General features: G+C 57.1%; 44 protein-coding genes, 1 pseudogene and 1 other annotated feature (1 of these 46 only partly in view). Of the genes and pseudogenes, 30 read left to right on the top strand and 15 right to left on the bottom strand.

The window, feature by feature from the left end:
• The 19 genes from ACFQPB_RS11530 to ACFQPB_RS11440 all read left to right on the top strand — a co-directional run.
• Positions 1-1,517, top strand: the 3' portion of a protein-coding gene (locus ACFQPB_RS11530) for a VIT domain-containing protein (RefSeq protein WP_382223266.1). Its footprint begins 997 nt before the window's first position; only the last 1,517 of its 2,514 coding nucleotides appear in the window; the start codon falls outside the window, past its left edge; it ends in the stop codon at positions 1,515-1,517.
• A 12-nt stretch (positions 1,518-1,529) separates the two neighbouring features.
• The gene (locus tag ACFQPB_RS11525; RefSeq protein ID WP_382223263.1) at positions 1,530-2,315 is read left to right on the top strand and encodes a SprT-like domain-containing protein; all 786 of its coding nucleotides are present in this window, start codon (positions 1,530-1,532) and stop codon (positions 2,313-2,315) included.
• 165 nt (positions 2,316-2,480) lie between these two features.
• Positions 2,481-2,693 (top strand): hypothetical protein, encoded by a 213-nt coding sequence (locus ACFQPB_RS11520; protein WP_382223260.1) that lies wholly within the window; start codon positions 2,481-2,483, stop codon positions 2,691-2,693.
• Entirely contained in the window at positions 2,686-3,486 is an 801-nt protein-coding gene (locus ACFQPB_RS11515) for a hypothetical protein (protein ID WP_382223257.1), read from the top strand. The genes ACFQPB_RS11520 and ACFQPB_RS11515 overlap by 8 nt, the downstream gene beginning before the upstream one ends.
• Positions 3,476-4,039 carry a DUF1788 domain-containing protein gene (locus ACFQPB_RS11510; RefSeq protein ID WP_382223254.1) on the top strand — a complete coding sequence of 188 codons (564 nt, stop codon included), beginning with the start codon at positions 3,476-3,478 and terminating at the stop codon, positions 4,037-4,039. The genes ACFQPB_RS11515 and ACFQPB_RS11510 overlap by 11 nt, the downstream gene beginning before the upstream one ends.
• 36 nt (positions 4,040-4,075) lie before the next feature.
• Positions 4,076-7,537 (top strand): BREX system P-loop protein BrxC, encoded by a 3,462-nt coding sequence (brxC, locus tag ACFQPB_RS11505; RefSeq protein ID WP_382223252.1) that lies wholly within the window; start codon positions 4,076-4,078, stop codon positions 7,535-7,537.
• Positions 7,538-7,589: 52 nt separating this feature from the next.
• Positions 7,590-8,615 carry a helicase associated domain-containing protein gene (locus ACFQPB_RS11500; RefSeq protein WP_382223249.1) on the top strand — a complete coding sequence of 342 codons (1,026 nt, stop codon included), beginning with the start codon at positions 7,590-7,592 and terminating at the stop codon, positions 8,613-8,615.
• Positions 8,616-11,966 carry a DNA methyltransferase gene (locus tag ACFQPB_RS11495; protein WP_382223246.1) on the top strand — a complete coding sequence of 1,117 codons (3,351 nt, stop codon included), beginning with the start codon at positions 8,616-8,618 and terminating at the stop codon, positions 11,964-11,966.
• On the top strand, positions 11,959-14,838 hold the full coding sequence (locus ACFQPB_RS11490; protein WP_382223243.1) for a TrlF family AAA-like ATPase: 2,880 nt from the start codon (positions 11,959-11,961) through the stop codon (positions 14,836-14,838). The genes ACFQPB_RS11495 and ACFQPB_RS11490 overlap by 8 nt, the downstream gene beginning before the upstream one ends.
• Positions 14,839-14,866: 28 nt before the next feature.
• Complete coding sequence (locus tag ACFQPB_RS11485; RefSeq protein WP_382223240.1) at positions 14,867-16,555, top strand: DUF262 domain-containing protein; 1,689 nt, start codon at positions 14,867-14,869, stop codon at positions 16,553-16,555.
• Positions 16,556-16,589: 34 nt separating this feature from the next.
• Entirely contained in the window at positions 16,590-21,527 is a 4,938-nt protein-coding gene (locus tag ACFQPB_RS11480) for an AAA domain-containing protein (RefSeq protein WP_382223237.1), read from the top strand.
• On the top strand, positions 21,524-23,014 hold the full coding sequence (locus ACFQPB_RS11475; RefSeq protein ID WP_382223234.1) for a hypothetical protein: 1,491 nt from the start codon (positions 21,524-21,526) through the stop codon (positions 23,012-23,014). The genes ACFQPB_RS11480 and ACFQPB_RS11475 overlap by 4 nt, the downstream gene beginning before the upstream one ends.
• A 10-nt stretch (positions 23,015-23,024) precedes the next feature.
• Positions 23,025-25,355 (top strand): BREX-1 system phosphatase PglZ type B, encoded by a 2,331-nt coding sequence (gene pglZ, locus ACFQPB_RS11470; protein WP_382223231.1) that lies wholly within the window; start codon positions 23,025-23,027, stop codon positions 25,353-25,355.
• A gap of 107 nt (positions 25,356-25,462) precedes the next feature.
• Positions 25,463-27,508: a protease Lon-related BREX system protein BrxL gene (brxL, locus tag ACFQPB_RS11465; RefSeq protein WP_382223228.1), complete on the top strand. Its 2,046-nt coding sequence runs from the start codon at positions 25,463-25,465 to the stop codon at positions 27,506-27,508.
• Between the two features lie 49 nt (positions 27,509-27,557).
• Positions 27,558-27,965, top strand: a complete 408-nt coding sequence (locus ACFQPB_RS11460; RefSeq protein WP_382223226.1) for a hypothetical protein — start codon at positions 27,558-27,560, stop codon at positions 27,963-27,965.
• Between the two features lie 455 nt (positions 27,966-28,420).
• On the top strand, positions 28,421-28,783 hold the full coding sequence (locus ACFQPB_RS11455; RefSeq protein WP_382223223.1) for a hypothetical protein: 363 nt from the start codon (positions 28,421-28,423) through the stop codon (positions 28,781-28,783).
• Positions 28,784-29,160: 377 nt separating this feature from the next.
• On the top strand, positions 29,161-31,161 hold the full coding sequence (locus ACFQPB_RS11450; protein ID WP_382223221.1) for a DNA recombination protein RmuC: 2,001 nt from the start codon (positions 29,161-29,163) through the stop codon (positions 31,159-31,161).
• A gap of 87 nt (positions 31,162-31,248) precedes the next feature.
• Positions 31,249-34,656, top strand: coding sequence for a TM0106 family RecB-like putative nuclease (locus ACFQPB_RS11445; protein WP_382223218.1), 3,408 nt, complete (start codon positions 31,249-31,251; stop codon positions 34,654-34,656).
• 438 nt (positions 34,657-35,094) lie between these two features.
• Positions 35,095-35,430: a hypothetical protein gene (locus ACFQPB_RS11440; protein WP_382223216.1), complete on the top strand. Its 336-nt coding sequence runs from the start codon at positions 35,095-35,097 to the stop codon at positions 35,428-35,430.
• 31 nt (positions 35,431-35,461) lie between these two features.
• Here ACFQPB_RS11440 and ACFQPB_RS11435 read toward each other — a convergent pair.
• A protein-coding gene (locus ACFQPB_RS11435; RefSeq protein WP_382223213.1) for an IS3 family transposase occupies positions 35,462-36,696 on the bottom strand; the annotation gives its coding sequence in 2 pieces (ribosomal slippage) (positions 35,462-36,408 and positions 36,408-36,696; 1,236 coding nt in all).
• Positions 36,302-36,418, bottom strand: a sequence feature (AL1L pseudoknot). (Overlaps the previous gene by 117 nt.)
• Before the next feature lie 80 nt (positions 36,697-36,776).
• Between ACFQPB_RS11435 and ACFQPB_RS11430 the strand changes: the two genes are divergently transcribed.
• Positions 36,777-37,157: an endonuclease/exonuclease/phosphatase family protein gene (locus ACFQPB_RS11430; protein WP_382223210.1), complete on the top strand. Its 381-nt coding sequence runs from the start codon at positions 36,777-36,779 to the stop codon at positions 37,155-37,157.
• A 302-nt stretch (positions 37,158-37,459) separates the two neighbouring features.
• Here ACFQPB_RS11430 and ACFQPB_RS11425 read toward each other — a convergent pair whose 3' ends face one another.
• The 4 genes from ACFQPB_RS11425 to ACFQPB_RS11410 form a co-directional block, all read right to left on the bottom strand.
• The gene (locus ACFQPB_RS11425; RefSeq protein WP_382223207.1) at positions 37,460-38,101 is read right to left on the bottom strand and encodes a hypothetical protein; all 642 of its coding nucleotides are present in this window, start codon (positions 38,099-38,101) and stop codon (positions 37,460-37,462) included.
• Between the two features lie 85 nt (positions 38,102-38,186).
• Positions 38,187-38,687 (bottom strand): GNAT family N-acetyltransferase, encoded by a 501-nt coding sequence (locus ACFQPB_RS11420; protein ID WP_382223204.1) that lies wholly within the window; start codon positions 38,685-38,687, stop codon positions 38,187-38,189.
• The gene (locus ACFQPB_RS11415; RefSeq protein ID WP_382223201.1) at positions 38,684-38,956 is read right to left on the bottom strand and encodes a type II toxin-antitoxin system TacA family antitoxin; all 273 of its coding nucleotides are present in this window, start codon (positions 38,954-38,956) and stop codon (positions 38,684-38,686) included. Before ACFQPB_RS11415 ends, ACFQPB_RS11420 begins: the two co-directional genes overlap by 4 nt.
• A 166-nt stretch (positions 38,957-39,122) precedes the next feature.
• A complete protein-coding gene (locus ACFQPB_RS11410) occupies positions 39,123-39,782 on the bottom strand; it encodes an NUDIX hydrolase (protein ID WP_382223198.1) in 660 nt (219 codons plus the stop codon).
• A 59-nt stretch (positions 39,783-39,841) separates the two neighbouring features.
• Between ACFQPB_RS11410 and ACFQPB_RS11405 the strand changes: the two genes are divergently transcribed.
• The 8 genes from ACFQPB_RS11405 to ACFQPB_RS11370 all read left to right on the top strand — a co-directional run bounded on the left by ACFQPB_RS11405 (position 39,842) and on the right by ACFQPB_RS11370 (position 45,043).
• Positions 39,842-40,783 (top strand): metallophosphoesterase, encoded by a 942-nt coding sequence (locus ACFQPB_RS11405; protein ID WP_382223195.1) that lies wholly within the window; start codon positions 39,842-39,844, stop codon positions 40,781-40,783.
• Between the two features lie 14 nt (positions 40,784-40,797).
• A complete protein-coding gene (locus tag ACFQPB_RS11400) occupies positions 40,798-41,337 on the top strand; it encodes a hypothetical protein (RefSeq protein ID WP_382223192.1) in 540 nt (179 codons plus the stop codon).
• Positions 41,338-41,339: 2 nt separating this feature from the next.
• Positions 41,340-41,660: a hypothetical protein gene (locus ACFQPB_RS11395; protein WP_382223189.1), complete on the top strand. Its 321-nt coding sequence runs from the start codon at positions 41,340-41,342 to the stop codon at positions 41,658-41,660.
• A gap of 315 nt (positions 41,661-41,975) precedes the next feature.
• Entirely contained in the window at positions 41,976-42,944 is a 969-nt protein-coding gene (locus ACFQPB_RS11390; RefSeq protein WP_382223186.1) for an ADP-ribosylglycohydrolase family protein, read from the top strand.
• Positions 42,945-43,122: 178 nt separating this feature from the next.
• Positions 43,123-43,554 carry a hypothetical protein gene (locus ACFQPB_RS11385; RefSeq protein ID WP_382223183.1) on the top strand — a complete coding sequence of 144 codons (432 nt, stop codon included), beginning with the start codon at positions 43,123-43,125 and terminating at the stop codon, positions 43,552-43,554.
• Complete coding sequence (locus ACFQPB_RS11380) at positions 43,538-43,978, top strand: DUF1810 domain-containing protein (protein ID WP_382223181.1); 441 nt, start codon at positions 43,538-43,540, stop codon at positions 43,976-43,978. The genes ACFQPB_RS11385 and ACFQPB_RS11380 overlap by 17 nt, the downstream gene beginning before the upstream one ends.
• A gap of 27 nt (positions 43,979-44,005) precedes the next feature.
• A complete protein-coding gene (locus ACFQPB_RS11375; protein ID WP_382223348.1) occupies positions 44,006-44,311 on the top strand; it encodes an acylphosphatase in 306 nt (101 codons plus the stop codon).
• 147 nt (positions 44,312-44,458) lie between these two features.
• The gene (locus ACFQPB_RS11370; protein WP_382223178.1) at positions 44,459-45,043 is read left to right on the top strand and encodes a CIA30 family protein; all 585 of its coding nucleotides are present in this window, start codon (positions 44,459-44,461) and stop codon (positions 45,041-45,043) included.
• On the opposite strand, the gene ACFQPB_RS11365 is transcribed toward ACFQPB_RS11370, so the two are convergent.
• The 8 genes from ACFQPB_RS11365 to ACFQPB_RS11330 all read right to left on the bottom strand — a co-directional run bounded on the left by ACFQPB_RS11365 (position 45,040) and on the right by ACFQPB_RS11330 (position 53,666).
• Entirely contained in the window at positions 45,040-45,483 is a 444-nt protein-coding gene (locus ACFQPB_RS11365) for a helix-turn-helix domain-containing protein (RefSeq protein WP_382223175.1), read from the bottom strand. The genes ACFQPB_RS11370 and ACFQPB_RS11365 overlap by 4 nt on opposite strands.
• A gap of 128 nt (positions 45,484-45,611) precedes the next feature.
• Positions 45,612-46,517 carry a helix-turn-helix transcriptional regulator gene (locus tag ACFQPB_RS11360; protein WP_382223173.1) on the bottom strand — a complete coding sequence of 302 codons (906 nt, stop codon included), beginning with the start codon at positions 46,515-46,517 and terminating at the stop codon, positions 45,612-45,614.
• 22 nt (positions 46,518-46,539) lie between these two features.
• Positions 46,540-47,274, bottom strand: a complete 735-nt coding sequence (locus ACFQPB_RS11355) for a hypothetical protein (RefSeq protein WP_382223170.1) — start codon at positions 47,272-47,274, stop codon at positions 46,540-46,542.
• Entirely contained in the window at positions 47,271-49,202 is a 1,932-nt protein-coding gene (locus ACFQPB_RS11350; RefSeq protein ID WP_382223167.1) for a hypothetical protein, read from the bottom strand. The genes ACFQPB_RS11355 and ACFQPB_RS11350 overlap by 4 nt, the downstream gene beginning before the upstream one ends.
• Positions 49,171-51,918 (bottom strand): hypothetical protein, encoded by a 2,748-nt coding sequence (locus ACFQPB_RS11345; protein ID WP_382223164.1) that lies wholly within the window; start codon positions 51,916-51,918, stop codon positions 49,171-49,173. The genes ACFQPB_RS11350 and ACFQPB_RS11345 overlap by 32 nt, the downstream gene beginning before the upstream one ends.
• A gap of 16 nt (positions 51,919-51,934) precedes the next feature.
• Positions 51,935-52,405 carry a hypothetical protein gene (locus tag ACFQPB_RS11340; protein WP_382223161.1) on the bottom strand — a complete coding sequence of 157 codons (471 nt, stop codon included), beginning with the start codon at positions 52,403-52,405 and terminating at the stop codon, positions 51,935-51,937.
• Positions 52,406-53,035: 630 nt separating this feature from the next.
• Entirely contained in the window at positions 53,036-53,413 is a 378-nt protein-coding gene (locus ACFQPB_RS11335; protein WP_382223158.1) for a hypothetical protein, read from the bottom strand.
• Positions 53,414-53,483: 70 nt separating this feature from the next.
• Entirely contained in the window at positions 53,484-53,666 is a 183-nt protein-coding gene (locus tag ACFQPB_RS11330) for a tyrosine-type recombinase/integrase (protein ID WP_382223345.1), read from the bottom strand.
• A 665-nt stretch (positions 53,667-54,331) separates the two neighbouring features.
• Here ACFQPB_RS11330 and ACFQPB_RS11325 point away from each other — a divergent pair.
• A complete protein-coding gene (locus ACFQPB_RS11325) occupies positions 54,332-54,802 on the top strand; it encodes a hypothetical protein (RefSeq protein ID WP_382223156.1) in 471 nt (156 codons plus the stop codon).
• Positions 54,803-55,082: 280 nt separating this feature from the next.
• A complete protein-coding gene (locus ACFQPB_RS11320; RefSeq protein WP_382223153.1) occupies positions 55,083-55,730 on the top strand; it encodes a hypothetical protein in 648 nt (215 codons plus the stop codon).
• A 421-nt stretch (positions 55,731-56,151) separates the two neighbouring features.
• Here ACFQPB_RS11320 and ACFQPB_RS11315 read toward each other — a convergent pair.
• Both ACFQPB_RS11315 and ACFQPB_RS11310 read right to left on the bottom strand, forming a co-directional pair.
• Positions 56,152-56,307 (bottom strand): annotated as a pseudogene (locus ACFQPB_RS11315) (transposase); the annotation flags it as partial.
• Positions 56,308-56,333: 26 nt separating this feature from the next.
• The gene (locus tag ACFQPB_RS11310) at positions 56,334-57,623 is read right to left on the bottom strand and encodes a GGDEF domain-containing protein (protein ID WP_382223150.1); all 1,290 of its coding nucleotides are present in this window, start codon (positions 57,621-57,623) and stop codon (positions 56,334-56,336) included.
• Positions 57,624-57,671: the final 48 nt, after the last annotated feature.

The following is a 57,671-nucleotide window of genomic DNA, read 5'->3' as shown; positions in this document are numbered from 1 at the left end:
CCCAACGTTGGGCAGTGCGGCTGGAGGCCGACATGGGTGGCACGGAAATGAACAACGCCATCCTGTCGACGCTGGTCTTGCCCGGCGCTGAGCGCAGCGACCTGCTGCTCATCACGGACGGTGAGATACACGCCATCGATGCCGTGGTGGAGTCTGCCCAGCGCAGTGGCCACCGCTTCTTCGTGGTCGGTATCGGGGCGAGTGTGGCCGAAGGCTTGCTGCGCCAACTGGCGAATCAGACCGGGGGCAGTTGCGAGTTCGTGACCGCAGGCGAACACGTGGAGGGAGCCATCAAGCGTCTGTATCAGCGCATGCGCTCGCCCAAAGTCACGCATGCTCGGGTGGCCTGGCCGGCGCAGTGCGAGGTGCATGCGGCATCTGACTTGCCGCTGAGCGTCTTTGACGGTGACGACATCAACGTCTTCGCCCGGCTGAAGGCTCAGCAGGCGGAGGCACTCACCGGTAACGTTCGCTTGCTGGGGCGTGTTGATGGCGTCGAGGGTGAGGTCTGCCTGGGTGAACTCAAGCCGAGCTTCATTGCAGATGAGGCCAACACGCTGGCGCGCCTGGCTGCCAACCAGCGCTACTGGCAGCTCAAAGGCGGGGCAGAAGGTGTGCCGGCAGTGCTGACCAAGCAACTGCCGGCCTTGGCTGAAAAATACCAGTTGGTGACGGATGACTCCAGCTTCATCCTCGTCAAGCAGCGCGCCGAAGGCGAAAAAGCTGTGGACATGCCTGAGCTGAGGACGGTTCAGGGCATGCTCGCGGCGGGACATGGTGGCCATGGGGGCGTGACCGCTGGCATGGTGTTGGGTCGTTACGGCTCTTCCACCACACCTTTCTCTGTGGTCAATTCAGTAGGGGCAAGCTCCGTCGCAGGTATGGCTGTGCCCACTGTTTGGCGCAGTGCCCCCCGCTACTCTCGTCAGGACCCCAGCGCAGTTGACCGTCTCCTTTTCAGTAAGAAGGCGCCGTCCGGAGGTAAATCCAAGTTGCGCAGCAAAGCGCTGCGCGATTTCATAGACAGCATCGGCAGCGACGATTCGCCGGATACAAAACGTGCAAAAGGCTGGAAAGCACCGCCCTCGAGGGATGCATTCTGGGCCGTTCACCTCGAGCGGAGTGAGGATGGGGCGTCCCGCTATGAAGGCCTCACACCGGCCGGGTTGGTCGAGGGCCTGCGCTTGAACAGGCCAGAGTTTTGGCCTACCAGCTACTCGGCGCTCGCCACGATTGGTGTTGGTGACAGGGTTATTGAATGGCTCGAGCTCTCGGTCGGCGCCACAACTGACGAAACAGCGGTTGTTCTCGCATTCCTTGAAGTTATGCACACGTTGGACTTCACCATCAAGCAGACCTTCCAGGCGGCGTTTGGGAAAATCACGAGCATGCCTACCAAGGCTGATGCGCTTTCAGGGGTTTACCAGGCTATTGAAGCTGCACTTGTTGGTATCACTGCGGAGCATTGGCCAGCCATGGTCTTGGACTATGCAGAAGCTGAGCATTTGCTCGCATAACGAAGGTTGGAGATGGAGCACACATCAAGTCCAACGGTGCAGTTTTATGACTGCCTGCAGCAAGCCTTTGACCACTTCAACGCCCACCTTTTTGATGGGAAGCTCCCCCCGTGCCTCATCACGCTGCGGTCTTCAAGTAGGCACTACGGGTATCACCACAAGGACCGCTTCATCAACCGAGAGGGCCAGACCCTTGACGAGCTGGGACTGCATCCCGGCTTCTTTACGCTTCGGTCGGTTGAAGAAAGTCTGTCAACGCTGGTCCACGAGATGGTCCATCACTGGCAGGACCGATTTGGGCACTCATCGCGCTCAAACCCTCACAACAAGGAGTGGGCCGCAAAGATGCGGGAGATTGGGCTTGAACCTTCATCCACCGGCTTGCCAAACGGAAAGGACACGGGCCAGACTGTTAGCCACTTCATCCACCCCGACGGGCGCTTCATCGCATGCTGTCGTGAGCTACTGGCCACGGGTTATCAGCTCGAATGGTTCGATAGGCACGTGCCCAAGGCGCCTGACACAGCACAGGCGACAAACCATGAACGGCAGGAGGCTTTGGCTGCGGCGGGGATGGCCGTGGAGTTGTCGATTCCGATTTCTGAGAAGCTGCTTGACGCGAATCCGGGGGACTCAAGCTCATCTGCGTTAGTGGCCCCGCCGCCACGGAAAGATGTTGACCGAGTGAAGTACGTCTGCGCTGCCTGTGGAATCAAGGCATGGGCTGCCTCGGATGTCAAAATTCTGTGCGGAGCCTGTGAGGTGGGGCTGCAGCCTGCAGATTTGGCCAGCGCGTAAGTCAGCATGCTGCGTCGGCCTACGAGACCATCGATTTCATGGCCAGTTGGTCGAGTGCCTGCGATATCTGAGCCAGTCCCATATTTGTGTGGTCGCCCAGGCATCAAAAACCGCCAAATCTGCTATATGCTGGCGCTTTGCTAGCGGATTGCAACCGAGGTTTCCATGGCCACTTCAAAATCTGAGGTCATCAGTGTGCGCGTCGAGCCACCTATCAAAGAGGCACTTCAGGTAGCTGCCAACCTGGAAATGCGGAGTCTCGCCAACATGGTCGAGGTGATGGTCGTCGCCTATTGCCGCTCCCAGGGGTACCCCTTGACCGGGATTCCCAGCGATGCACTGCCCGCCACGTTGACAAAAGGCTCTCAAGTTGACTGAGCAAACTGAATTGCAACTCAGTCAGTTGGGGTTTCGGTTCGGTATCAACGGACCGCACGCTGCCCGCACGATGATGCTGGATGAACTGCGGCTGCTTCTGCACCACACAGACAGCCAGGCCACGCATAAGGAGTATGCGACGGCGGTCGTCGAGGACAACGTGCTCGGAAAACCCACCCGAAAGGCCAGAGAACTGACTCTGCGTCACCTTGGGGTTCTTTATGGGCTCGACGTATCAAACCCAATATTTCGAGCTATGCGGCGGCTATGGCCTTTGAATGAGGCCGCCCAGCCGATATTGGCTCTGGCGGTTGCGTTGGCTCGCGACCCACTTTTGCGAGCAACTCAGGACCATGTTCTGGGTCAGCCCCTTGGTGCTGCAGTTTCACGTGAGGCTGTGGAACGTTGGCTATCAAAGGCCTACCCCGACCGTTTCAGCCCTGCATCACTAAAGTCGTTTGCCCAAAACGTCGCTGGAAGTTGGACTGCAGGCGGGCTCCTGAGTGGACATCGCAACAAGACCCGCTCACAGCCAGCGGCTCACCCCGAATCTCTCACGCTACTGCTGTTCCTGGGCTACTTGGGCGGCAGGACTGGGCAACGCCTGTTTTCATCCGAGTGGACAAGCCTGATGAGTAGCTCACCGGATGAGCTAGAGGCACTTGCAAACTCTGCTTCACATCGGGGACTGCTTGTGTTCATGAACGCAGGGGGGGTCAAAGAGGTTCGGTTTCCTGGTTACCTAACCACCGAAGAAGAGCGTATCCGTCAGGAGATTTCACATGTCGTCTAAGGTTGCCAAGCTTGCGGCTGCTTACAAGCAGCATTTGTCTGTGCCTTGGCAGGCAGGACTGGCGGCTATTCAACGCGTTATTTTTGCCGTATACGACAAGACCGATGAACTTCGCTTGCGTGCGAACGTAGGCGAGTTTGAGCTCGCAACTCAACAGGCCGGCAAAAAGTGGATATTGATTGACCTCACCAACGCATTCCCGCTGTGGATGGCAGCACAGGAGTATCGCGACGCCTACTTCGAGTCGCCCGAGGACCTGGCCGGCTACCAGGCTGGTGAGCTCAGCGAGTTCGTCGCCAGCCTAACGGCTGAGCTTAAACGTCGGCTTGACGCTGAAGCCGGCGCAGACACCGTAGTTGCGTTGCTGGGCGTTGGCGCTCTGTTCGGCCTTGCACGAGTGTCATCGGTTGTCGAGGGCATTAAGGAAAGCGTACCGGGCCGGTTGTTGGTTTTCTTCCCTGGCGAACACCACCCAGAAAACCACGCCTACCGCCTGTTGGACGCTCGAGATGGCTGGAACTATCTTGCTGTCCCATTGCTTGCCAAAGACTGAATCCCAAAACCAAAAGACCACCACTCAGGACGCCTCATGCTGAATCGGGACATTTACAACAAACCCCCTCAAGAGAATCGCCTAGTCAACAACGGTGTGGCGGAGGTCTCTGAAGACCACTCCGAACCTGCGCAAGCCATCCTGCGCTATGAATTGGAGACGTTCGTTTGCGATGGTCAGTATGAGAAGGGTCTCGAGACCATACTTGACAAGTTCCTGTTGAATCTGGATGCAGGGACAGAGCAGCCAGGCGTCTGGATTTCCGGCTTCTTCGGAAGCGGCAAATCTCACTTGGCAAAAATGCTGCGTACGCTCTGGACTGACTACCAATTCAACGACGGCGCCACAGCCCGAAGTTTGGCCAAGCTTCCCGCTGGCGTGTTCGAGCATCTCAAAGAACTCAGCACGCAGGGCAAGCGCCACGGTACCCTGCACGCCGCCGCAGGCAAGCTTGGTGCCGGAGCCGGGGACAAGGTTCGCCTCGCCTTGCTCGGAATCGTGTTTAAGTCCAAAGGTCTGCCGGAGCAGTACAACCAGGCGCAACTTGTGCTGTGGCTGAAGCGTGAGGGCATCCTGCCCACAATTGACGCGGAGTTGAAATCGACTGGGCGCTCAGTGACGCAAGAACTGCCTCACATGTACGTGTCCAGCCACTTGGCCAAGGCGCTGCTCAAGGTCCGGCCTGATTTGGCCCACAGCGAAGCAGACGCCCGCAAACTGTTGAAGGAACAGTTTCCCCAAGTGACAGATGTCACCAGCGAGCAGATGACGACGGCCATCGAAGCTGCTCTGGCAGAGGATGGCAAGTTCCCATTGACGCTTGTGGTGCTGGACGAGGTGCAGCAGTACATCGGTACCGATGCAGAAAAAGCCTTTCAAGTCCAAGAGGTTACCGAGACCCTGTCCAAGCACTTCAATGGCAAGCTGCTTTTCGTCGGTACCGGTCAGTCCGCTCTCTCTGGGATGCCAAATCTGCAGCGCCTGATGGGGCGCTTCCCGGTGCAGGTGATGCTTGGCGATTGGGACGTCGAAAACGTTACACGTCAAATCATCCTGGCGAAGAAGCCCACCGCGCAGCCGCAAGTTGAAGGCGTATGGCGTGCCAATTTGGGTGAGATTTCCCGTCACTTGCGCGGTACCAAGCTCGAGCATGTGACCGACGACGAAGACGTCATGACATCCGACTACCCGCTGCTACCGGTGCGCCGTCGTTTTTGGGAACGAGTTCTCCGCACAATCGACACGACCGGAACAGTCTCACAGTTGCGCAGCCAGTTGCGAGTGGTGCACGAGGCTGTCCTGGCGACGGTTGATGCGCCCTTGGGCCATGTGGTTTCGGGCGACTTTCTGTACGACCAGATTGCGGCCAACCTGGTGTCCACAGCCCAACTGCCCAAAGAGGTCTTCGAAAACGTCCAGCGCTTTGCATCAGGCGACGAACACGCTCAGCTCAAAGCCAAGCTGCTCAAACTGGTGTACCTCATCAACAAGTTGCCTGCAGATGCAGCGTTGGATATCGGGCTCAAAGCCACCGAAGACGCTCTGGCTGACTTGCTTGTCACTGACCTGTCTGCTGGTTCAGCTGAACTGCGCAAGCAGCTGCCTGCTTTGCTGGATGAGCTTCAAAATAAAGACCGACTGGTCATGGCTCTGGCAGGCTCCAGCGGAACTGAATACCGTCTGCAAACGCGGGAGTCCAGTGCCTGGTACGACGAGTTTCGAGCCCAAGAGGCCGAGCTCAAAGCTGCGCCGCAACGGGTGGAGCAGAAACGTTCTGACCTGCTGAAAGCCCGCTTCGCCGAAGTGCTCAAGAAGGTGCGCGTGATTCAAGGCAAAGACAATGTTGAGCGAAAGCTCACGCCGACCTATGACGACGCGCTGCCCAAAGACCATGCGCAGGCGTTGTACCTGTGGATTCAAGACGGCTGGCAGACAGAAGAGAAATCTGTCATCGCTGAGGCCAAGGGTAAGTCCGCTGACAACCCCAGCCTTTTTGCCTTCCTTCCAGCCCAACACAAGACTGAACTCGCCAACGCCATCGTGGCGCTGGAAGCAGCCCGTACAACACTTCAAAAGAAGGGCAGTCCAGCAACGGAAGAAGGTCGAGACGCCCAGCGCTCGATGGAAAGCCGCCAGCGCACGGCAGAAAAGGACCTAGCCGAGCTGCTGGAACAGCTCTTTGGCGCCGTTCGCATTTTTCAGGCAGGAGGACAAGAGGCTCAGGACGGCAACGACCTTGCGGACCGTATCAACCGCGCCGCCAAGTCGTCCGCCATTCGCCTGTTTAGCCAGTTTGATGTTGCTGACCACGACCAGTGGAGCAAGGTGCTCGACGAGGCACGCAAGGGCAACCTGGAAGCCCTCAAGGCGGTAGGCCACAGTCAGGAGGCCGACAAGCACCCCGTCTGTCACAAGTTGTTGACCTATATCGGCCCGGGTAAGAAAGGCGCAGAGATTCGAGACAACTTCGAAGCACCCCCCTTCGGTTGGCCACGCGACACCATTGACGGCGCGCTGTACGCTCTCCTAGCCGCCGGCCACCTTAAAGCCACCGACGCTGCATCCAAAGTTGTAGACGCCAAAAGCCTGGACCGTGCCAAGGTCACCCAAGCTCACTTCCAACGCGAGAGCGTCAATATCTCGCCGCCACAGCTTATCAAGATTCGGTCACTGTTCAGCAACGTGGGCGTACCCTGCCAACCGAAGGAGGAACTGTCCAAGGTTCCGATGCTATTGGCCAAGCTACGTGACCAAGCTGTCAAAGCAGGCGGCCCAGCCCCGGCGCCTGAGGTACCAAAAGTCACGCTCATCGAAGCCATCGAAGGACAGTCGGGCAATGCCCAGCTGCTGGAGCTGTACAACCGTTTCGACGAAGTCGTTGCATTGTCCAAGTCATGGACACAGACAGCTGATGCCATTGCCAAGCGCCTGCCCGTGTGGCGCCAATTGGACCAGTTGCTTCGACATGCCAAAGCGCTCGGTCCCTACGCCGGCCTGAGGGCCGAACGCGATGCCATTGAGGCACAACGCAGCTTACTGGTGGAGCCTGACCCTGTGCGCCCGCTGCTCGAAAAGACGTTGGACCTGCTGCGCCAAGCGCTCAAAGCCAAGCTTGACGGCTTTGTAGAGGCCTATGCCAAGCAGCAAGCCCTTTTGCACGCAGATGCCGACTGGGCCAAGTTGAACGACACGCAAAGCGCTGAGCTGAGTCGGGCCCACCACTTTGGTCCTCTACCTGTTGTGGCAATCGGTACAGCCGAACAGCTGCAAGACGCACTTGACGAGTGCGACTTGGACCACTGGGTATCGAAAACACAGGCACTGCCCAGTCGCTTCGAGTCCGCCCGCCACGCAGCGGTGCAATTGCTCAAACCAAACGTCGTCCACGTTGCGTTGCCCAAGCGCACGCTGAACGACGTGGTCGAACTGAAAGCGTGGATAGCTGAGGTCGAAAGCCTCATTGCTGCCAAGCTCAAAACCGGTCCAGTCAGCCTTTGAGCGGCCTTGTACTTCAGTCTTTCAATCAAACAATGACGTCGAGCAGGACTCCATGACCCCTCATCTGAGTGAAAACGCAACCCAAGCGGCCGACAGACTCATCGCATCTGTCGAGGGGTTGTTTGCAACAGGAACAAAAACCACACTCCCTGAAGACGACTTGGGATTCTTGTGTGCGAGGGTGAAATCTGCTCGCACAGGCTATCCGTTTGTGCTTGAAGAGCACCCCGCTCAGAGTGTGAATCGACTGGGCAGCGTACTGTTGGGCCCGGTCTTCACCAGCAAGGCTCACGCATGGCCGGTGGATGCAGACGGCAGCCCCATGGCGCCTCTTTGTCAGCTCAATACGGCCTACGCTCCGAAGACCTTTGAAGGTCTTGATGGACTTGTACAGGTTTGGCTCACTCCCTCAGGTGGTGCAATTGGCCCTGCGTTTATTCGTGTGGTCCCTGCCGCAGAAGCCGATGCGGCCTTGATGACGCCTGTGATTGAGCACAGCGAGTCAATCGACGTTCTGCTGCCGGAAGCTGCCGAATGGCTGCGCGAGTTTCACTCAGGCCTTAAACCCAGCAAAAACCAGTACATCACGGCGGCGGCAGTGAAATTGGGCCACGCCAGTGCTGACGAATTGTCGGATGCTGATTGGGAAGAATGGCTACGACTCGCTGCGGAGTACCACGACAGATACGGTGATGACGTCGTCCCTTGTTTTCAAATCACAGGGTTCGAAGAGGGCCGCGTTTACTGCGACATCACGGAGGACCAAAAGAGCGCTATGGGCAGCTTGGAAAAATTGCGCAAGAAGCTAGAGAAAAAGGGGTCTGCTGGTGACGAAGCCCTTGTTCAACACCTCGCAAACACATGCAGCGCTTACGAGGACTGGGTCAACCTTCTTGGCAACCAAGCCTACCCCTGTTTGCTGGGCACCTTCCAAGAGATTCAATACCGCGCAGCAGACATGAGTGCGCCATTCGTTTGCTTCGAGGCAATTGGCCTTCGTGAGTGGGGCGATGGTGGCAACGCTCAGGTTTTCTACAGCAAGGAATCTGGTTTTTCCTTTGATTGGAGTTGCTTCTAAATGGCGCAGACACTTTCCAAGCCTCTGCGCACTCAGCTAGAGAGCACTGTCAAAGCCGCCCGCGAGGTTGCAGAAAAAGGCGCTCGCGCCGCCCTTGGTCAGTTGGCAGTTGGTGAGGCCAAGGCTCCCGACTACCTGACCGACGAGCTCAAAGCCCTTCGCCGCCGCATGCGTGCTCATGGCCGCGCCCTCGGCGACGCCAAAGCTAGTGATGACACCCAAGGCCTGCAGCACCTGGTCTGGGAAGTCGCCTACGAGCACTGGCACCGCATGCTGTTCGCCCGCTTCCTGGCGGAGAACGGCCTGCTGCTGTGGGAGCCCGGCGCTGCGGTCTCGCTGGACGACTGCGAAGCCCTGGTGCAGGAAGCCGACCCAGCGATGAACTTGGGCGCCAAGACCAAGTGGGAGCTGGCCGGCAAGCTGGCCGCCCGCATGCTGCCGCAGGTGTTCAAGCCGCAGAGCCCCGTGTTCGAGCTGGCCTTCGCGCCCGAGCACCAGCGCGAGCTGGAGCGCCTGCTGGCTGGGCTGCCGCCCGAGGCGTTCAAGGCCAGCGACAGCCTGGGCTGGGTCTATCAGTTCTGGCAGGCCAAGCGCAAGGACGAGGTCAACGCCTCGGAGGTGAAGATTGGCGCCGACGAACTGCCCGCCGTCACCCAGCTCTTCACCGAACCCTACATGGTGGACTTCCTGCTCCACAACTCGCTGGGCGCCTGGTGGGTGACGCGCCACCCGGGCAAGACCTGCCCCGTGCCGCTGACCTACCTGCGCACGCTGGAAGACGGCACTCCGGCGGCCGGCAAGTTCGAAGGCTGGCCCAACAAGCTCGAAGAGTTCAAGCTGCTGGACCCTTGCTGCGGCTCGGGCCACTTCCTGGTGGCGGCCTTCCTGCTGCTGGTGCCGATGCGCATGGCGGCTGAGGGCCTGAGCGCGATGGATGCGGTGGACGCCGTGCTGGCCAACAACCTGCACGGCCTGGAGCTCGACGCCCGCTGCGTGGAAATCGCCGTCTTCGCACTGGCGCTGGCGGCCTGGCGTTTCCCGGACGAGAACGGCGACCCGCTGGGCGTGCGCGCCGACATGCCTGCGCCGCAGGTGGCCTGCTGCGGACTAAAGGTCGCGGCAAAGCCCGAGGACTGGATGGCCCTGGTACCTGATGACGCGCCGAACGCGGCTTACCTGCGCCAGGAACTGCGCCTGCTGCATGCCAGCTTTGCCCAAGCACCGTTGCTGGGCAGCCTGCTGGACCCGGCGCGCAGTCTGAAGAACGACTTGGCCACGTCCAGCTTCGACACGCTGCGCGACCTGCTGGGGCGTGCGCTGGCCACCGAGCGCCCGGCGACTCTATGGGGGCAGGCCAATGAGCTGCAGGACGACAGCTGGGACTTGGCTTTCACTGCAAAGGGTTTGCTGGATGCCGCCCGGCTGCTGGATGGGCGTTACCACCTTGTGGTGACCAACGTGCCCTACCTGGCGCGTGGCAAACAATCTGACCTCCTCTGTACATTTACGGAGAGTCACTATCCTGAAGCTAAATCGGATTTGGCGACGGTTTTGCTTTCGCGTTGCGTCGAACTGTCGGCAGTTGGCGGCTGTAGTGCTGTGGTTTTACCCGAAAACTGGGCCTTTCTGACCACCTACGAAGATTTCAGGCGTGACGTTCTAACTAGTCTCAGAATCAAATTTTTCGCTTTTCTGGGTGGTGGCGCGAAGGCGTTTGACGTTGGGCCTGGAAACATTACAAGTATCGCCTTGACGATGATTGAAAATCAAAGTCCCAGGGAGGCCGAAAAGGTGACGGTAATTGACGTCTCGTCCCTGGGAACTCCGGCCGAGCGAGCTCAGGAGTTGCCAAATACAAAGTTAGTTCAACCAGCCGTTGCGACACTGCTTAAGGCACCCGGAGCCAAGATTACGTCGACCCCGAGCGACGGGACCACCCCACTGCTGACCAGGTTCGCGAAATCTCATCAAGGTATTAAGTCAGGTGATGACGGACGGTATCGTGGCACCTTTTGGGAGCGTTCAGAAATTGGCAACGATTGGATATTTCTTCAAGGTACGCTAGCTACCACCAGTCATTACGGGGGACTGGAGAGTGTATTGCGCTGGGAGAATGACGGTCTGACTTTGGCTCGCCGGCAAGGTTTAGGGGCTTGGGGTGGTTTTGGTGTTGCTATATCTCAAATGGGAACCTTGCCCGCGTCTCTTTACTTTGGTGCAGCTTTTGATAGCAACGTAGCTCCAATAACTGTTACCGACAAAAGGCACGCGGCAGCACTATGGACGTTCTGCTCATCCCTCGAATATCACGATTCGGTTAGAAGTATCGACAAAAAGGTGGCAGTGGCGAACGCAACCCTAACTCAAGTCCCGTTCGACTTGGAAAAGTGGTGGCGTATTGCCGAAGAGCGCTACCCCAATGGTTTGCCGAAGCCACACTCCGACGACCCTACCCAATGGCTGTTCCACGGCCACCCGCGACCCGCCACCGACCCGCTGCAGGTCGCCGTCGCCCGCCTGGCCGGCTACCGCTGGCCGGCCGAGACAGACACTGCGATGGAACTGGCCGACGAGGCCCGCACCTGGATTGCCCGCTGCGAGCAACTGGCCGAGCACACCGACGACGACGGCATCGTCTGCCTGCCCTCGGTGCGCGGCGAGGCGCCGGCGCACGACCGCCTGCTCAAGCTGCTGATTGCCGCCTGGGAGACCGTGCAGCCCGGCAGCTGGAAGCCCGCAGTGCTGGACAAGCTGCTGGCCGATGCCGAGTGCGCCGGCAAGGGCCTGGACGTCTGGCTGCGCGAGAAGTTCTTCGAGCAGCACGCCAAGCGCTTTCACCACCGCCCGTTCATCTGGCATGTATGGGACGGCCTGAAGGACGGCTTCGCTGCGCTGGTGAACTACCACCAGCTCGACCACAAGAAGCTGGAACGGCTCATCCACGCCTACCTGGGCGACTGGATTCGCCAGCAGGAGGCTGGCGTTCGCTCAGGCGTGGACGGTGCGCCCACCCGCCTGGCCGCTGCGCAGGACTTGAAGCGCCGCCTGGAGCTCATCCTGGAAGGCGAGCCGCCCTACGACATTTTTGTCCGCTGGAAGAAGCTCTCGGAGCAGCCCATCGGCTGGAACCCCGACCTCAACGACGGCGTGCGGCTCAACATCCGCCCCTTCATGACCGCCGAGGTCTTACGCCACAACAAGAAGCCCAAGCTCAACATCGCTTGGGATAAAGACCGAGGCAAGGACGTCGAAAGCGCACCTTGGTTCAAGAAATTTGAAGGTGACCGCATCAACGACCACCACCTGAAGGTTGCGGACAAGAAGGCCGCCAGGGAGGCGCGCCATGGCTGACTACGAAGGGATGCGGTGGTTCAAGTGCGACTTTCAGGTTCAAACACCTGAGGATGCTGCGCATTGGAGCGATGCAGACACTAGGCTCCCGGAGCCTCGGCGACCATTAGTTGCGCCGGAGCCGGACGCCCAGGGAATCGTTGGGCCCGCCAAACCGGCTGAACGTCGTATGCAGGAGGTGGCCAGGGCCTACTTGCGACGCTGCCACGAGGTTGGCCTGGAGTTGATTGGTGTGACTGACCACAACTTCTCGCAGAAGGCCGACCCACGGGACTGGTTTCTGACGCACCTTGTTGAACAAAACAAGTCCATAGCCAATGAGTTGGGACGAGCACCGCTGCACATACTTCCTGGTTTTGAGGTCGACATTGGGTACCACGTGCTGTGCCTGTTTGAGCCTGCGAAGAAGGCCAGTCACGTTTGGCGAGTGAACAGGCTACTGTGCAAGTTGGGTTTGGATGAGAACGAACGCGTGCGGGACGGCCGCCTCATGCCACTTCGGCGCAACAACGTGACCGTGAGCCTGAAAGAGCTCATCGAACTGGTGCAAGACCAGCATAAGGGCATCGTTATCGCAGCGCATTCAGACCAGAACGATGGGCTCTTGAAGGACCCTCGCCACATTGAGGATTACAAGAACAAGAAGCTTCTGGCCTTAGAGGTGACTGCCAATCCACCCGCACAGCGGTTCCTAGACATCATTGAAGGCCGGAACCGTGCTTGGGCACGGCATGACTGTCATCCGGCCTATGTGATGTCGTCGGACGCAAAGTCTCTTCGTCAAGACGCCAATGGCAAGCCCATCGCCAACTCGCTGGGCTACAGGTACACCTGGCTCAAGATGTCCAAGCCTTCCATCGAGGCGCTTCGACAGGCCTTTCTCGACCCCTCGTCACGAATTCAGCTTCTGGGTACCCGCCCCAGCGATGCGCTGGTGCACCCGCGCATCACGAAAGTTGCGGTGCGGGGAGCAAAGTTTCTGGAAGACCAAGAGGTTAGCTTTTCAGAGAGTTTCAACTGTGTCATTGGGGGGCGCGGCAGCGGTAAATCATCGTTATTGGAATACCTAAGGTTTGCAATCGGTTTGGAAGAGCCGGCCGCCAAAGCCGAAGAAGACGACACGTCTCTGCAGCGCAAGCGAAAACAACTGAAGGACTCGCTCACGCCTGGCTCGGAGCTGCGGGTCGGCTTTGAAGTGGGCAATGGTGTCGCAGACACCCTGGTCTATGCGCCCGGAAAACCTGCCGGGCAACAACGATGGTTGGAGGGACGCGACGTAGCAGACCTGAATACCGTACTCAGGCAGCTCCAACTTCAGTTCTTCAGCCAGGGCGAACTCAGCCGCATGACCAGTGGTGTTCAGGGGCAGGCGCAAGTCCTCGCCCTCATCGATAGCGCTTGTGGTTCCCCTCTGCTGGAGCTCAAAGCTTCTGAGCGCGACCTCAAGGCCCAACTCAAGTCGCTGTTCCAGAGCACTCGCGACGCTGCCCGACTTCAAGCCGAAATTGCCGAGGCGAAGCAGGAGTCTGTTGAGCTAGAGCGGCAGTTGAAGGCACGTGAGGCTGTTCTCGAGGACTCTCAGCAAAACCAGCTATCGTTGGAAGCACGCCGCTACCTCGACCGCATGAGTGCGTCAAGCGCGCCTATCACCGAAAAGGTGAGCCAGGTGCTGCAGGAACTGGCTGAGCCGATGGAGGCGTCGCCCGCCAACGCAGACCAGTGGCCAAATGCCCAGTGGTTCAGTGACACGGCTAGACGTGTGCAGCAAGCACGCACCGACCTCGCGACCGCAATTGGTAAGGCCATGGAGGACTACCAGCTCGTATTGGCCGCCAGCGTTGGTAAGGATGCCATTCAGGGTACCTTGGATGCCATCAGCGTGGTGCAAGAGAAGTTCCGAGCGGCATGTGTTGAACGCGGAATCCGCGAAGACGACATAGCGCGGATGCAAGACCTGGAAGAGAAGCGCCAGGCGAAGCTGGCGCTCGTAGAGGAGCGGCAGAAACGGTTGGCCGAGGTGGAAGCGGAAGCCAACAAGCTCCCAAAGGTTCTTGGTGAACTCCACGATGTTTGGAAGGCGCAGTTCGATGCACGGAGCGTAACCGCAGCGGCCATTCAAGATGCTGTAGCTTCGCAGACAGTTCGACTGACCACTTCATACATGTCCGATGAGTCATCTTTCAGGGCTTCCTGGGGTCGCCTCTCACCAGTGGACAAGCGGGGCAAGCTGGCTCGCCGTTGGGACGAAATTGGCGACAGCGTTTTTCGAACGTACTTGCAGAGCGGCGAGCCGTCGCCCTGGGAGACTGTGGAGGCTGCGGTTGAGGACCCTCTGTATCTGCCAATCCTTCTGACGCCTGGGTTCGAAGACCTTCATTTGCCACTTCGTGGCCATCTCGACAACGACAACGTGCGGGCGCTTTGGGAAGACGTTCGCCTTACCCGAGTCAGCGATGGCATTGAAGTCGAACTCTTGCGAGAAGACGGTTCGGTGGCGGGCGCAATGAGTGGTGCCCTATCGGAGGGTCAGCGCAACACGGTTCTTTTGAACCTGATGCTCGCTCGCGGCGAAGGCCCCATCGTCATTGACCAGCCCGAGGACGAACTCGATTCGAGTTTCATCTATCGGACCCTGGTGCGAGACCTGCGAGCAGCGAAGAGCAAGCGACAACTGATAGTTGCCACACACAACGCCAACCTACCTGTCAACGCAGACGCCGAGCAGATTTATGCCCTCGAGGCACGAGACGGCCGGGGAAAGCTGCGCGCACAAGGAGGGCTTGACCGCAAACGCGTCGCTGAGGCTGTGTTGGACATCATGGAGGGGTCTGAGCAGGCCTTTAAGCAGCGCAGCGAAAAGTACCACTTCTGACCAATCTCGCCATCTTCGGAAACAAACAATGACCAAGAAAATCAGTGGAGCTGAGTATCCACTCGCCAAAATCTTCAGTTCAGACTTTGACTACGTCATTCCTTCCTATCAGCGTCCATATGCCTGGACTGAAGTGCAGGCTAGCGAGTTGTTTGGGGACCTCTACGACTTTTTTTCAAAAGAAAAAGACGAAACTTACTTTCTGGGCAGCATCGTGCTCATCAAGGAGGAAGGAAAGCCACTCTCCGAAGTCATTGACGGCCAACAGCGCCTGACGACCTTGACTATCCTGTTGGCCGCATTGACGGCTCAGTTTTCTGGCGACCTTCGTACCGACTTTGAGAGCTACTTGCGTGAGCCTGGACGAGCATCACAAGGCCTTAAGCCCAAGCCTCGGTTGGCCCTCCGTGAGCGCGATATGCAGTTCTTTGCAGACTACGTCCAAGGGTTGAAGCTGTCTGAACTCGTTGCACTCGACCCAGTTCGACTTGACAACGAATCTCAGCGCAACATTCGCCGAAACGCAGAGGTTTTTTTACAGCGCCTTCAGACCGTCTTCAAAGGGAGCACTGCGCAACTCTGCGACTTCGGCGCTTTCATTGTTCAGCGTTGTTTCTTGGTTGCCGTCTCGACTCCGAGTGAGCAGTCGGCCTTCAGGGTGTTCTCGGTACTGAACAGTCGAGGACTGGACTTGTTGCCAACTGACATCATCAAGTCAGGGGTCATTGGGGCGGTGGCGCCAGAGTTGCGCGACGAATACAATGAGATTTGGGAAGAGCTCGAGGTCAAGACTGGTCGTGACGGGTTTGCCGAGGTGTTCGGACATATCCGCATGATTTACGCAAAGGACAAAGCGCGTCGAGCGTTGCTTGAGGAATTTCCGGAGCGTGTAATCAAGAAGGTGGACTCGGCTGAGAGCCTTGTGAAAAGCGTTATCGAGCCATTCACACAGGCGTATTTGGTTGCCAAGAACTGCACCTACCAAGCCACGTCCAAAGCTGAGGACGTGAATACGTCCTTGGGTTGGCTGAATCGCATTGACAACTCCGACTGGCTTCCGTGCGCGATGAAGTTCCTAGCAGCGCATCCAGCCGACAGCGAATACACGAAGTGGTTCTTTGAGCGTCTGGAGCGTCTGGCCTCTTACATGTACGTCTGCGCGATAGATGTGAACAATCGAATCGAGCGATACGCACGCGTGTTGACTGCAATGGAAGGAGAGCACTCTACGGTACACCCCGTGTCAGCAATAGAGCTGGCAGATGACGAGAAGCGCGAATTTGTCGACGTCTTGCAGGGGGACATCTACTCGATGATGGCCCGTCGCCGGAATTTCCTCATCCTTCGATTGGATGCTTTTCTCTCTGATGGTGCGGCTAAGTACGACCCCTCGCTCCTCACACTCGAGCATGTGCTTCCGCAGACTGTCGCCCCTGGTTCGCAATGGGCCAAATGGTGGCCAAGTGTTGCCGACCAAATGCGTTGGGTGCACAGGCTTGCCAACCTTGTCCCGCTCAATCGACGACGAAACTCTCAAGCTCAGAATTTTGACTTCGACAAGAAGAAGACGGCGTACTTTGCTGGCAAGAAAGGCGTGTCTTCTTATGTGTTGACTACACAGGTGTTGCAGAAGGCAACCTGGACGCCTGCCGACGTGCAGTCCCGTCAGGGCGATTTGATAGACGTCTTGCGCAAGCAGTGGCGACTCGAAGCTTAAAGAATCAAACGCTGTGACATAAGGGCGCGGGGCAATGGAAGTTCGACTCATAGAGAAAGCTGGTGTGCCGGCATCGGAAATCGACGCGCAGCAGAAGATACAGAAAGCGTTCGACGCTGCTGTGTTTAGCAAAGGTTGGCGAGGGTATGCGTCGTTCAAGCTCCCGCGTGGAGGTCCTGGTGCAGGTGATGACGACTTCGACCTAGTGTTGGTTACGCACACGCACATCGTTGTCATTGAGCTGAAGAACTGGCGGGGGGAGACACTGACTGCCAGAGGTGGAAACTGGTACGTTGATGGCCAACCTCGCGGTCGGTCACCAGTGCCACTGGTCAACCTGAAGGCTAAGCGATTGGGTACAACGCTGAATACTCGGGTGGGTCCGGCCAAGACACCTCTGGTCTTGTCCTTCGTTGTATTGACTGGAAGCATCACTGAACTTGACCTCTCAGAGGAACCCAGAGAGGCGGAGTCAGTGCTCTTCTTGAGCGAGCTGCTGGAATGGACAAATGAGGCTGAGTACAGAAAATTTGTCAATCGCCCTGCTCGCATCAATCCATTGGTCTTTCTGAATGCCTATGACTTGTTCTTTGAAGGGCAAAAGGGGCGCCCAGCAGGCTTCAACATTCACGGTTACCGCCCTGACCCACAGCCACTCTGGGAGCACCCGAGAAAGCTATATGCGGAGTTTCGTGCCAAGGAAAAGCAAGACCCAGACAAGCTAGCGTTGCTCCGTCAATGGGACTTTGGAGCTCTGGGCAGTCAACTAATTGGGGAAGGCGAGCGTGCCTTTATCGGTCTTCGTGAGCAGCGCGTTTTCGAGCACGTGGAGCCCCGAAATGAGGAGCTTGCTCGGAGCCTCTTGCGACCTATCGCACGGTTGTCTGAGACAGACGTTACGCGTGACTTTGCAGAGCTCTACGCATTGCCCCCAAAGGTCACGCGCTTGAGTGAGTTTGTTAACTCGGGACTTTCGAAGCTAACGCCATCTGAGCGTGTCGTACTGGTCAAGGCGATGTTGCAGCGTTTTGCTGACCTGCATGACCTCAATGTGGCTCATAGAGATGTTGGTGCTCATTGCCTGTGGGTTGAACGGCCTGCAAAAGTGGTTCTATCGGGTTTTCCGGCGGCTTACTACCCCACCATGGCTACCATGGGCACCTTTCGCGAACAGGTGCAGGTGGAACGGTCAAACTTGCCTGAAGACTCGGTGCCTTCCGAAGGAGCCACGCCATTTCGTCGTGACGTCTACCTACTCGGTGTCTTGACGCACTTAATGCTTCATGGCGAACGTCCACCACGAGTCGGTGGTCACTACGTCTGGGAAGCGCGAAAATCGGACGCATACGAAGGTGCCTTTGATGCTGTGCTTGTTCGGGCATTGAGCGCGGAACCCAAGCTTCGATTCGAGACGGCCAGAGAAATGCTGGAAGCCTTGAACGAAGCCTCCAAGAAGGAAAGTGAGCAGGTCATTGACCTTGCAGCATTCGACGTTCATCGTGCAAAGACGCGTGTACGCGACTACCCAGAAGAAGCCCACCCCCTTACAGATGATGATGACCTTTTGGCCTTTCGGAGCTCGTTTGAAGGTCAAGCAGTTTTGGTCAAGGAGTGGCACGGTGTAGAACCCGACCTGAAAAGACCAGACCAAGCAATTCGACTCCTCTCCTTTCTTGAAAGGGCAAGGAATCTACGAGCTGCCGCTTTACCAGGTGTGGCCGCCGTGCTGGATAGTGGTCTGAGTCGACGCAGCTTGCTTGTTGTCCAGCGCTGGGTTGACGGCGAGACGATGGCTCAGTGGATGTCAAGACCGCAGACGCGCGAGACCAGGCTGAGTGTTGCCCGCACGCTTACCGCGACGTTGGCGCAGCTGCATGCCTTTGAATGGCCGCATGGCGACATCAAGCCTGACAACATCGTCATAGACGGGGACGGTAGTCCCGTGTTGGTCGACATGTTGGATTTCCGCAGGTCTTCCAGCGATGTGTATTCCACGGCTTACCTGCCGTCTGACTACAAAACACTTTCACCGCTGGCCAGGGACCGTTGGGCCTTGGCTGTTGTGCTCGACGAACTGTTGTTCAAGGAGCAGACAGCGGACAACCTGTTGGGTTTGGAGCAGGTGCGTGAAGAGGTTCAGCGCCTGCTCACTGAGCGCCAGGTTTCCGCGCTGGAGCCGCTTCAAAGTGCGTTGGACGGTAAGGGTCAGTCCACTGACCTTCCCGATGTGGTCCCGTATGCTGTGACGATTCGCGGCGTCTCAGCAACGGGGGTTCCCGCAGGTGAACTGCAGGGGGACAACGGGTACTTCTACCTCACGATGGAAGACTCACGAAAGCACCCTGGCTCAAAACTTGTCCATTTGACTGGAGCTGGCGCAAGACTGACCGTAGTGTGGAGCCCTCTGGAGCGGCGAGCCTCTTGGGTGATGGTTCGTCCGATTGACCTCACCCAGCTCATCTGGACACAGGACAAGTGTCTAGGGCGGTTTCGCGCCCGACTTTCGGTGACAGACGGTGCCAGGCATGAGGTATCCGAGCTGGAGCCGTCGTTGGAAGAGTGGTGCGAGCAGTTTGGAGACCAGTCGGTTAAGGCTGCGGAGGACGGCCTGCCGGAGAGGGGGGAGCCCTCCCCCGAGTTGCCTGTCTCGGAGCTGGATGTTGATACAGACCGACCAGTGTCATCGAATGAGCAACAGTCCAAAATTGATGTTGAGGAGCTTTGGCAGGCGCTACTCGCAGCCGAGGAAGATTCCTTGCCCATTGCTACGGTGGTAGGGGAGCCTCGGCGCAATCCCCAACGTGAGCATCAGATGCTGGTTCCCTGTTCACTCGATGGTGCTGGCTTCGACCCCGACATTGACGATTTGACTTGGGTCGAGAAGCCAAACGCGGAAGGGCAATGGCGGCGGTGTGGCGACCTAGAGCTCCGGGACACATTTTTGGGCGCGAATGCAGAGCTTGCCATTGAGCGCTGGAGCGGCAAGCCGCCGAAACCTGGCGACAAGCTGCGATTGCGCAGCAACATGGAGAGTGCCTCGTTGACGCGTCGCGCTGCGGCCGTTGAACGCATTCTTCAAGGTCGCTCCGTGGTGCCAGACTTGATGGGTTACTTTCAATCTGCCTGTTCGCAGCCTGTGCCCATGCAGTTCCAGTGTCCCTCCGAGGAAGCGCTCAACGCATACTCTCAGGGTAACAAAAGCCTGAACGAGAGCCAGAGAGAGGCATTTCGCAAGGCGCTGCAGTTCGGCCCCTTGAGTCTTCTGCAGGGGCCGCCCGGTACCGGAAAGACTTGGTTCATCGCTGCACTGCTGCATTACCTGGTGACCAGGGAAGGAGCACGCCGCGTGCTGGTGGTCAGCCAGGCACATGAAGCGGTCAACAACGCCCTGGAGAAGGCGCTGGAGTTGTTCGAGTCGAAGGGTATCGCTTTTGATGCTGTTCGGTTGGGGCACGAATCGGTCGTTTCAGAGACGATTCGGCACCTTCATTCGTCTTCGATTGAGCAGTCGTACAGGGAGCGCTTCAAAGCCGAGTACAAGGAGCGTGTCGTCCGCCTTGCTACGGAGATGGGGCTCCCTTCGGACTTTGCCGCGGCGGCGGTGAGGCTTCACGTCAACGTCGGCCGTTTGGTCGAGCAGATTTCGGCTTTGGTCACTGATGTGCCGGTACCGTCCTCTGGTCGAAAGAAGCCAATTGCACAGGAACATGCGGACGAGGATGTGAGCATCCAGCGAGGTCGTCAGCTAACGGAGGCGCTGCAGGAGGTTTGCAACCGGGACTACCAATACAGCGTGGTAGACGTTCAGCTCGGGGAGGTGATGGACGACCTGTTTGAGCAACTCGTAACCCAATATGAAGTTCAGTCGCCACAGGCTGTTGAACGCCTTCGTCGGTTGCTGAAGATGTCTGATGATTGGCTCAAGACGCTGGGCGAGCCCGCTGCAAATTTCGTCGAATTCCTGGCCAAGTCGCGAACAGTGGTCGCTGGGACGTTGGTGGGGATTGGTCGACGAGCAGCGGGCGTCATCCAGAACATGTACGACTGGGTGGTCATTGACGAGGCGGGGCGTGCAGCGCCAAGCGAGCTGGCTGTTGCGATGCAGACGGGCCGTCGCATTTTGCTGGTGGGGGACCACAAGCAACTGCCACCGACCTTCGACCAAGAAGTTCGACATGCCGTTTCCAAGAAGCTCGGCTATGCCGTCGACTCTTTGGCATTTTCCAGCGACTTTGAGCGGGTTTTCGACTCGCCCTTTGGGCAAACAGTCGGGGCTTCCTTCAAAGAGCAGTACCGGATGGCTCCGGCCATTGGTGAATTGGTGTCAGAGGTCTTCTACGGGAATAATCTTGCGACGGGTAGGGCCTCATCCTGGTTGGACACCAGCCTGCTACCTGTGCAGCTCCGTCATGAAGTGTGTTGGGTCGACACATCGAGTCTCGGCAGGAGCGCAATGGAGAGCAACTCGCCTGACCGAATTGACTGCTGGAACGACACAGAAGCCGGCGTGGTGATGAATGTTCTCAAGTCACTGGTTCTGAGTCCTGGCTTGGTACGTGCACTCAAGGAAGGCTTGCAGCATGGTGAGCCCCTCATCGGCATCATCTGCATGTATTCCAAACAACGTGAAGTGCTGAACCGCCTGAAAAGCGAGGCCCGATGGATTCCCGCGGACCTTCGGCGGTTGGTGAAAATTGACACTGTCGACAGCTATCAGGGCAAGGAGAACCGTATCGTCATTCTGTCAACGGTTCGCAACAACCCACAACAGAATCCAGGGTTCTTGCGACTTCCAAATCGCATCAATGTGGCGATGTCGCGTGCTATGGAGCGTTTGGTGGTGGTGGGGGCGGCGCCAATGTGGCGCGGCAAAAACGCCGGCTTACCACTTGGGCAAGTGCTCAAGAAAATCGAGTCGTTGAGCGAGGCAAACCGAGCCGTCCTCGTGAAGGCACAGGAGTTCCGTTCATGAGCGTCGACCACGCACCGTTCAACCGAATCACCTTTGCTTTGCCGGTTCAGCCTTTCAAGGTGACCGCCTTTATTTCCACGCAGGAACGATTGCCGGCGGTGACAGAGTTCGTGCTCCGGCTTCTTCACACCTGTGGACGTGTGTCGCTGGGAGGCTTCAGGGACTACTTCGGATTCTCCGAGGCTGAAGCCCTCTCTGTCATAGAGTCGTTGAACCGCCAAGGCTACGTCAGCTTGTCGGAGGACGAGCTGACCCTCAGCGAAGAGATGCGTCAACGCTTCGAGTCATCCCCCGACGACTACCCTTGGGTGACAAAGCTCAAGCGACGCACAGATGTCGTACCGTTTGACTTGTTGACGTTCTCTATGCTGGGGCGGGCCGAATTTGCGTTCGCTACTGCGAATTGGGTGAAGCTGAATCCGCCGACGGAACTGGTGGGAAACAGCTTGGAGATGGCACGTCGTGCTTACAGAGAGAGCTTCGCGCGCATTGAGCGAGAGACGGCGCGTTCGCGCGGCGAGGAGCGCGAAAGGTCTTACGGCGTTCATTCGATTGAAAGCGTGGAGGCTCGCAAGCCGGGCTTTGTTCCGTTAACGGTCAGCTTGGAGATTGATGCAAAGAACGTCGTCAGTGCCAAGCTCCCCAACGAGTTTGAAGCTGGTGCCAGTATGCAGTTGTTGAGCGAGTTTCGCGAGCGTGTTGCCGCTTCGTTGGAGGCGAATGCGCAAGTCGAGGGCAATCACTCGGACGAGTTCATAGAGCTATTTGAACTGGACTTTCTCAGGCCGTACGTTGTTGGGCCTGAGCTCAACGCTCACAAATTGGCCGTGGATGTCGAACGCGGCTTGACTTGCCCCAAAGGCGTTCAGCCTTTGTTTGGTTCCTCATACCTCAAGAGGAATCGTGACAGGCTGCTGGCTCACATACATGAAGCCCGTTCTGGCTATAACGGACAGCCGTTGCATCAAGGTTCGTTAGGCTGGCTCGCACCCGACTACGCTCTCTGGGGACGTGGCGAGGACTTCAGACAGTCAGTGGAAGCGTTCCGGAAGGCGCTTAAGACCACCGGCAAGGGAGACGATTTGTACCTGCTTGATAGGGCAGAAGAACGTCAGGAGCCGTCCGTTAGGGGCAAGTATTCGAATACCGGTTTGGTTGAACTGCATTTGTTCAGGCCCTCCGAGTTGGCGAACACTCGCTGGCACTCCTCTCTGGAGGTTCTGCTCTACCCTGGGCGGTTTGCGGCCGTTCTGTTGCATGCTTCGTTGCCAGCGGTGCCAGGAGCGCGAATCCCGTTTGGTTTTGTCTCTACGCAGCCCAAGCACTTGCGATTGACCCACCAGTTGATGTTGGACTCAGCCAATGGCAGTCGGTACTGTGGTCGTTGGTCTCCGAACAAGGAGGCTGGACCGAGTCGGCCGCAGTCGCTTTTCGAGGCATGCTCCTTCCTTGCGTACTCAGATATCCAACCGCGGCCCCCCGTCTGACAGCCACATCATGAACATCAAGTCGAAGCTAGCGGAAGCGCTCCTATCTGCTGCGAGGGTAAACCGCTCACTGATGACCGTTCCCGCTGCGGTGCTCTGGCCGGACCCTGAGCGTCAATGGCTGCATGTAGTCCCGTCTCTTGCCGATTTTGTGCCAGGTCTACTCACGCTCGGTCGATACCAACCTGAGTTGCATCAAGGACCGAGTATCTGGCTGAAGACCGTGATAGCAGGCGGCATTCAACTGTTGAATCCGGGCGTGGTACCGGTCGTGTACTTGCCCGGCGTCAGTAAGGCGGACCTGAGGGCGATTGAATCTTGTCCCAGGGACTTGCAACCGCTCGCCGAACTGCAATACCGAGGTAGCTTCTGGAGTCAGGCCAATGGGAAAGATTGGACCGTTTCTGCGTTTCTGTCGTCCAAGACTGGAGGTTTGGGGTTGGATGTTGCCAATGACAAGGTGACCCATGAGGCACTGCAGCAAGCGCTGGAAGCGGGGGTCTTACTTGACCACTCGGTGGACGAGCTCAAAGGTCGACAAATCAATGCTGAGTGGCTTCTCAGTTTGATGGCACCGAATCCGACACGTGACGTGTTGTTTTGGATGAATAACCCCGCCTCGGCCCGGCACCAATGGGGCGATGTGTTGTGGGATGTTTTTTCTAAGCGCTGCAAGGCAGACTTCGGCTTCGACCCTACTTCTGACGGTGTGCTAACTGCCGCTGAGCGACTGGCCAAGGGCGATGGCAAGTGGGCTGCTGTGACCGAGGTATATAAAGACTCTTTCGCCAGCTTCCCCGGAGTCTTTGGTCTGCTAGCCAAGGTTCAGCCGCCTCAGCTGGGGCTGTTCCCGGACATGGACCCCAATGGCCCCTTGGCCGGCTACCCGCAAGCCAATGAGCAAGGTGAGGCGAGTCTGCGCTACGCGCTGTCTGCCTGCGCGGCCATGGATGCCGCCCAGGCTCGTACTGCCATCGCCACCGCTGAAAAGGAGCACGGCGCACGCCGGGGTTGGTTGTGGTCCCGCATGGGGCATTCGCCCTTGGCTCAATCGCTGGAGCACCTGGCCCGCTTGGCTGAGCTCAGCGCAGCCGTGCCCATCGGCGCCACGCCATCGGAGCTGGCTGCAAGCTACCAGCAGTCCGGGTGGCGTGTGGACGAGGCGGCGACGCTGGCCATGGGCTCCGTGCATACCAAGGCAGACACAGACGCTGTCGGCGCCGCAGTGCGCGCCGTCTACCTGCCCTGGCTTGAAGAAGCGGCCAAGCGACTACAGGACGCGGTGAAGAAAGTTGGGGGCATGCCTTCGCTGCAGGCGGCATCGGACGCAGCAGCTGATTCGGGCACATGCACGGTGTTCGTGGATGGCCTGCGGTACGACGTCGCCCAGCGGTTGCGTGCCAAGCTTGACGGGCTGGGCACCACCACGTTGGCGGCCCGTTGGACGAGCATGCCGTCGGTCACAGCTTCCGGCAAGGCTTGGTGCTCTCCGGTGGCGGGGCAGGTCTCCGGCAGGGCTGAAGATGTGGAGTTCGAGCCCCGCGTAGCTGCAGACGGCAAACCGCTCTCTGGCTACAACTTCAGGAAGCTGCTGACCGACAACGGCGTGCAGCCGCTGGACAAGCATGAGACGGGTGACCCGAGCGGACGCGCCTGGACGGAATCGGGCGACCTGGACCACTACGGCCACGAGCACGGTGTTCGTCTCGCCCGTGACGTTGATGCTCAGCTGACAGGGGTGGTCGAACGGGTGCAGGAACTGCGCGACGCAGGGTGGCGCCGGGTGCGTATCGTCACCGACCACGGCTGGCTGCTGGTCCCCGGTGGCTTGCCGAAGACGGAGCTGCTCAAACACCAGGCCGAGACCCGTTGGGGACGCTGCGCCGTCCTCAAGGACACGGCACACGGCACACCGCTGACCTTCGGCTGGGATTGGTGTAAAGATGTCCAAGTGGCGTATGCGCCCGGCGTGTCGTCCTTCGTTGCTGGAGCCGACTACGCGCACGGCGGCCTGAGCCTGCAAGAGTGCCTGGTGCCGGTCTTGGTCCTGATGGTGGCTGCGCCTGCGGCAGCCGCACAGGTCACCATCAAGTCGGTCACTTGGAAAGGCCTGCGCTGCGTGGTCGAGGTAGAAAGCACATCGACCGGCCTGACGGTGGACGTACGGACGAAGCCCGCGCTGGCGACGTCCAGCCTGGTGGCGAGCGTGAAGCCTCTGGAAGGCGGCAAGACCAGCGTGGCGGTGGCTGACGACGACAACCTCGGCTCTGCGGCTGTGGTCGTCATCCTGGCAGCCGATGGTCAGGTGCTGCAGAAGCAGGCGACGACGGTGGGCGGCTGAATGAAGCCAGGCCAGGTGCGAAGCTGTTACCTTGTTACCTGGCATCGAGATAGAGAGCAGCATGGTGGGCGACCGGCTCAAGACAGGTCGCAAATGGATGATTGACGATGGAACTTGATGACTTGGATAGGAAGGCTACCGCTGCCTTCGAAGGCTACGTGGTACGCAAGGACCTTGTGCGGACGTTCAGCCGCCAGTTCCCAGTTCCGACGTACGTCGTTGAATTTCTGCTGGGCCGCTACTGCGCAACGACCGACGAGGCGGAAATCCAGGAGGGTCTGGATATCGTCCAGCGGCAACTGGCGTCGCGGACGGTGAAAGCCGGTGAAGATGAGCTCTTCAAGGCCCGCGCACGCGAGGCCGGTTCCGTGAAGATTATCGATATCGTCACAGCCCGCCTGGACTCCAAGACCGACTCCTACATCGCCACCTTGCCCAGCCTGCGCCTGACGGACGTGCGGCTCACGCCTGAGATGGTCAAGGATAACGAGCGCATGCTCACGGGCGGGTTCTACGCCGAGGTGACCCTGGGCTACGACGCGTCCATCGCGCAGGAGAAAGGCGGACGCCCATTCGGTGTCGAGGCGCTTCGGGCGATTCAGCTCTCAAAGCGCGAGGTGCTGGATGTACTGGCAGAGGGGCGCAAGCACTTCACAACCGCTGAATGGCGTGACCTGCTGCTGCGAAGTGTTGGCTTTGAACCCGAAACCCTGTCAGAGCGAGCCAAAGACGCACTGCTCCTGCGCATGGTGCCGTTCGTGGAGCGCAATTACAACCTGGTCGAACTCGGGCCTCGGGGAACCGGCAAGTCCCACCTGTTCCAGCAGGTGTCGCCCTACGCACACCTCATTTCGGGTGGCAAAGCCACAGTCGCCAAGATGTTCGTGAACAACCAGAACGGTGCACGCGGCTTGGTATGCCAGTACGACGTCGTGTGTTTCGATGAAGTTTCTGGGGTGTCATTCGACTCCAAAGATGGGGTCAACATCATGAAGGGCTACATGGAGAGCGGCGAATTCTCCCGAGGCAAGGAGAGCATCCGCGCTGACGGCTCCATCGTGCTCGTCGGCAACTTCGATGTGGACGTCGAGCACCAGCAACGTATCGGCCACCTCTTCGGGCCGCTGCCACCCGAAATGCGCGATGACACAGCGTTCATGGACCGCATCCATTGCTTTCTACCTGGCTGGGATGTGCCCAAACTCAACCCCGGGCTATTCACTGTGCACTTTGGCCTGGTAAGTGACTTTCTCTCTGAGTGCTTCGCCCAGTTGCGAAATCAAAGCCGAGTCTCGACGCTTCAAGGACGTGTGCGCTGGGGTGGCGCTCTGTCGGGCCGCGACCTCAACGGTGTAAACAAGACCGTGAGCGGGCTGCTGAAGCTGCTCTACCCGGGCTCAGATGCTGTGGTCAGCGAAGAGGACCTGGAGTGGGCGGTGCGACTAGCGTTGGAAGTACGTCGCCGAGTCAAGGAGCAGCAGAAGCGCATCGGTGCTGCCGAGTTCCGCAACACCCATTTCAGCTACACGCTCGGTGCCGAGGGCGTCGAAAAGTTCGTCAGCACGCCGGAGCTACAGAGCCAGGGTGGCATTGGCGATGAGCCGCTGGAGTGTGGGCAGGTCTGGGTGCTGAGCCCAGGCGGTGATGACGAGCACCCTGGTTTGTTTAGGTTGGAGGTCAACGAGGGACCAGGCGGCGGCGTTCGGGTGCTCAACAATCCGGTGCCCGCCGCGTTTAAGGAGTCTATTCGCTGTGCAGAGCAAAACCTGTATGCGCGTGCACAGCAGCTGGTTGGTGACCGCGACCCGCGTTCGCATGAGTTCTCAGTTCAACTTCGTGGATTCGATGCTGCCAAGTCTGGCGCAAAGACTGGCGTGGGTGCCCTCATTGCTCTTTCTAGTGCTTTGCTGAAGAAGTCAATTCGTGGCGGCCTCGTGGTCGTCGGTGAGGTGACGCTCGGGGGCACCATCGAACCAGTGCACAACGCTGTGACGTTGGCAGAAATTGCAGTGGAAAAGAGCGCAAAAGCGTTACTGCTCCCGGTATCCTGCCGTCGTCAGTTGTTCGACCTGTCTGACGAGATGGCAACTAAGCTGGACATCGAGTTCTACCAAGATGGGCGGGATGCGTTGCTCAAAGCGCTGGCAGAATAACTACAGAATGATAATCTGTGTGGTATAAAAAACTCTCGAGGAAACCACCATGGTCCTGTCATTTAAAAAAGCATATCTGGCGGCTGAAAAGGCATTGACTACACCGTGTGGGGTCGATGCATCAAAGATACCCCATGATAGTTTTACCCGGGAGGCAGAGGCCACACCGTCAAGTCTGAGTAATGCGCCAGATTTAGACAGCGTAGAGCGTACCGCAAACCATGAAGCGTTTGGGGATGCCAGCGATATAAATAGTGCGCACTTCAATGAAAGTCGTCCGAAAATTGAGGCCGATTATGAAGAAGGAACGCTCCAGGTTCCTCATTTGGGGATAACATTAAGAGTTTTACTCGCCGCCGCGTCAAATGCCTGTGAAGGAAAAAAGATAAAGCGAAATTGGAATTTATGGTACAACAATGCCAAGATTGGAACGGTTCGAATAAAGACTCAGGACTAGCTTAACTGACTCAGCGCGTTTGGTCAGTTGCCGCCAACTCGGGCCCGACAACAACTAATGCTAAAGTTTTCAAAAAACTTTCCCAAAGTCTACCCATGAGTTTTGGCTCAATACAATGCAGTTGCATGGGTGAAAACCAAAATTGTTTTCGATGCTGGGGCACAGGGCTACTTGAGTCAAAATCCACGCCGGCGGATGTGGCGCCGACTAGGAGGTCAAAAAATTCCATTTCAACAGCAACACCTCGATTTGTAAAATGTCCAGAGTGTGGTGCAGCGGTAATTAAACTCCAAAGACACTTGCGAAGGATGCATGATGTTGATTTAAATGCCCCTACGGTTGTGGACAACCGATATTGTGAAAACCTCCCCGGTCTTGTTAAAGCATCAGAAGTATGCGCAGACTGCGGAGCCACCGTAAAAAACCTTCAAAGGCATATCCGAAAAACTGGGCACATGAATAAACTGCCCTTAGTGTCTTCTGATTCAGTGCGGCCGACGGGGAATTATGGGCTTACTTCTAAGGCCATGTTTCAATGCCAATCTTGCAATCTTGTACTACCGAACCAAACTCTGCTCATCTCCCATGTAATTGGTGCTCACGGGAAAAAGGCAATGACAAAAATGCTTCGAAAAGCAAGTCAGCCGGCTTTCTCCAAGAAGGAGAAAAATCAATTTGACACGACGGAAATCCAAAAAGTATTTCATGTCGCCAATGACAAAGATGCGACCAAGGGATGGGGGCACGCTTACCGAGATAACGGACAATTTGGTTCATATCCTTTGTATGATGCGATGGATGATGAGTCCGAACCCTGATTGAGAATTCAGTTCAAAAAATGGCCTGATGTCGTCGAGAGTTGAGGCCAGGGACTTGGTCTTTGTGGGCATAGGTGGTTGCCACCCTCAAAAATATTGAACCTAGCGCCAATGCAAAGGCAGATGTCAGCCTCTTCGAGGCAAAAACAAAACACTCAGGCAGAGTCAACAAAAGTTTCAGTAGCTCACTCTGTGAGCTACTGACAAGGCAACACTCTGGGCAATGCACTCGTTCAGCGCGGCGCGAATCCCCATGTCGAGCGTCAAACATAAAGAATGCTCCGTATTCGACGGGTTATCAGCAATTTTTCGACTACTTCTGCTGAGCGCACGAGCCACTGAGATACATTTCTGTCACTTTTTTACGTTGGAAAACCATGGACGATATCGAAGTCTTCGTTTTGTTGGCAGCGGTGCTGGTAGTCGCAGTGCTTCAGGTTGTGCTCTTGCTTCGCAAGGTGGCGTTCGAGACGCCTGCAGACTTGAACGCCAGGCTGGCCATCGTTGAGCAGAACATGCAGGGACTCGTTCAGTCGACAGCGAGAAGCGAGGCATCTGGAGAACGCATTGAACAGCAACTCCGCGTGTTCACGGAAACCACGGCACAAGGTTTTGAGGTGTCGCGCCGTACGCTGGACGAGAAGTTGGACAAAACAATCGAGGAGTCCCGAAGCGGCCGTGTTGAGCTGATGTCCTCTTTCCGTGACTTTGAAGGCAAGCTGGAACTGCGCTTCAACTCGTTCGAGGTAACCATCTCAAATCGTCTGGCTGATATCCAGAAGACCACCAATGAAAGCCTGGACGCCATCCGACAAGCGTTGGACGGAAAACTGTCGCAGACGATGGAGGATGCTCGAAGTGGGCGTGCGGAGTTGACGGCTGCCTTCCTGGCGCTTGAGCAAAAACTTGAGCTTCGTATCGGCGGATTTGATTCGTCCATGACCGGGCGCTTTGAGTCACTGCAACAAGCCCTCCAAGGCCGCCTGGATGACGCGGGCAAAGCTCAGATGGCGCAGTTTGCGCAAGCACAGTCTGATGCTGCGCAGGCACGTACTGAACTGGCCAACACCTTGGTCCAGTTCCGTACCGACCTGACCAACACGCTGAACAATTTGTCCGCGGAGACTCTCGCGTCGCGGACGGCCTTGGCGCAGAGTTCCATTGCATTCGAGAAACAGATACACGACCGCTTTGAAGCGCTTTCCAACGCGACCAAAGGCACGCTGGACTCTCTCAAAAGCGACATCGGAACCCAGCTCGGTGTGATGTCCACGGCCCTGAAAGACCAACTGGAAGGCAACGGCAATCAAATTCACAAGCAGTTCACCTCACTGCAGGACGCAGTGGGTCAGCAATTGAAAGTTATGGCCCAAGGCTCCCATCAGAGCTCTGAGCAGCTGCGCTCCGCTCTGAACGAGCGCCTAGCGGCCATCCAGGCTGACAACACCGCAAAGCTCGAGGAGATGCGTCGCACTGTCGACGAGAAGCTGCACGCAACCCTCGAGCAACGACTGGGGGATTCCTTCAAACTGGTGAGCGACAGGCTCGAACAGGTCCATGCGGGACTGGGTGAAATGAAGAACCTGGCCGGTAGCGTGGGAGACTTGAAGCGGGTCATGACCAACGTGCGTACACGGGGAACTTGGGGTGAGGTGCAGCTGGGCGCCATCATCGAGAGCCTGCTCACTGCGGAGCAGTACGACAAAAACGTGAAGACGGTTCCTGGCAGCAATGACCTTGTTGAGTTCGCCATCAAGATGCCGGGCAAGGGTGACGAGCAAACGGTCTGGTTGCCGATTGACTCCAAGTATCCCGTCGAACACTATCAGCGGCTCATTGATGCCCATGACGCCATGGACAAGTCGCTCGTGCTGCAGGCCACCACGGCATTCGAGACGTCGATTCGGCAAGAGGCCAAGAAGATTTCCACGAAATACGTCAGCCCGCCCCACACAACTGATTTCGCCATCCTGTTTGTGCCAACTGAAGGCTTGTTTGCAGAGGTTTGCCGCGTGCCTGGCATGGTGGAGGCACTGCAAAACGAGTACAGGGTTGTTGTCGCTGGTCCGACCACACTTTCCGCGATGCTCAACAGCCTGCGCCTCGGTTTCAGGACGTTGGCCATCGAAAAGAGGTCGTCCGAGGTCTGGGGCATCCTGTCCAACGTGAAGACAGAGTTTCGGAAGTTTGGCGAAATTGTTGACTCCACCAAAAAGTCTATCGACGCTGCGGCCAAAAAGTTTGATGACATTGGCACTCGCACGCGGGCCATCGAGAGGAAATTGCGTGGGGTCGAGGACCTGCCCAACGCAGCGGCGTCTGAAGCCCTGCTGGCAACAGGCGTCATCGCCGTGGATGGCGACGATACGGACGACTGACATCCACAACCAGGGTGGGCAGCCCTTGAAGAGCTCGCCCACGTCCGGGATAGCTTTTTTCTGACGTCAAGTCACTCCTCCTAGCCTATGCAAAAAAATGGTGCTGCGCTTCGCTATTCCGCCTCTGACCTGGTCAATTTCGCCGCCTGCAGGCACCTGACTCGGCTGGACCTTGTGAACCTTGAGACACCGCTGCCCAAGGCAGAAGACTCAGAGGAGATGGCGCTCATTCAAGACAAGGGATTTGCGCACGAGGCTAAATACTGGGAGCACCTCAAGGCAGAGAATCCTCGCGTTGCGGACCTCTCGCAGGTTGGCACCAATGATGGCGAACGCTTTGCCGCCACGAAAAGCGCACTGGTCGATGGTGCCGCTGTCGTCTTTCAGGCGACGCTGTTGAATGACCCCTGGGTCGGCCATGCCGACTTTCTTGTTCGGGTGGACAGTCCTTCAGCCCTTGGGTCCTACAGCTACGAGGTGTCGGACACAAAACTCGCGCGAAGCAGCCGGGCTAAGTTCTTGTTGCAACTGTGCCTCTACTCCGAGATGCTGGGGGAGGTTCAAGGCGTGATGCCCGTGCACATGCACGTTGTGCTGGGTGACGGGCGCAAGGAGACTTTTCTTGTCGCTGACTATCTGCGGTACTTCCGTCGTCTGAAAGCCAGGTTTTTGGACTGGGTCGCGTTGGGCAATCCCGCAAGCTACCCCGAAAAAGTCGAGCGCTGTGGCCAGTGCCGTTGGCGCGACATCTGCGCAGAACGGTGGGAACAAGACGACCACCTGAATCGAGTGGCGAATATCTCGAAGACTCAAATCGTCCGACTGCGTGCGGCTGGCGTCCATACGCTAAACCAACTCGCCGGCGTGTCGACCGGACTGGGCATGCCCAGGATGCAAACGGACACCTTGCAGCGCCTGGCGCATCAGGCGCGACTGCAACAACAGTCCGTGCGCACCGGGCAACCCGTGTTTGAGTTGCTCCCCCTGCGTGACAGCAAGGGCTTCGCACGGTTGCCCGCCCCAGAAACAGGTGACTTGTTCTTCGACATGGAGGGAGACCCCATGACCGAAGGCGGGCTGGAATATCTGTTTGGCCTGTATTTCTTTGAGGATGGCAAACCCATTTTCAAGACCTTTTGGGCGCATGACCGCAGGCAGGAGCAACAGTCGTTCGAAGCGTTCATCGACTTTGTGACAGCGCACCTGCGCAGCTATCCAGCGGCGCACATCTATCACTACGCACCCTATGAGACAACCGCGCTCAAACGCCTCATGTCCCTGCACGGCACCCGCGAAGCCGAGGTGGACGAATTGTTGCGACGAGCGAAACTGGTGGACCTCTATGCCGTGGTGCGCGAGGCCATCCGTGTCGGTGAACCCAGCTATTCCATCAAGGCGATAGAACGGTTCTACAGCAGCAAGCAGCGAGCCGGAGACGTCAAGACAGCGGGTGCCAGCGTTGTTTTCTACGAGAAGTGGAAAACCAGCGGCGACCCTGCCATCTTGCAGGCCATTGCGGATTACAACGAAGACGATGTGCGTAGCACCTACGAGCTGCGCCAATGGTTGATTTCAATCCGGCCGGATGGCGCGTCTTGGCATGGGCAGTCTGCTGCGGGAGCGGCGGAGTCAGTCCCTGCAACTACACCCAGCGATGCAGCTCTGGCCGCGGCTGAAGCGATGGAGCAGTTTCGCATTCAGCTGTTGGATGGCCTTCCGGCTGACCGGCTTGGTTGGAGCTCGGAAGACCAACTCAAAGAGCTGTTGTTTTACCTGCTGGGGTTTCATCGCCGAGTCGAGAAGCCTGTTTGGTGGGCGCTCTTTGCACGCAAGGAAGCGTCGGAGGATGACTTGCTCGAAGACCTTGAGGCGATTGCAGGCCTTATCCCCACTCGCGAACCAGAGGAACAGGGGGAACACCTGCGCTACTGGTACCGGTTTCCCGAGCAAGAAACCAAACTCAAGACGGGTGACAACTGCACTCTGACGTTCAACATGGAGGAGGTGTTTGAACTCGAGGTTGACGAGGACCGCAAAGAGGTCACTTTTTGTCGCAAATGCGAAGCGGCCTGGCAGGAACCGATTCCGGCGCACGGTGTTGCCCTGGGTACGGGCCTGCCCATCAACGTGAAGGGCATTGTTGGGGCGGTACGTCGCTTCGTGACCGAGTACCTTGCTGGCCAAGGAAAGTTCGCGGCAGGATTGGCATTGTTGCGCCGAGAGTTTCCACGCGTTGTTGGCGTCGAAGCCGGCCAGCATCTGCTGGCCCCTGGAGAGGATTTGCTTGACGGGTGCATCCGGGTGGTCTCTGGCCTGAATGACAGCTGCCTGTTCATTCAAGGCCCACCAGGGGCAGGTAAGACCTACACCGGCTCCCATGTCATTGTTGAATTGCTCAGGGCCGGTAAAAGGGTCGCCGTGACTTCCAACAGTCACAAGGCCATCAACAACCTGCTGCAAGGGGTTGAAAAGGTTGCGATTCAGCAGGGGGTCGAGTTCCAAGGGGCGAAGAAGTCCACCTCGATAGAGTCCCAGATTCAGGGGCGCTTCATTCGAGACGAATCGAACACCCAGACCTTGATTCGAGGCGTCGACAAACTTCAGTTGGTTGCCGGTACCGCATGGGTGTTTTCTTCCCCCAAGCTTGAGGCCAAGTTCGACTACCTGTTCGTTGACGAGGCGGGGCAGGTGGCACTGGCCAACCTGGTCGCGATGTCCACCTGCGCGAAAAACATCGTTCTCCTTGGGGACCAGATGCAACTGGGTCAACCCATTCAGGGCGTGCATCCAGGCGAGTCAGGCCTGTCGACATTGGAATACCTGCTCCAGGGTGAATCCACGATTGCAGACTCTCGTGGGGTGTTTCTCAAGGATACGTGGCGCATGCATCCTGATGTCTGCCGCTTCATTTCCGATGCTGTGTATTCGGGGCGACTTGAGCCTGAGAAAGACAACGCCCGACAGCAGCTTCTCCTGCCCAAATACGCCCACCCTGCGCTGAAGCCAACAGGAATTACGTTCGTCGAAGCGAAACATGAGGGGTGTTCCCAGCGCAGCGACGAAGAGGCGGACTTGATACTGGAAATCTTCAAGAACCTGATGAGCTCACGCTACGTCGACCGAAAAGGCGTAGAGCATCCCATGACCGTCGAGAACATCCTCGTAGTTGCACCCTACAACCTGCAGGTCAATCGCCTCAAGCAGGTGTTGCCGCCCGGTGCGCGAGTGGGTACGGTAGACAAATTTCAAGGCCAGGAAGCGGAAGCTGTGCTCGTGTCTATGACAACGTCGAGCGGCGAGTACCTGCCGCGTGACATCGACTTTTTGTACAGCAAGAACCGCTTGAACGTTGCGATTTCCAGGGCGAGGTGCTGGGCTGGCGTTGTCGCAAGTCCAGCGCTCCTGGAGGTCAACGTCAGCTCACCCGTTCAGATGGCGTTGGTGAACACGCTTTGCTGGGTCGAGGAGTACAGCAAAGAAGAGAAACAGCTATGACCACAGGAGTAAAAATGGACCACGGACTTCAAGCAATTTCGTTTTCGATTGAATCAGACGCATGGCTGCGGGAAAACAACTCTTACATGACGATTCCCGCCAACCTGAAATCTTTGTTTCCCGACGATTGCTTCATCCCACGAGGTACGGGGAAGGCGAATGCATCCCGCCTGCAGGACAGTGGCATCTCCCTTGTTTACCAAGGCGACAGTGAGCCGATTCAGTGCTTCATGGAGGTGAGAGCCAGTGGCAACTTTCGCCCATCGTCGAGGGGGCATATCCGCAGATTTTATGCGCGAACCTCTCCCGTCCCTGGTGACACCATCGTGTTTCGCCAGACGTCAACACGGACCTATGCAGTGTCTCTGCTCAAGCGAGGTAGCTAACCATCGACCCTAAAACAGAGGCGTTGGTTACCAACCTTATCGAGGTGTTGATATGAATTTAGCTGACCTTCGAGTCGTTACCTGGAACTGCGCTGGAGCACTCCGCAATAAGTGGCATGCGTTAGAGCAGTTTGACGCGGATTTGCTCGTGATTCAAGAATGCGAAGACCCAGCTCAGGCAAAAGACGCTCGTTACCTTGACTGGGCCGGGGATTACCTTTGGGAGGGGGATACGAAAAACAAGGGGATTGGGGTTTTTGCACGTAAGGGAGTGCGCCTAGAACGGGAGCCCGTTGACGTCAAAGAGCTTAAGTTTTTTTTGCCATGCCGTATCAACGGTGACTGGCCATTGCTTGCGACCTGGACGGCAGCGGCGGACTCAGGTTGAACCGCCCCGGCTTTCAAGGAGGCCAGTTGGTTTAAGTTGACATCTCTGCCGAGGTGTTGCTGTTGGCGAGTTGCCTCCAGTAGTTTGCCTCAGCTTCTGCCGGAGGGATGCCCCCAATCGACGTGAGCAGTCGGACGTGGTTGAACCAGTGCACCCACTGCAAGGTGGCCAGCTCCACGGATTCCCTGGTCTTCCAGGGTCCCCGGCGGTGAATCAGCTCGGCCTTGTACAGCCCGTTGATGGTCTCGGCCAGCGCGTTGTCGTAGCTGTCGCCCCGACTGCCCACCGAGGGCTGTATTCCCGCCTGGTCCAGACGTTCGGTGTAGCGTATGGAAACGTACTGACTGCCCCTGTCGGAATGGTGCGTCAAGGCATGGGCTGCTGGCTGGCGGTCGTACAAGGCCTGTTCCAGCGCATCCAGCACGAAGTCCGTGTGCATGCTGCGGCTGACCCGCCAGCCCACGATGCGCCGAGCGTACACGTCCACCACGAAGGCCACGTACAGCCAGCCCTGCCAGGTGGAGACGTAGGTGAAATCCGACACCCACAGCTCGTTGGGCCGGCTGGCATGGAAGTGCCGGTTGACATGGTCCAACGGGCACGGTGCCGATGTGTCCGGCACGGTGGTGCGCACCGTCTTGCCACGGCGTGCCCCTTGCAAGCCCATGGCACGCATCAGTCGCTCGACCGTGCAGCGCGCCACCCGAATGCCCTCGCGGTTCATCTGCAGCCAGACCTTATCGGCTCCGTAGACCTGCCAGTTGGCGTGCCACACGCGCTGGATGTCGGCCTTCAAGCCCTCGTCACGCTGGGCGCGTTCACTGCGCAGTTGCGGGTTGCGTTGCCGGGCTGCGTGGCGCCAGTAACACGACGGGGCCATCTGCAGCACCCGGCAGATGGGCTCGACCCCGTAATCATCACGGTGGCGGTCGATGTAGGCCTTCACGACTTCAATCGGCGGTCGAGCTCCGCCTGCGCGAAAAACGCGCTGGCCGTCTTCAGGATGTCATTGGCCCGGCGCAGCTCTTTGACCTCACGTTCCAGCTCCTTGATGCGCTGAGCTTCTGACGTAGTGGTGCCGGGGCGCTGGCCGCTGTCGACCTCGGCCTTCTTGACCCAGTCGTTCAAGGTCTGCGGCACGCAGCCCATCTTGGGCGCAATCGATTCAATGGCTGCCCACAGCGATGGGTAGTCGGCTCGGTGCTCCTGCACCAGGCGCACGGCGCGCTCGCGCACTTCCGGGGAGAACTTCGGTGATTTGTTCATGGCTCCATCTTCTCAAGAGTTGGAGCCTCCTCAAAACCCGGGGCGGTTCAGGTGCATACAGATACATCGGACAACTCTGGTTGCTACTGCAGTCCAACCAGGAGTTTCTGAATCATCGCTACGGGATGGTTGTCGGTGACCTCAACAGCAATAGTCAATGGGACAAGCAGCATCGGGGTTGTTGCCACAGTGATGTTGTTCACGAACTCTCCAAACTTGGTCTTGAGAGTGCATATCACCGTTATTTTGGAGAAGCTCAGGGAGAGGAGACGACACCTACGTTCTTCCTGCAGCGCAACCGGGCCAAGAGCTTTCATATTGACTATGCGTTTCTTGGCAAGCACTGGTCTGCAAAGCGATGTGAGGTCGGCTCGGTAGATAGTTGGATTTCGCTTTCTGACCACATGCCGCTTTCACTACATCTCAGTACGGAAGATGCAGAGGACTTTGGAGTAGCCTAAGACGTTAAGCATGTTGACCAGTGGCAACTTTCGGCCGTCATCGAGAGGGCATATTCGCGGCCTTCATGCGCGAACCTCTCCCGTCCCTGGTGACGCCCTCGTGTTTCGCCAAACGGCCGCGAGGACATGCGAGGTGTCTCTCTTGAAGTGGGGTGGTTCAGAAGTTGTTTGAGTGGTTGGGCCAATCGCGGCGTGCGGTCAAACAAGATTCCACGCGCGCTGCGGATAGCTCTCTAGTAGGCCATTCTCCACCCCCAAGCTGGCGTTGCCCTGACCGCGTCTGAGCCATCCTCGGCATCTTTTCACGTGTGACTATGTTGACCGGAAGTTACCAGTGCAGCAGGAACGAATCCGGCGGAGAACGCACTGACGATTGATGCTGGCGTCAGCACAGATACGGTGGCGTCGTCCGCCAGTTTCTCGGGCTCACCGTAGCCGGAAAAACTCCACCGGTGATAGCCTGACCGTCCAACGAGGTACGCTGCACTGTCTATGCTGAACATGGTTCCTAGAGGCAGCTCGCTCAAAGTTGCCGCATAGGACCGTTTTCCACCACCGCGCTGCGCTCGTTCGTTATGGAGAACTTTGTCGATTTCGGACATGGCAATGTGCTGGCCGGCACCAGCTGTCCCGACGTTAGCGCGAATCCAGGCCTCTTTGAATTGCTTACTTCGCTCCCGCTGGCACGTGGTGCACGGGCGATGTCCAGCCGCAAAGGCTGTTGCTTCGTCAAGAAAGAACAACTCGGAGTAGTTACCCGCAGAAAAGGGCTTTGGGCGGCGAATGGACTTGTAGCTCAGCAGGCATGTCACCCAGCCTTTGTGAGTCCATGGCCGGATGACCTCGTTGTTTTCGTTGTGAAGGATGCCTCGATTGCCCATGAGTGTCCCTCGGTCCGGAACGGCATTGAGTGCTCCCCATGGGTCAACGCGATTTTTCAACATGGTTTTCCTTGGATTTTCCGGCTGTCCACCGTCTCGTTTGGGGCCGGCCCAATGGCCTGACTTAGCCCCCAACAAATCTTGACTCCTATGACGCTGCCACAGGCCTGTGCAACCTCAGCATCAGCGTCATGGTGTCGATTGGCGACGGTTGAAAACCATAGTGCTCGTAGAAGGTCTTCGCATTGTTGTTCAACGCATGTACAAGCAGCGCTCGAACACCAGTGTTCTCTGAGACCGTCACCGCCCGCAACACAGCGTCTTGCAGCAGCGAGGCCCCAAGCCTGTGCCCTTGAGCTTGGGTTGCAATCGCAAGTCTGCCCAAGACGAGAACAGGAATGGGGTCTGGCATGTTGCGGCGGATGCCGCTGGTGGCTTGCTCATGAGCAACGGCCCCCGCTGCCAAGGCGTAGTAGCCCCTCACCAGGCCTTTCGCGTCAAGGACGACAAACGTCCGGCTGGCGCCGCTGAGCTGATTGGAAAGTGCTCGCCGCTTCAGCCATTCATCCAGACTTGCCTCGCCACATTCGAAGCCACTGAGGTCATGGTCAGGACGCAGAGGCACTGGAGCAGAGAACCGCATGCTCATTCTGCGCGTGCAGCCCAAGGAGCTTGCACTGCCATCAAGCGCTTCAGCCCAGGGTTGGGCACCGTGGGCGCGTCGAGCAGCTCATTGAACTGTTTGAACTTGTCTTCGTCTAGGCTGAAAAAAACCTGGTCAAGAACAACCGCGCGTGCCCGCTCACAGGCTGCCTCAAGCATGAAGTCAGACCGGTTCTTTCCGAGCAAAGTCGCCGCCTGGTCAATCAGGTCACGTTGCTCTGGCTTTGCGCGCAAATTGATGGCGGCATCACGCATGAGGTACCCCTTGTGTGTGTATCGGTTGGATACGCAGTATCGGTTTTTGTATATCCATTGTCAATACATAGAGGCCGGGCTGGTCACAACCCGCTGGGTTGGTAGGTTCCACGAGCTTTTTGGGGGATGCAGCGACAGTTCAAGGGCCGCTGCCTTTTCGGGGCAGTTAAAACGTAAATCCGTCACTGGCTCTGAAAAGTTGAGCCGGACGCTGCGCTCCCCGCTCGTACTCATCGAGCTCGACCACGTCTGATGAGCTTTTGAGCTGGCGGCGGAACGAACTCTTGTCGAGTTCCCGCCCAAGAATTGCCTCAATAGTTCTCTGAAGCTGGGTGAGCGTGAACTTTTCAGGCAGCAGGTGCAATGGCAGCTTGCCAGCATCAACCTTGGCACGCAGCTTCTGGACAGATGTGGTCAAGTGTTGGGCATGGTCAAACGCGAGACGGTGACCAGGCGCGGAGGCGCCTACCCACTCCAGGGCCTCGACCTTGTTTCGTACCAGCGCATTCACCTTGTCACGAGGCAGCAACGCATAGAACAGCACCGATATCGACCAGCCGCGTGGGTCTCGGTCAGGTCCGCTGAAGGTGCAGACTTCTTCGACCAGTGGCAACTCGACGCTGACCTTGTGTGCCAGTACCCGACGGGCCGCCGCTTCTAACGAGTTGTCCAGGTGAGGTTTCAGAATGCCGCCCGGCAGCGCCCACTGCTTGGCGGCAGGCTCTTCCGCTCGCTTGACCAGCAGCACTTGGAGGCGACCGTCGTCGACACAGAATAGTGCGACGTCAACGCCGACAAGGGGAAAAAGGTCACGAGTTGCATTCATAGTTGCAAGTTGCCACTAACACATTTAGAATAGTGTCATTATGCAACTAAGGGGTCTCGATGGAATACGACATCATTGGCGACGTTCATGGGCAGGCAGACAAGCTGGAGGCGTTACTGCTCGGGATGGGCTACAGGCAACACGCCGGGGCCTACCGGCATCCGACACGAAAGGCCATCTTTGTCGGTGACTTCATCGATAGAGGTCCCCGGCAGGTTGATACCTATCGGCTCGCGCGGAACATGGTCGAGGCGGATAGTGCCCTGGCTATCCTGGGCAATCACGAGTTCAATGCGATTGCGTGGCACCTGCCAGACCCCGAAGGTGTCGGCACAGGTCATTTCCTGCGGCCGCGGCACGGCGAGCTGGGCGCCAAAAACCGCCACCAGCACAGCGCCTTTCTGGGCGAAGTCGAGGCAACACCGTTGCACGCGGAAATCATCGACTGGTTCCTCACGCTTCCGCTGTGGCTGGACCTCCCTGGGCTTCGAGTTGTGCATGCCTGTTGGCACGACGGTTACATGGCGGAGCTAGCGCCACTACTTGGCGAGGGGCGGACGCTGACGCCGGAACTTATGGTTCGAGCCAGTCGCAGTGGGGACCCGGTCTTTCGGGCGGTCGAGGGGCTCACCAAGGGACTGGAGGTTGCTCTGCCAGCGGGTCACTCGTTCCGAGACAAGGACGGCCATGAGCGACGAAATGTCCGCATCCGTTGGTGGGATGCACACGCATCAAGCTACCGTGATTTGGCGTTGATGCCCGACGAAGACCGTGCACAGTTGCCGGACATTCACGTCAGCGACGTCAAGCCCACCTACGACCAGCGCAAGCCCGTCTTTTTTGGCCATTATTGGATGCAGGGGGTACCCGCCTTACAGGCTGAGCGAATGGCCTGCGTGGACTACAGCGCTGGCAAGGGTGGTCCCCTGGTGGCGTATCGCTGGGGTGGAGAGGAGCGACTTTCGCCGAAGAATTTCGTCGGTACCGGGGCGCTGAACTAGTGCCTCTGGGCAGAATGACCGAGGCCATTCCTAACGATTCAACTCACGAGATTGGAGAGACGATGACGGAAAAAAAGGAACCAACAAAGATGCAGGTCGCAGCCAAAAAGGCCATCAAGACCGCAAAGACCGCCATGACACTCGCCAAGGCGCACTTAGCACGTGAGTCTAACAAGCACGGTGGGCGCTGGCAGTGGGTAGATTTTCCAGGTCCAAACGGCAGGGAGTCTGCAGGCATCGTTGACATCTTGGCTGTCCGGAAAAAGTGGGACTTGCTGCCAGGCGCAGAGTTCCAGAAGCTCAAGCACTTGGACCTGTTCGACTTCATGTTGATACAGGTGAAAGGCGGTAGTGCGCCAATGCCGACCGCGGATAACATTGAGCGTTTGGAGCTGGTGGCCGACCACTACAACGCGTGCACTGTGTTGTTGTATCAGTGGAGCGAAAACGCCAAGCAGGCTACAGGCTTCAGGGTACTCAATCGGGGCACCCACCAATTCGGTGAACTGGTGACGGACGGGAGTACCGTCTTTGGCAAAGTCCTGGGAGGATGACAGTGCCGGCTGAAAACACCTACCTGTTGAACGGTGTCCCCGAGTTTGTCGCGCGAGGTTTAAAGAGGTGCGCGGTGCCTGGGGTCAGCGTCCGAACCAACCGCACCGCTGTTGCAGATTTCTGGAGACAAGACGACGGCATCATCAAGTTGCGAATTGCCTGCATGGGCTATGACTGGAGCTTCGAAGCACGGCTTGCCTCTGGGGCACCGATTCCAGATGACAAAGAGTCCATGGATGCCTTCGCCTGGTTTGTCTCCGAGGAGCTTCATCGGTGGATGACAGAAGACGCTGCGGACCTTCCTCCTTTTGACGACGATTGACTGCGCAAGCTGACCCTCATCGGTTTTCTGTAACACCAAAACATTCGAGAAGCCCTTACATGAAAGCTCGTGCCCAACAAAGAGGGAAGCGATTGCCGGTTGTCTGCTTCAACAGTCATGACGACCTGAGCATAAAGAGCTACGTGGTCAAGGCTGAGGCAATCACTGGTGACCACGTTGAGCTCACGAGTGAGGACACGAAAAAGCTCGAATACAGCTTGCGGGTTTTCCGGGGACTGAGAGCAGCAACGGCAGCTCCTCCCGCTCAAGCACGTCGACAACAGAAAAAGTCCAAGGCGAAGGAGAAAAGAACAGATGGATATCAAAAACCTCGCGCAGGGCTGTCTGGTCGGCGCCTTCGTCGGAGATTCGGCGGGAGCGCGCCTGGAGTTTCTCGGGCACCGGCCTGACGATGCCGAGTTAGACGACGCGCTCGCCATGAAAGGCGGTGGCGTCTTTCGCGTGGCGCCTGGCCAAGTCACAGACGATGGGGAGTTGACTTTGGCGCTTGCGCGCGCCCTTGTGGGCGAACAGAGCTATCCCCGAGAGAAGGTTGCGACCAACTACCGCGCCTGGGTAGCCAGTCGTCCTTTCGATATTGGGAACGCCACCTCGAACGCATTGGGCGGCAAGGTGGGAGCTGATGTGTCCGTTTCCGACGCAGTGTCTGCAAGCGCAGCAAAACACAACCTTGACTCAAAGGCCAACGGCGCACTGATGCGGGTCAGCCCCTTGGGTATCTGGTCGGTGAGATGCACCGTGGAAGAAGCGATTGCCGCAGCAAGGACCGACGCGTTGCTGACCCACCCTAACCTGACATGTCAGTGGGCCAATGCTGCATACGTCGTCGCCATTCGACATCTGCTCCTGAATGACGGTGACGTCGACGGCGCGTTTGCACAATCACGGCGAGCTCTCGATGCTGGCGCGGATGACGGTGCGGGTGAGGTACGGTCCTGGTTGGAAAATGCGGAGCAAGGCATTTCGCCCGCGTGCCATCCACTTGCGGGCTTTGTCCGGATAGGGTTCACGCATGCCTTTCACCATCTGCTGCGCGAGACAACTTTTGCGGATGCACTGCGGCAGGTGCTTTCTGGCGGTGGAGACACAGACACGAATGCATGCATCGTCGGCGGGCTAGTGGGCGCACGGGTGGGATTCGCAGGTATTCCGGAGTCGATGAGCGACGCGGTACTGAGCTGTGACACAGCCAAGGGGCGGCCCAGGCCGCCGTGGTTGCGGACAAGGGGCGCTCTAGCGCTGGCTAGCGAGTTGATTGCCTGATGGTGCAGTGCTATGGCAAGTAAGGTTTTGGTCCGACGTTCTGAATCTACGGACGCTAACCAATAGGCGCTAACTTCATAGGGTGCGTACCATGGACTATTGAGCTGCCGCGCTACTCACGGATTGCACACCTGCCGCGCTCAGTCCAACTCCGCAACCAATATTGATATGGACCGAAATGCTGGACAGCCCTGACGAAACCAACGACGCGACGAATCCGAGAACACTGGCAATGCTGCAGCGCTTGCGCAAGGCCATGCAGGACATCGAAGCCGAGATTGCACAACGTCAAGGCGTATATCCGTTCAATCATGGACGAGTCACCCAGTCCGAGCTGTGCCGACGCGCCGATGTCAAGAAAGCCACCCTGCAAACACCGCTGCACAAGGACACCACCCGTGTGGAGGTCATCGACTGGCTTGACCAATTGGGTGCGCAGTTGGCCAACACTCGCGATGCCACGCGCGAGCGGGTCACGGCGGTGGCGGACGACCTGGCTGAAGAACTGCTGACCGTGAAGGCGGAGCTGGCTGCGGCGCACGCGCACATTGCAGCCTTGCTTGAAGAGAATACCCGCCTGCGAAAGGCAGTTGATGGCACATCTGTTTGATGTAACCACCCCTGGGCTGGAGCGCTTTCTGGACGCGCAGGCGTCCGTATGTGACGAGGTCGTCAACGAACTGCGGCAAGGAAAAAAGCAGACCCACTGGATGTGGTTCATCTTTCCGCAGCTGGCCAGCCTGGGCCGGTCTGCCATGGCCCGGCACTTCGGATTGAGCGACCTGGATGAAGCGCGCGCCTACCTCAATCACCCAGTGCTCGGTGAAAGACTGCGGGCGTGTTGTGAGCTGGCCTTGAAGCATCCGGAGTTGACCGCGCAGGAGATGCTCGGCAGCATCGACGCAATAAAGCTGAGGGCATGCGCTACGCTGTTTCTGCAGGCATCAGGAGGCGCGGCGTTGTTTCAGACGGTCCTCGACACCTTTTACGATGGCATACCCGACCCGATGACCCTCGAACACTTGAGTCATTGAGTTGCTTGCCAAACCCCCACCATGAACATGCAGTCCACAGTTCGCGCCGTTAAGTTCGACCGGTACGTCATTCGGTTGCAAATTCGCGGGAAGGTCCAGGGTGTTTACTACCGCGCATCAATGGTCGACGCAGCGCGGCGCCTGGAGGTGACAGGATGGGTGCGCAACCGGAGTGATGGTTCCGTTGAGGCCATGGCTTTTGGAACTCAGGCTCAACTGAAGCAGCTTACCGAGTGGGCTCGGCGTGGACCACCAGCGGCAATGGTGGCCGAGGTATTCACTGCTCCTGGCGAGGGAGAGTTCGCTGACTTTGTACAGTGGCCAACGGCATAGTCAAGAGTCAACCGTCAACCGTATCCAGCCTGACCCGCTTTGGGGTCGGGGTCTGCCCCCTTGCACTCACGCAGTATCGGTCTGCTTGACGTCCGCGAGGGTGGTCTATTGACTGCTGGCTGCCTTTGCGCATGCAAGAATCTGTTCATGCAAGTTCTTCGCTTCAATGGGTCACAAGTGCTGGAAGGCTGGACTTCCATCGACGACCGGGTCATGGGTGGGGTGTCGAGCAGTCGGCTGACGTTTCACCCCGATGGCCATGCCGTTTTCGAGGGAGAGGTATCGACAGAGAACGGCGGCGGTTTTGCATCCGTTCGCAACGCCGCGTTGCGATTGGGTGAACGAGATACGGTTGGCTATCGCTTGCATGTGCGAGGTGATGGCAAGCGTTACAAACTGAACCTGCGTGTGGAGGGCGGCCTGGGTGGTGTCAATTACCAGGCGGGGTTTCAGCCTCCCGCTGGCCACTGGGTCGATATCGTGTTACCGCTGAGCCTCTTCAGTCCCCGTGTCCGTGGACGTCCTGAGCCTAATGCACCGGCACTTCGCCCGGAGAACGTTTGTCAGGTGGGTTGGATGATTGCAGATAGTCAGGCCGGGCCCTTTCAACTGTCCATTCGCAGTGTCACCAGTCTGGGGCAGCCGCCAGCGGGGGCGACCCGTGTACCAAATGCAGCCTCGGTCATGCCTTCTGCTGGCACAGCAGGAACCGTAACACCAAGCCCTCTCTAGTGCGCAAGCTGCTCAAGTTCTCGCAGCGCGGTTCGCTTTCCCAGCTTGAGTACAGCGTGTATCCGTTCGAGCTGTGCCGCCCGAGGTTGGACCTTTCCGCTCTCCCATTTGTAAACGGACAAACTTGATGCTTGCAGCAACTTGGCTATTTGAGCCTGCGTAACACCCAGATACGCGCGGTATTCAGCAAGCTTTGTGGCGTCGAACGTCTTTTTAGTTTTGGGAGCCGTTGGAACAAGCTCAACAGGTCTGACAGACGCGGTCATCTCCCTTTCCTGTCTTCTTAGTTGCTGGCTCAGCGCCTTCACATCGCGCTTGAGTGCCGCAATCTCTGAGCGGTGGAAGCTGGAAAGCTTCCGCAACGCTGCCAGCTCATCCTTCAGCTCTTTGCGGGCTATCCGAGCGATTTCAGCTTTCAGTGAGTTTGCAAACGTACTCATAAACTACCTCCAGGCCCCCTAGCATAGCCAGAAGGTGACGTACCGCTACTTTTTCTTACTCGGGGAGAAACGCTGCGTAACCGAAGATTAGACGCTGGTTTAAGTTGGCGAGTTACGGCTGTTGTCTACTAGGAAGCTTGGCGGGTTAGGTAGTCGCGCAAGCTGTCCTCAAGCTCGTCTTGCACCTTCGGTGGGCTTATCACGCGGATATAAGGAATCCAGTAGCGCACGACCGGCAGAACTTGGTTGATGTGGCCGACCGAGGCGGAGATGAGCAGACTGCCATCAGACAGCTCCTTTCGAATCACTTGGTTGGCAATCAACTTGCGGCGCTTGAAGTACCCCGCCACCTCGCGGTCTACCTTCAGAGAGACTTCCAGCTTCTTATCTGACACCCAGATACCGTCATCGCTGGCCAACTGTTCGTGAATCGCCTGGTCAGGTGTGAAGTTGGCGTCACTGACCTGCAACTTCTCAATTTTGGAGAGGCTGAACGTTTTCAGCTTGCCTGCATCCATCGCAGCAAGGTACCAAACGCCTTTGTTATTCACCAGCCTGTAGGGCTCTGCGTCGTGGTAGGCCTTGTTGTTTGGAGCATGCCGAAGTGAGAAGTGAATGCGCTTGGCATTGAGAATGGCATGCTCAAGTTCACGAAAAAGTCCTTCCTTACCGGAGAGGTCTTCGTAGTTGTGGCCCTTGACCAGCCATGCTTGTTGAACACGGGAGTCAAGAAGGTCTCTCAAAAACTCGTCGGAGAGCGATGGGAAAAGACCGCGGATGCCAGCCAACGCTGCAAAATTTTCTACGTCCTTGCGGCTGAGCTTCCCCAGAAACGCTGGCTCCAAGTGATAACGACCATTCGTTTTCAGCAGCGGTAGGTAAGCAAAACGGACTCGAAGGTCGCGCTGGATTGTGCGCAAGTTAACGCCAAACTCCTCCGCCAATTCTGTCGGGTCCAGCTTCTCACCTTGATTGAGCTTGACCAGAATTTGGGCCAGTCGATACGCGATGGTGTCATGTGAGCCTTTGGACATGTGAACCTTCCGCTGTCGCGAATCACCGTCCAAAAAAGAAATAAGCCCAGGCCAGACCATTCGCAGCGACGGCCAACAGTGTGAACCAGAGCAGCTTTTGCGATGCAGATTCCGTTTTCAGGAGTTGCTGCGCAAGCTCACGTTGCTCACGCTCAAAGCGCTCATCCTTTGCACGGTTGTCTTCTTGCCATCGCAGCGACTGCTGCGCCGCTTGAACCTGTTGCGACTGGATTGCCTTAAGCGATTCTTTGATGTCCGAATGGCTCTGCTCTAGGTGACTCACGAGCTGCTGGGACGCCGACTGAAGTGCCACCGTCAGTTCCGCTTTGAGGTACTCTTTACTGGACACCTCCAGAGCATCTAGACGAGACTTCAAGTTCTCAAGATTTGACGAGTTGTCTTTATCCAGCTGTGACAGGGCTTCTTTGGTACTTGCGAACTCCCGCGTTTGCAGTTCATGGAGGTCCTGCCCAGATTCCTCGATGCGTTCAGTAAGTCGCCTTCTAAGCGCATCAAACTCTGCTTCCACCCGTTCCCGAAGCCCCTCGGTGGCTGTGGTGATATTGTGAGTCAGCCGTTTTTGTGCAGTGCCCACACTCTGAGCCACCAGCTCTTCAACTTCTGGCAGCAATTTGGCAAGGTCTTCACGAAGTGGCTGAGTGGTGCTTGCGGCCAGCACTCTGTCGAGTAGCTCTTTGAGCTCCTGCTCTTCGCTGGGAGGCAGACCAGGTAGAGGTTCTGGTTTTGTTTCCATCATTGACTGGATTCCTTGTCGGCGTGACCCAACGAAAAAAGGTAGTGTTTCTCGTCCTGCAACTGCCGCAGTGCAAGCAGGATTACGAACTTGGTTGCTGGTGTGTCCTGCGTCAGATAAGTGGCAGTGACTTTTCTGACCTGCTGGTCATAGGCTTGCTCAAGCAAGCTGACAAAGCGAGCTCCCGTTGCTTCGTCACGCTCCAACCTCGACACAAATACTTGGAGTTCCGCCTCTTGTCTGTCAGCAACCTGCTTCAGGCCTTGAGCCTTTATGGAGAGGTTGGTGGCGTCGTTTTTCGCGACCTCGGCCTGTTCACGCAACGTTAGGCGCTCAAGGTCCCACGCTTTCCCTAGCCTGTGTATCGTGTCTTGCCAATAGACCTGCAAGCAAGCTCGAAGGCGCTCACTAGCTTCACGACAAAGCCTATTGAACTCTTCGACATCCTGCTCAAACGACTTGAACAGCCATGGCTGATAGGCATCCAGCTTGTACGCGTTGAGTCTCTGTCGAAATCCGTCGAGATGGCTGTCAAGCCAGCCCCGTACCGTCGACGGACTGGGCGCGTACATCGAGGGCTCGAACCCTTCAAATACCGGCGGCTCGAAGTTTTGTCCCCGACGGACAAGCGCATTGATGTTTTCATTCAGCGCCTCTAAAAATGCCGACACGCGCTTGTCTTCGTAGGGGGCGCTGGATGGCAGGTACATCATCAGACGTTCCGCCAGTTTGCGAAGATTTTCAACAAACCGCTCAATCTCCACGTGGGTGGGCAGTGCCTCAGCGCGGCCCAAAAGCGTTTTTGAAGTCTGAAGAAGCGACTGCGAACGTGCCTCAAGTGTTCTGGCTACCTCAATCGTTTTTTCAATCGCAGCGCGGGCCTGCTTTTCGTGGCTGCGCTTTACTCGGTTTGCAACAACATGCACTTGGGTCGCTCGCCAGAGTCTCATATGAGGCGTGGCAGAGTATTGGATGTCCCGCTTGAGGTCATCAAGCAGGCCCGACATGACCGGCTGCACGTCCGCATAAATCTGGGGCGAGGTCGTTTTGAGCACCTCCCATGAATCCCCAAATTCCAAGGGAAAGTAGAGCGCTGGATTCAATGCATCACTGGGTAGCTCTATGTCGTCGAAGGTTTCCAGCTGAGTCAACAGTCGCCGCCGAATAGCGGATGCATCAAGCTTTTTCTGGGTACTGAGCCATTCACGAAATGATGTTGACTGGATGGTGAAGGTGGTGATAAGTCGAAACCTACTCGGGCTGTAGCGCCAGTCCCCCAGTACCGGTAACACCAACTTCTCGGGGTCTAGGAATCCCAGGTCGTCCGCTTTGCCAACCAGCAAGACGAGGTCGGCGTTTGGGATGAACTGAGAGGCGACATGGCTCACATGCGCCTGCTCGGCTTCGTTGGCTGGACTGTCACCTGGTAAGTCAATGATGTTCACAGCCAAGCTGGCATCGCCGGTCGAAGTAAACAGCTCAGACGGCATATGCACTTGGACAGGTCGAGTGACTTTTAGTCGACCTGATTCCATGGTGTGGCGCAACTCACCCAGTGCCTGCTCCATGTCTGCGGCTGATTCGCAGACAGTGGTTTCCCCTTCAACGGTCAGGTGCCATGAGCTGTCCAGTGAGCGGCTGTACAGCATGGCTGTTGACGTTGCAGACCGCCCTTTTGCTCTGCCCCCACGAAGTACCTGGGACACGATTGGCATAGCTGCTGTCGTTAGACCCATCAACTGGAGGATGAGGGTCGTCTTTCCGACTTGGGTCTTGCCAAAGACCGCGACCGTAACTTCCTCTTGATGGTTGCGGTACTGCGCCGCCAGTTCTGGCGCAATTGAGCTCAGAAACTCAGCGTAGGCAGTTTGTGCCCACTCCAGTCGTCGCTGTGAATGGTCAGACCAAAGAGAAGCTAGGGTTGCGCGCAAGGCTCTCTCTTAGCTCTGTACTGAGCATCTGGACATCTGCGTGTGTCTTCTTGAGGCGGTCTAGTCGCACCACTTGGTCATCAAGACGGTATCGGTTGCGCAACGTGCTCTCGAGCTTCTCTCGCAATCGGTCCATCACATGGTCAAACTCAGCCGCAAAATGCGCGTAGTGGGCGTCCGATATCGCAGCCGTCATTCTTCGAACTACATCCCTGGCTTGTCCCTCGGAATGCTGAACTGCCTTGGCTAGATTCATTACGAGGACGCCTGCACCCAACATGATGGCCATTGAGCCAGCGATGCTTTGGGAGAGGCCCAGGGTGGTCAAGTTGCCCACCAATGCGGAGGCATCTGCTGCTGAGCTGGCAGCCTCTTCCGGCGCAAGGTCTTTAACCAAGTCAAGCGCGGCCTGCGCGCCGACCATGGTGCCAATGACGGTGAGAATCGCCAAACCTTGACGCCCGAGAACTGATGCCAGTGCCGGCTCGTCATCGTCGTCAGTGTCAGATGCACTGAACGCGAGGCTTCGATGGTCAAGCCCCAGCAGTGTCGGATACAGAGAACCGATGCGTGAATATTCCAACGCGATGGCTGGTAGCAGTTGCACCGCGTCTAGCAATGCGGTTGACAGCTCCACCTCGCCCCCGTTGGGCGCAAATAGGTTGGACAAATCCACCTGCTGTTGTGGCGTTGGATGCCGCCAAGACAACGGTGTTCGACCAGTCCCGCTGTACCCCAACTCCCTTTCGGCACGATGCTGGTTCGATGTATGGGCCAACTTGACAGCCTTGGGCGCGCCCAAGATGTCCATAGTCAGCTTACCCAAAGCCTTTTGATGTTGATGACCGAAATTACGGGTAACCGCTTTGTCTAGCTTCCAAGGGGCCTGCCAAGCATCTTGGACGTAGCCTGGGAGAATATTTTCTCGTTCGCCGGTGGTGGTGGCCATCCACCTCCACGACTTTTGAACCGTATTCAGCAGTCCTTCTTCATTTTCCGAAAGAGCACGCAGAGCTCGCTGCACAGACTCGTTACTGTAGGCTTCCAGTGAATGCTTCAGTTCCCTCAGATAGTCCCGTCGCAAGCGACTTCTTCCAGTGTCGAAAGCTCGAAGGATGTCGTGGACCGGTCCCCCGAAGTGGGATGTGGTCAGGCTAATTTCTCGACAAGCCATGTCGACCTCTGAGAGCAAGTCAGCCAAATCGTCAGTCAGTACATCGTGCAGCTCATTGAGTTGCTTTGCTCGGAACGTCTGCTGAACCTGAGTTAGCTCTTGCATGGCCTCTGCCAGCTTGGATTTCCACTCAGCACCGCTTTCAGCCTGCGCATTTGAGCAGACGATGCGCTGACCGGCTTGCTCTGTGTTGAGCCCGAATATTTCTGCGGCGGAACTTGTCAGTTCCTCCAGCTGCTTTGAAGTCTTGCCTTCCGTCTTGGTGATGACAACAATCGGGCAGCTGCCTTCGAGGGGGCCTTGAAAATTCTCCAGAACTTTTGACTGCTCACTGTTGGCCAATCGCGTCTCGTCGGTCACGATGACACACATGTCGGCGCCGACCAGTGACTGGCGTACGAGCGACTGCCAGCTCTTGTTCTTTTTGGTCACCGTCTCATGACCGGGCAACAACAACAACCCACAACTGTTGCCCTTGAAGTGCCTGCTTGGGACGGTCAACTTCGGGAGCAATTGACCAGGGCGCTCCCCTTGCAGCGCTAAGCGAAACTCTTCAGGTGTGACCATGACCTCGCGCTGGACATAGCGCTTTAGCCCGTCTTCTTCGACAAAGGCTTGCTCAACCACAGTAGCTACTGGTGTATCGATATCGGGGTTCTCGACTATCAGCAACGGAGAGCGTTCGCCACGCCCTTCATTTCCGGCCAACCAGGTGTCATCCAGTCCGTAGAGATTCTTGACCAGCGTCGTCTTCCCCGCACCCTGCGAGCCAGCGACCGCGATGACGGGCTGCTGTGACAGCATAGCGGTCAGCGTGAGGCGACGAGTGATGGTTACAAGGCGCTCGATGAGCTCGCTATCGTTGAGAAACGTAGTGGCGCCCCGTAGGTTGTGAAGCCTCTCAAGCAGGGCTGAAACCATCAGTTCCGGCGACTCGTGCAGAACATTGATGGGTTGCTCTTCAGCGGTAACGGCTTCAGTGGTCGAGGGTGTTTTTTCTTCACTGGGCGGAGAGTCTTTGAGCACATCATCCACTCGCATCATTGCAATTGAAACGCTCAGCTTGCCTTGCTCGACCAATTGAACTGTGCGTTGCGCAAGCGACTCATCCACCAAGCCCGACTTGACGGCGAGTTCAAGTCGCTCTTTGAGAACCTCATTTGAGGAGGGGCGAGCCATGCGTCCGGACTGGGCATCGAGATTGTTGAGGTCTTGTATCAACCGCTTGCGCCGCTCTGTATTTTTTGCACCATTTGACAGTGCTGTACCGAGTCCCACGGCGATAGCCCCGGCAACTACGCCCGAGCCAATCACCCAGCCGACAGGAGTCACGACAAAAGCACCACCGACCAGTGCCGCCAGTTTGGTTGAACCCATAACGGTCGCAACACCAGCCATCTTTGCCACCACACCGGAGACGGCGACACCCGCAGCGACACCGACGGCTCCCTGCACAACATGGGCCGCAACCTCTACCCGGTCCGACCCTTCCAATTTTTCTTGTGCCGATTTTTGAACAGGCTCGGGGCCTTTGTGCTCCATTCGAGTCCCCTGCGTTTTAGGCCACAATGTAGTTCACTACCGCTTTGAAAATATCGACGAGCAGCTTAAAAAACTCTACTGCCAGCTTGACAGTGCTGTGCAGCATGGAGTCGCGTCCTCCCTCTTGGATGTTGTACCCATACAGTGCGACGAGTACGCCGACCAGGGGCGCGAGCAAAGCACCGATGAAAGGAATCGAGGCGGATACGAGGGCGGAGACCGCCGCCCCAATGGCTACGCCAATCGCGAGGCCCGGGTTCGCCAGGAAGAAATCGACAATCTTTTTGATGATGATTTTTCCGACTGCGACAACCTCGCCACCGATGACCTTTGTTTTGTCCCAGAGGTCTTGCATCCGAGTAACAACTTCGGGAGGGAGGCCGCGGTCGAGCAGCGCCTTGGCTGCGGCTGCGAAGCTTTCGGCCTGCTGAGCCTCAGCGTTGATAACTGTCAGTTCAAGCAGTGCTGCCTCGGGCTTCATCATCATGGTGTGGCTTTCGTAAAGCGGGGTGTATGGCATTCATTATGCCGGGCGTGTCATGCAAAAAATCAGCGACGCCGCATCCACATCCAGGCTCCGAGCGCTAGGAAAAACAGTATCGCGAAGAGGCTAGCCTTGAGAGCCATTGCCAGTATCGAGGCCGTTACAGAGAGCGCCCCGAGTTTGACCAACATAGCGCTCGAAAAAACGACCAAAACGGCTGTCCAGAACATTGCAATCTCCTTGGTAGAAAACTGCAGTCTTGCGCATCGAGCCGACAGGTCATGTCGTTTTTGGTGGGGTCGCCCAAAAATTTGACTAAAGGCCCTGACGTTCTTGTTCGCGCGCCGGGTCTCAATTGGTGGCCGCTTGGGGGCTGATTGGTTTCATACCCCAGGCGTCAGAAGTGAATGTCAATGAAGTTGGCCGGAAAACGGTCGTTCGTAGGCGAACTTTAGCCACGCCTGCAAGGGCTAGGTCATTGATTTAAAAGACTTTCCACCGACTCTGCGCAAATCTGTCCAGAGTCGGTGGAAAAATCCGAACGAGGACTGAGCTGGCTCCCGGTCTTTTTATGCCACCGAGTGCCGTGGCCGCCCCGGGTGGGGGTTCACCTCCAGCCACCGGAAAGGCCGGTCAGCGGTTGACTTTGGAGCACGCATCGAGCCAATCCTGCATCCTTGTAGCCCTTAGGGGTTCGGCTGCATGGAAGCGCATCACGAGTTGCCACACCAAGCTGGAAAACTCGGGGTGGACAAGCTGGGGCGACAGCACAGGCCAGCCAGAGTTGATTTGCCCGAGCGCACCTTCAAAGCTGTCAACCCATGGTGAATCACCCAACTGCACATCATCGTCACCAAAGAACCGGGTCGATTGCTGAGGACGCCTGCGAAACCGCCAGTGCCCGTCCTTGCGGAGCCCTTCAATGACGTAGCCTCCTCCTTCGCCTGCGACATGAAGCAAGGTCACAGGCTTTTCGCCTGCCGGCGTATTGGTGTCAGTCAAAGAGGTCATCGAGCTGCGCCAGGTCTTGGAGTGGAATGATTCGGCCGCAGCGAATCGTGCGGCGGCCTACTTTATCGACTCAATCGAGGACGGGTGTCGTTTCGTGATTCATGAGGTGAACGTAACCCTGAAACGTCGTCATCGACGAGTGACCCGTCATGTTCATGATGTGCATCTGGCTCAGCTTACCTGACTCGCAAAGACGGCTCGTTGCCTCATGTCGCAGGTCGTGAAAGTGAAAGTTGGAAACACCAGCGCGCAGTAACCCACGGCGAGCTCAAACTGGACGGTTCGCTGTCGACAATGGATTTTGTGGGGCATGGGTTACCTGAGATGACGGCCGCTTGTGCCAAATATTTCGCGAATTCTTGACAAAACCGTCCACACTTTTAATTCCTGACAATCACAAAAGCCTCGAATTTGTTGTAAATAAGCAACGAGTTCGAGGTTTTTTCTTTGCCGAAAAGAGTTGCGGGTTGAATTGGATTGATTGTCTTTGGGCGTTTTATATTTAAATTTGTTGGCCAACTTTAAAGAAGGGTTTCGGTGGGTCTTTTAAGGGCGTTAAGCTGGATAAATTTTGCTTTTAAGCTTTAAAAGCCTTTGGAGGCCGCATGAACACTTGATTTGCGCTTTAACGGCTTTAAGTTGGTTTGGACTAAAACTAAAATTAAAGTCCTCTTTAAGTACCTTGCTAAAAATGCTGTCAGTTTCTATAAAGAAGCTGAATGCAAGGCTTTGATGCAAAACGCTACTGGCAGCTCTCATTTTTCATGAAATTTTGACTGATTTCGGTCGTTTTAGTGCGCTTGCTTTTTCTTGACACGTGCGCCGCGGGTCTCGCAAACTGCAGCCCACAGCGACAGTCAGGTATCAATTGTGTTGTCTGATAGATGTCGATGTGTTGGCTGTAAGTGAGGTGGACGTATGAATGTTGATGACAAGCAAAACTGGCGTATGAGCGAGAGAGAGACATTTTCTCGCATGAGACCATTCGTAGCCGAGGAGTTCAAACTGCAGAATTCTCCTGGTAGACAATCTGTCTCAGATGAGGTTATGCAGGAATTCCGCAAGGGTCTCCGTAAGGGACTGAATGCTGTGTTCAGCTTTGAAGAATATCGTCTTATGCTGGACTGCGCTCAAGGTGATTTTTACCCACCTAAAAAAATCCACAAACTCGCGACCGACCTGTGTGCAGAGCATGGAATTGAGGTGGATGAGTATCAGAAGACGCCGTTGGCTTCTATTGTCGGGAAGTTGTTGTCCTTGAACTCGAGTCAGAAAGTCGCGCTGGCTGATGTTCTCAGCTTGCTGTGGTGCGAGCATCACAACGGGGTGGCTACCGAGACAGCGCTTTTCATCATCGGCGTGGAGACATGTCGTGAACCTACTGCCTGAGCATAAGGTGGCGGCAGTGACGGGTAGTCAGCACTGAAGTGGTCAACCTCTCGTCTTTAAGCGGAGTGCAATAAAACTGCCTTCGCTGACTGGGTTATCGGCTCTGCAGTGCTCGCTACAGAATTTAGGTGGGCGTCCATTCTATTCACTCAACAATTCAGCAGCTGTAGCAGATGGAAGACTTAGGCACATCTGCTGGCATTTTGAAAACATTCAAAGCTGAATGCTGCAAAATTGCAGGATGCAAAGGTCCTGCACGTTGTCATTTATTGAGAAAGTTATGGAAATTACGATTAACATCGATGCGTTTTATGATTTAAAGAAGAAGGTGGCTCCTCTCTGTGTAATGCATGGCGGGCAGACATATGACGCATTTCTTTGTCTTGATGAGCATGGTAAGTGCTCATTTCAACTCGACCCGCCGTGGGAAACCGGGTGTTCTGCAGAAGTGTGGCACGACCGTACCTTGCGCTGGGAGCTTCCGGCAGGAGTTAATGGCAGTAACATTTATAGATTGTTGATGGATGCATCCACAATCCAGCTCCTCCAGCGTGTGCACGAAGGTCATGAAATCGTATGGGATGGCAACAACTACTCTGGGGTTCTGGACGATGATGCGCAGGAGGCGTCTGATGAGTTGGAGACACTATTCGGTGATGAAATAACCGAAGCGTCATTGTGGACAATCTGGGAAGTGGATGACTGGCTGTGGTGCTCTGGTCAATCGCTGCTCGACAATTGGCCGAATGGTTTAACTTTGGCTGAAGCGGCTCAAAAAATCATCGAAGATGCAGTTAGTCAGGACGTTTACTGCGGCTCGCTTACCGATGTCAAGGAGGCTTTGATGAAGCAGCTCAATTACGACATTGAGAAGTCTGGCTATGAGCCGACTGCAGAACAACAGGCTGCGTTGGATGGCGATGAGTAGTCGCGCGGGCCATATGTGCAAGAAACGAACTCAACATCAATGAGCCAACACTGACCAAAAAATGAAAAATCTGTCTTTTACTTAATCCGGCGACCAGCTCTATATGAGCTTTCCATTCGAACTCAAAGATGCATTCAGAGAATTGTTCAAGACCGCCATGTGGAATTCAGACCGCAAGGCTTCAGTGTAGCCATCCGATGCTGGCTGGAAGGTTGGAGGTAAGCCGCGTGGGAGTTTGGGGTCACTCATTTGGCGGGTCACACGCCTTCTCTGCACTGGTCGACCTGCCTGAGGTCGTGGCAGCGGCGAATATCGAGGGAACGGTTTTTCCAATCAGTACGCCACAGGTGTGGGCACCAGCGCGGCGACCTGTTCGACAAAGCGCCGCGCCCTGCTGACCCACTGGCAGGCCTTCTGCGAAGGCAGCGACTCCTTCCTGGCGCGCCACCAGCGACACGCTCATGCCCGGTTCGTAGGTGCGCCGCACTTGCGCAGCTTTCTCTGCGGGGGACCAGCGCCTGCCGCGCTGGTCTTTCAAGATGACTTGAACAGTGTCTGTGTGCCAGGTCGTACTCACTGTCCTACTCCTAGCTTCAAAGAGAACTAAGCTTGTTGACCCGCTGGCAGCCTGGCATGTTGACGCACCAACGAGTCCAACTCCGCTTGCGATGCCTGTATTGCCCGATTGCGACCTTGTCTTTTCGCTTCGTACAGTGCCGCGTCCGCAGCGGCGATGAGGGTATCCAGCCTAAATAGCTCGTTTTTCCCTTCAGTCTTAACGGCCGCAACGTAGCCAACGGACAGTGTCCAAGGCAGTGGCTCACCGCTTGCAACGCGCGCAGGTTGTTGGGCCGCCTCCTGTACGAAGCGCTCGGCAATGCGCCTGCCCTCGACCAGTCCGCAACTGGGTAGCAAGACGCAAAATTCCTCGCCGCCGTAGCGGCCCACGAGGTCGTTGGTGCGGCTGTTGCGCTGAATCAATCGCGCGGCATGGCGAATCACGGCGTCGCCAGTCGGGTGCCCGTGCGTGTCGTTGATGCGCTTGAAGTGGTCGATATCCAGCATGAGCAAGACGAGTGGGGCCTCGGTTTTGGACAGAAGACGCTCAGCTTGTTCGTAGAACGCCCCTCGTGTCAGCACACCGGTCAGTGCATCTCGGTTGGCATTTTCAAGAATGAGCGCCCTGGACCGCTCTGCCACCATGCCCAAAAAGCCAAAGGTGCCTGCGATGACCAGCAACGTGATGACGGCAATCGCCGCAATTTGGGTTTTGCTGTTGGCAACTGGAGCGACAGCGGCCGCACCCTCGCCAAAAAGAAGCACCATCAGCCGGGCCAGTGTGGCCAGGCCCACGATGACCAGCACCATAAAAATGACCAAGCAATAGACGGAGCCGCTGCGCCGGCCCTGCCAATACAAGCGCCAGCCGCCCAGCACTGAAAACATGAGGTGAGCCAGTGCTATACCGGCAACCGCGAGCGTGGTGGGTGCCTCAGCCCATTGCGCCGAGAAGATGCTGCCGAGCCCGAGGGCAAGCATTAGCGAGGTCGTCGTTTTGTGCAGACGGTCACCCTCATAGCAGTAGATGGCTCTGAGCAAAAACACCGGGGTCAGGACCACCATCGAATTGCCGAGCACAAATCCGACCCAATGGGGTAGGGGTGGTGTGAGGAACCACAGCAGAGCGGCACAGCCCAGCGTGAGCGTCCCGTGGCCCCAGTCGCGCGCACTGGCGCCTACGCCTGCAAAAGCCTTGGCGGCCATGAGCGAGAAGGCGCCTGACAGAAAACCTGTCATCGCTGCTGCGAGCATCAACGTGGCGGGGTCAATGGCCTGCAAACCCATACTTGTAACAAGGTGAAACAAATGGCACAAGTGATAAACAAAAATCAATGTATCAGTACTTGCTTGCTAGTCATTCGATTTGTGGCGAAACTTCAC

Source organism: Hydrogenophaga atypica, from assembly GCF_042665215.1.
Classification (GTDB): Bacteria; Pseudomonadota; Gammaproteobacteria; order Burkholderiales; family Burkholderiaceae_C; genus Hydrogenophaga; species Hydrogenophaga defluvii_A.
The sequence above is the reverse complement of the archived record's forward strand: the minus strand, read 5'-3'. Positions and strand labels throughout refer to the sequence as shown.

Bases quoted from the DNA above. Each gene is read 5' to 3' on its own strand.
- pglZ (WP_382223231.1), top strand. From the start codon at position 23,025: ATGAACATCAAGTCGAAGCTAGCGGAAGCGCTCCTATCTGCTGCGAGG.
- ACFQPB_RS11500 (WP_382223249.1), top strand. From the start codon at position 7,590: ATGACCCCTCATCTGAGTGAAAACGCAACCCAAGCGGCCGACAGACTC.
- ACFQPB_RS11365 (WP_382223175.1), bottom strand. From the start codon at position 45,483: ATGAGTACGTTTGCAAACTCACTGAAAGCTGAAATCGCTCGGATAGCC.
- ACFQPB_RS11520 (WP_382223260.1), top strand. From the start codon at position 2,481: ATGGCCACTTCAAAATCTGAGGTCATCAGTGTGCGCGTCGAGCCACCT.
- ACFQPB_RS11510 (WP_382223254.1), top strand. From the start codon at position 3,476: ATGTCGTCTAAGGTTGCCAAGCTTGCGGCTGCTTACAAGCAGCATTTG.
- ACFQPB_RS11425 (WP_382223207.1), bottom strand. From the start codon at position 38,101: ATGTTGAAAAATCGCGTTGACCCATGGGGAGCACTCAATGCCGTTCCG.
- ACFQPB_RS11525 (WP_382223263.1), top strand. From the start codon at position 1,530: ATGGAGCACACATCAAGTCCAACGGTGCAGTTTTATGACTGCCTGCAG.
- brxL (WP_382223228.1), top strand. From the start codon at position 25,463: ATGGAACTTGATGACTTGGATAGGAAGGCTACCGCTGCCTTCGAAGGC.
- ACFQPB_RS11390 (WP_382223186.1), top strand. From the start codon at position 41,976: ATGGATATCAAAAACCTCGCGCAGGGCTGTCTGGTCGGCGCCTTCGTC.
- ACFQPB_RS11495 (WP_382223246.1), top strand. From the start codon at position 8,616: ATGGCGCAGACACTTTCCAAGCCTCTGCGCACTCAGCTAGAGAGCACT.
- ACFQPB_RS11475 (WP_382223234.1), top strand. From the start codon at position 21,524: ATGAGCGTCGACCACGCACCGTTCAACCGAATCACCTTTGCTTTGCCG.
- ACFQPB_RS11450 (WP_382223221.1), top strand. From the start codon at position 29,161: ATGGACGATATCGAAGTCTTCGTTTTGTTGGCAGCGGTGCTGGTAGTC.
- ACFQPB_RS11440 (WP_382223216.1), top strand. From the start codon at position 35,095: ATGAATTTAGCTGACCTTCGAGTCGTTACCTGGAACTGCGCTGGAGCA.
- ACFQPB_RS11375 (WP_382223348.1), top strand. From the start codon at position 44,006: ATGCAGTCCACAGTTCGCGCCGTTAAGTTCGACCGGTACGTCATTCGG.
- ACFQPB_RS11460 (WP_382223226.1), top strand. From the start codon at position 27,558: ATGGTCCTGTCATTTAAAAAAGCATATCTGGCGGCTGAAAAGGCATTG.
- ACFQPB_RS11360 (WP_382223173.1), bottom strand. From the start codon at position 46,517: ATGTCCAAAGGCTCACATGACACCATCGCGTATCGACTGGCCCAAATT.
- ACFQPB_RS11480 (WP_382223237.1), top strand. From the start codon at position 16,590: ATGGAAGTTCGACTCATAGAGAAAGCTGGTGTGCCGGCATCGGAAATC.
- ACFQPB_RS11385 (WP_382223183.1), top strand. From the start codon at position 43,123: ATGCTGGACAGCCCTGACGAAACCAACGACGCGACGAATCCGAGAACA.
- ACFQPB_RS11345 (WP_382223164.1), bottom strand. From the start codon at position 51,918: ATGGAGCACAAAGGCCCCGAGCCTGTTCAAAAATCGGCACAAGAAAAA.
- ACFQPB_RS11445 (WP_382223218.1), top strand. From the start codon at position 31,249: ATGCAAAAAAATGGTGCTGCGCTTCGCTATTCCGCCTCTGACCTGGTC.
- brxC (WP_382223252.1), top strand. From the start codon at position 4,076: ATGCTGAATCGGGACATTTACAACAAACCCCCTCAAGAGAATCGCCTA.
- ACFQPB_RS11485 (WP_382223240.1), top strand. From the start codon at position 14,867: ATGACCAAGAAAATCAGTGGAGCTGAGTATCCACTCGCCAAAATCTTC.
- ACFQPB_RS11455 (WP_382223223.1), top strand. From the start codon at position 28,421: ATGAATAAACTGCCCTTAGTGTCTTCTGATTCAGTGCGGCCGACGGGG.
- ACFQPB_RS11405 (WP_382223195.1), top strand. From the start codon at position 39,842: ATGGAATACGACATCATTGGCGACGTTCATGGGCAGGCAGACAAGCTG.
- ACFQPB_RS11490 (WP_382223243.1), top strand. From the start codon at position 11,959: ATGGCTGACTACGAAGGGATGCGGTGGTTCAAGTGCGACTTTCAGGTT.
- ACFQPB_RS11415 (WP_382223201.1), bottom strand. From the start codon at position 38,956: ATGCGTGATGCCGCCATCAATTTGCGCGCAAAGCCAGAGCAACGTGAC.
- ACFQPB_RS11420 (WP_382223204.1), bottom strand. From the start codon at position 38,687: ATGAGCATGCGGTTCTCTGCTCCAGTGCCTCTGCGTCCTGACCATGAC.
- ACFQPB_RS11340 (WP_382223161.1), bottom strand. From the start codon at position 52,405: ATGATGATGAAGCCCGAGGCAGCACTGCTTGAACTGACAGTTATCAAC.
- ACFQPB_RS11380 (WP_382223181.1), top strand. From the start codon at position 43,538: ATGGCACATCTGTTTGATGTAACCACCCCTGGGCTGGAGCGCTTTCTG.
- ACFQPB_RS11325 (WP_382223156.1), top strand. From the start codon at position 54,332: ATGAATGTTGATGACAAGCAAAACTGGCGTATGAGCGAGAGAGAGACA.
- ACFQPB_RS11320 (WP_382223153.1), top strand. From the start codon at position 55,083: ATGGAAATTACGATTAACATCGATGCGTTTTATGATTTAAAGAAGAAG.
- ACFQPB_RS11370 (WP_382223178.1), top strand. From the start codon at position 44,459: ATGCAAGTTCTTCGCTTCAATGGGTCACAAGTGCTGGAAGGCTGGACT.
- ACFQPB_RS11355 (WP_382223170.1), bottom strand. From the start codon at position 47,274: ATGATGGAAACAAAACCAGAACCTCTACCTGGTCTGCCTCCCAGCGAA.
- ACFQPB_RS11335 (WP_382223158.1), bottom strand. From the start codon at position 53,413: ATGACCTCTTTGACTGACACCAATACGCCGGCAGGCGAAAAGCCTGTG.
- ACFQPB_RS11410 (WP_382223198.1), bottom strand. From the start codon at position 39,782: ATGAATGCAACTCGTGACCTTTTTCCCCTTGTCGGCGTTGACGTCGCA.
- ACFQPB_RS11400 (WP_382223192.1), top strand. From the start codon at position 40,798: ATGACCGAGGCCATTCCTAACGATTCAACTCACGAGATTGGAGAGACG.